Source organism: Flavobacterium sp. AK-345, from assembly GCF_058310175.1.
This window is the reverse complement of sequence record NZ_JBZEER010000011.1, coordinates 115,344-173,014: the sequence shown is the minus strand read 5'-3', so window position 1 is coordinate 173,014 and position 57,671 is coordinate 115,344. Positions and strand designations below refer to the sequence as shown.

At 33.7% G+C, this 57,671-nt stretch carries 54 protein-coding genes (2 of these 54 cut by a window edge); 39 read left to right on the top strand and 15 right to left on the bottom strand.

Features of this window, described 5'->3' with window-relative positions; translation table 11 throughout:
- The 9 genes from AC4FQ3_RS18455 to AC4FQ3_RS18415 form a co-directional block, all read left to right on the top strand.
- Positions 1–118, top strand: the 3' end of a protein-coding gene (locus tag AC4FQ3_RS18455; RefSeq protein WP_491182815.1) for an alpha/beta hydrolase. Its footprint begins 827 nt before the window's first position; 118 of the gene's 945 nt are visible here — the last part of the coding sequence; its start codon lies beyond the left edge, outside the window; it ends in the stop codon at positions 116–118.
- A 1,096-nt stretch (positions 119–1,214) separates the two neighbouring features.
- Positions 1,215–1,529, top strand: coding sequence for a hypothetical protein (locus tag AC4FQ3_RS18450; RefSeq protein WP_042565589.1), 315 nt, complete (start codon positions 1,215–1,217; stop codon positions 1,527–1,529).
- 228 nt (positions 1,530–1,757) lie between these two features.
- Positions 1,758–2,447, top strand: coding sequence for a hydrolase (locus tag AC4FQ3_RS18445; protein WP_042565590.1), 690 nt, complete (start codon positions 1,758–1,760; stop codon positions 2,445–2,447).
- 198 nt (positions 2,448–2,645) lie between these two features.
- Positions 2,646–4,430, top strand: coding sequence for an amidohydrolase (locus AC4FQ3_RS18440; RefSeq protein ID WP_491182814.1), 1,785 nt, complete (start codon positions 2,646–2,648; stop codon positions 4,428–4,430).
- 6 nt (positions 4,431–4,436) lie between these two features.
- A complete protein-coding gene (locus AC4FQ3_RS18435) occupies positions 4,437–5,804 on the top strand; it encodes an alginate export family protein (RefSeq protein WP_491182813.1) in 1,368 nt (455 codons plus the stop codon).
- A 22-nt stretch (positions 5,805–5,826) separates the two neighbouring features.
- Positions 5,827–6,387: a 2'-5' RNA ligase family protein gene (locus AC4FQ3_RS18430; RefSeq protein ID WP_491182812.1), complete on the top strand. Its 561-nt coding sequence runs from the start codon at positions 5,827–5,829 to the stop codon at positions 6,385–6,387.
- Between the two features lie 367 nt (positions 6,388–6,754).
- Positions 6,755–7,678 carry a helix-turn-helix domain-containing protein gene (locus AC4FQ3_RS18425; RefSeq protein ID WP_073398043.1) on the top strand — a complete coding sequence of 308 codons (924 nt, stop codon included), beginning with the start codon at positions 6,755–6,757 and terminating at the stop codon, positions 7,676–7,678.
- Positions 7,679–8,068: 390 nt separating this feature from the next.
- Positions 8,069–8,794, top strand: coding sequence for an SDR family oxidoreductase (locus tag AC4FQ3_RS18420; RefSeq protein ID WP_463460727.1), 726 nt, complete (start codon positions 8,069–8,071; stop codon positions 8,792–8,794).
- Positions 8,795–9,036: 242 nt separating this feature from the next.
- Positions 9,037–9,801, top strand: coding sequence for an SDR family NAD(P)-dependent oxidoreductase (locus AC4FQ3_RS18415; protein WP_042565596.1), 765 nt, complete (start codon positions 9,037–9,039; stop codon positions 9,799–9,801).
- Positions 9,802–9,879: 78 nt separating this feature from the next.
- Here the strand turns inward: AC4FQ3_RS18415 and AC4FQ3_RS18410 are convergent, their stop codons facing one another.
- The 5 genes from AC4FQ3_RS18410 to AC4FQ3_RS18390 all read right to left on the bottom strand — a co-directional run bounded on the left by AC4FQ3_RS18410 (position 9,880) and on the right by AC4FQ3_RS18390 (position 13,398).
- Positions 9,880–10,350: a hypothetical protein gene (locus AC4FQ3_RS18410; RefSeq protein ID WP_042565597.1), complete on the bottom strand. Its 471-nt coding sequence runs from the start codon at positions 10,348–10,350 to the stop codon at positions 9,880–9,882.
- A 220-nt stretch (positions 10,351–10,570) separates the two neighbouring features.
- Positions 10,571–11,011 carry a hypothetical protein gene (locus tag AC4FQ3_RS18405; protein WP_042565598.1) on the bottom strand — a complete coding sequence of 147 codons (441 nt, stop codon included), beginning with the start codon at positions 11,009–11,011 and terminating at the stop codon, positions 10,571–10,573.
- Between the two features lie 90 nt (positions 11,012–11,101).
- A complete protein-coding gene (locus tag AC4FQ3_RS18400) occupies positions 11,102–11,575 on the bottom strand; it encodes a PepSY-like domain-containing protein (protein ID WP_073398040.1) in 474 nt (157 codons plus the stop codon).
- A gap of 87 nt (positions 11,576–11,662) precedes the next feature.
- The gene (locus AC4FQ3_RS18395) at positions 11,663–12,361 is read right to left on the bottom strand and encodes a LytR/AlgR family response regulator transcription factor (protein ID WP_073398039.1); all 699 of its coding nucleotides are present in this window, start codon (positions 12,359–12,361) and stop codon (positions 11,663–11,665) included.
- Positions 12,358–13,398: a sensor histidine kinase gene (locus tag AC4FQ3_RS18390; protein WP_491182811.1), complete on the bottom strand. Its 1,041-nt coding sequence runs from the start codon at positions 13,396–13,398 to the stop codon at positions 12,358–12,360. Before AC4FQ3_RS18390 ends, AC4FQ3_RS18395 begins: the two co-directional genes overlap by 4 nt.
- A 165-nt stretch (positions 13,399–13,563) precedes the next feature.
- Here AC4FQ3_RS18390 and AC4FQ3_RS18385 point away from each other — a divergent pair, with 165 nt between their 5' ends.
- The 5 genes from AC4FQ3_RS18385 to AC4FQ3_RS18365 all read left to right on the top strand — a co-directional run bounded on the left by AC4FQ3_RS18385 (position 13,564) and on the right by AC4FQ3_RS18365 (position 21,355).
- Positions 13,564–14,949 carry a TolC family protein gene (locus AC4FQ3_RS18385; RefSeq protein ID WP_491182810.1) on the top strand — a complete coding sequence of 462 codons (1,386 nt, stop codon included), beginning with the start codon at positions 13,564–13,566 and terminating at the stop codon, positions 14,947–14,949.
- Between the two features lie 10 nt (positions 14,950–14,959).
- Positions 14,960–18,244: an efflux RND transporter permease subunit gene (locus AC4FQ3_RS18380; protein ID WP_042565603.1), complete on the top strand. Its 3,285-nt coding sequence runs from the start codon at positions 14,960–14,962 to the stop codon at positions 18,242–18,244.
- On the top strand, positions 18,234–19,319 hold the full coding sequence (locus tag AC4FQ3_RS18375; protein ID WP_491182809.1) for an efflux RND transporter periplasmic adaptor subunit: 1,086 nt from the start codon (positions 18,234–18,236) through the stop codon (positions 19,317–19,319). Before AC4FQ3_RS18380 ends, AC4FQ3_RS18375 begins: the two co-directional genes overlap by 11 nt.
- Positions 19,320–19,869: 550 nt before the next feature.
- Positions 19,870–20,415, top strand: a complete 546-nt coding sequence (locus tag AC4FQ3_RS18370; RefSeq protein ID WP_042565448.1) for a hypothetical protein — start codon at positions 19,870–19,872, stop codon at positions 20,413–20,415.
- A 121-nt stretch (positions 20,416–20,536) separates the two neighbouring features.
- The gene (locus AC4FQ3_RS18365; protein ID WP_491182808.1) at positions 20,537–21,355 is read left to right on the top strand and encodes a hypothetical protein; all 819 of its coding nucleotides are present in this window, start codon (positions 20,537–20,539) and stop codon (positions 21,353–21,355) included.
- A 197-nt stretch (positions 21,356–21,552) separates the two neighbouring features.
- Here the strand turns inward: AC4FQ3_RS18365 and AC4FQ3_RS18360 are convergent, their stop codons facing one another.
- Both AC4FQ3_RS18360 and AC4FQ3_RS18355 read right to left on the bottom strand, forming a co-directional pair.
- A complete protein-coding gene (locus AC4FQ3_RS18360) occupies positions 21,553–22,284 on the bottom strand; it encodes a hypothetical protein (RefSeq protein ID WP_042565447.1) in 732 nt (243 codons plus the stop codon).
- Between the two features lie 289 nt (positions 22,285–22,573).
- A complete protein-coding gene (locus tag AC4FQ3_RS18355) occupies positions 22,574–23,122 on the bottom strand; it encodes a type 1 glutamine amidotransferase domain-containing protein (protein ID WP_042565446.1) in 549 nt (182 codons plus the stop codon).
- A gap of 821 nt (positions 23,123–23,943) precedes the next feature.
- Between AC4FQ3_RS18355 and AC4FQ3_RS18350 the strand changes: the two genes are divergently transcribed.
- The 5 genes from AC4FQ3_RS18350 to AC4FQ3_RS18330 all read left to right on the top strand — a co-directional run bounded on the left by AC4FQ3_RS18350 (position 23,944) and on the right by AC4FQ3_RS18330 (position 27,032).
- Entirely contained in the window at positions 23,944–24,444 is a 501-nt protein-coding gene (locus AC4FQ3_RS18350; protein WP_491182807.1) for an SRPBCC family protein, read from the top strand.
- 191 nt (positions 24,445–24,635) lie between these two features.
- On the top strand, positions 24,636–25,430 hold the full coding sequence (locus AC4FQ3_RS18345; RefSeq protein WP_491182806.1) for a helix-turn-helix domain-containing protein: 795 nt from the start codon (positions 24,636–24,638) through the stop codon (positions 25,428–25,430).
- A gap of 86 nt (positions 25,431–25,516) precedes the next feature.
- Positions 25,517–25,939, top strand: a complete 423-nt coding sequence (locus AC4FQ3_RS18340) for a DoxX family membrane protein (RefSeq protein WP_491182805.1) — start codon at positions 25,517–25,519, stop codon at positions 25,937–25,939.
- Between the two features lie 20 nt (positions 25,940–25,959).
- Positions 25,960–26,304, top strand: coding sequence for a dimethylsulfonioproprionate lyase family protein (locus AC4FQ3_RS18335; RefSeq protein ID WP_491182804.1), 345 nt, complete (start codon positions 25,960–25,962; stop codon positions 26,302–26,304).
- Between the two features lie 146 nt (positions 26,305–26,450).
- A complete protein-coding gene (locus AC4FQ3_RS18330) occupies positions 26,451–27,032 on the top strand; it encodes a hypothetical protein (RefSeq protein ID WP_491182803.1) in 582 nt (193 codons plus the stop codon).
- Positions 27,033–27,217: 185 nt separating this feature from the next.
- Here the strand turns inward: AC4FQ3_RS18330 and AC4FQ3_RS18325 are convergent, their stop codons facing one another.
- The 5 genes from AC4FQ3_RS18325 to AC4FQ3_RS18305 all read right to left on the bottom strand — a co-directional run bounded on the left by AC4FQ3_RS18325 (position 27,218) and on the right by AC4FQ3_RS18305 (position 32,578).
- Positions 27,218–28,636, bottom strand: coding sequence for a gluconokinase (locus AC4FQ3_RS18325; RefSeq protein ID WP_491182802.1), 1,419 nt, complete (start codon positions 28,634–28,636; stop codon positions 27,218–27,220).
- Between the two features lie 5 nt (positions 28,637–28,641).
- Positions 28,642–29,958, bottom strand: coding sequence for a gluconate:H+ symporter (locus tag AC4FQ3_RS18320; protein WP_471733229.1), 1,317 nt, complete (start codon positions 29,956–29,958; stop codon positions 28,642–28,644).
- A gap of 54 nt (positions 29,959–30,012) precedes the next feature.
- Positions 30,013–30,912 (bottom strand): phosphogluconate dehydrogenase (NAD(+)-dependent, decarboxylating), encoded by a 900-nt coding sequence (gene gnd / locus AC4FQ3_RS18315; RefSeq protein ID WP_491182801.1) that lies wholly within the window; start codon positions 30,910–30,912, stop codon positions 30,013–30,015.
- A 116-nt stretch (positions 30,913–31,028) separates the two neighbouring features.
- The gene (locus AC4FQ3_RS18310) at positions 31,029–31,469 is read right to left on the bottom strand and encodes a cupin domain-containing protein (RefSeq protein ID WP_491182800.1); all 441 of its coding nucleotides are present in this window, start codon (positions 31,467–31,469) and stop codon (positions 31,029–31,031) included.
- Positions 31,470–31,564: 95 nt separating this feature from the next.
- The gene (locus AC4FQ3_RS18305) at positions 31,565–32,578 is read right to left on the bottom strand and encodes a zinc-binding alcohol dehydrogenase family protein (RefSeq protein WP_491182799.1); all 1,014 of its coding nucleotides are present in this window, start codon (positions 32,576–32,578) and stop codon (positions 31,565–31,567) included.
- 224 nt (positions 32,579–32,802) lie between these two features.
- Between AC4FQ3_RS18305 and AC4FQ3_RS18300 the strand changes: the two genes are divergently transcribed.
- From AC4FQ3_RS18300 to AC4FQ3_RS18245, 12 genes are all read left to right on the top strand, one after another.
- Positions 32,803–33,030 carry a DUF2683 family protein gene (locus AC4FQ3_RS18300; RefSeq protein WP_073398021.1) on the top strand — a complete coding sequence of 76 codons (228 nt, stop codon included), beginning with the start codon at positions 32,803–32,805 and terminating at the stop codon, positions 33,028–33,030.
- A complete protein-coding gene (locus tag AC4FQ3_RS18295) occupies positions 33,020–33,319 on the top strand; it encodes a type II toxin-antitoxin system RelE/ParE family toxin (RefSeq protein ID WP_073398020.1) in 300 nt (99 codons plus the stop codon). Before AC4FQ3_RS18300 ends, AC4FQ3_RS18295 begins: the two co-directional genes overlap by 11 nt.
- Before the next feature lie 285 nt (positions 33,320–33,604).
- Positions 33,605–34,528: an SMP-30/gluconolactonase/LRE family protein gene (locus tag AC4FQ3_RS18290; RefSeq protein WP_491182798.1), complete on the top strand. Its 924-nt coding sequence runs from the start codon at positions 33,605–33,607 to the stop codon at positions 34,526–34,528.
- A gap of 515 nt (positions 34,529–35,043) precedes the next feature.
- On the top strand, positions 35,044–35,637 hold the full coding sequence (locus AC4FQ3_RS18285) for a TetR/AcrR family transcriptional regulator (protein WP_042565432.1): 594 nt from the start codon (positions 35,044–35,046) through the stop codon (positions 35,635–35,637).
- 320 nt (positions 35,638–35,957) lie between these two features.
- Positions 35,958–37,097: an efflux RND transporter periplasmic adaptor subunit gene (locus AC4FQ3_RS18280; protein WP_371198031.1), complete on the top strand. Its 1,140-nt coding sequence runs from the start codon at positions 35,958–35,960 to the stop codon at positions 37,095–37,097.
- A gap of 11 nt (positions 37,098–37,108) precedes the next feature.
- Positions 37,109–40,279 carry an efflux RND transporter permease subunit gene (locus tag AC4FQ3_RS18275; RefSeq protein ID WP_491182797.1) on the top strand — a complete coding sequence of 1,057 codons (3,171 nt, stop codon included), beginning with the start codon at positions 37,109–37,111 and terminating at the stop codon, positions 40,277–40,279.
- Between the two features lie 131 nt (positions 40,280–40,410).
- A complete protein-coding gene (locus tag AC4FQ3_RS18270) occupies positions 40,411–41,829 on the top strand; it encodes a TolC family protein (RefSeq protein WP_491182796.1) in 1,419 nt (472 codons plus the stop codon).
- 506 nt (positions 41,830–42,335) lie between these two features.
- Positions 42,336–42,716: a DoxX family protein gene (locus AC4FQ3_RS18265; protein ID WP_042565429.1), complete on the top strand. Its 381-nt coding sequence runs from the start codon at positions 42,336–42,338 to the stop codon at positions 42,714–42,716.
- On the top strand, positions 42,717–42,938 hold the full coding sequence (locus tag AC4FQ3_RS18260) for a hypothetical protein (protein WP_491182795.1): 222 nt from the start codon (positions 42,717–42,719) through the stop codon (positions 42,936–42,938).
- Between the two features lie 80 nt (positions 42,939–43,018).
- A complete protein-coding gene (locus tag AC4FQ3_RS18255) occupies positions 43,019–43,405 on the top strand; it encodes a VOC family protein (protein WP_491182794.1) in 387 nt (128 codons plus the stop codon).
- A gap of 10 nt (positions 43,406–43,415) precedes the next feature.
- Positions 43,416–43,925 (top strand): DinB family protein, encoded by a 510-nt coding sequence (locus AC4FQ3_RS18250; protein ID WP_073398015.1) that lies wholly within the window; start codon positions 43,416–43,418, stop codon positions 43,923–43,925.
- 9 nt (positions 43,926–43,934) lie between these two features.
- Entirely contained in the window at positions 43,935–44,396 is a 462-nt protein-coding gene (locus AC4FQ3_RS18245) for a DUF1440 domain-containing protein (protein ID WP_042565426.1), read from the top strand.
- Positions 44,397–44,566: 170 nt separating this feature from the next.
- Here the strand turns inward: AC4FQ3_RS18245 and AC4FQ3_RS18240 are convergent, their stop codons facing one another.
- The gene (locus AC4FQ3_RS18240) at positions 44,567–44,728 is read right to left on the bottom strand and encodes a DUF1328 domain-containing protein (protein WP_042565425.1); all 162 of its coding nucleotides are present in this window, start codon (positions 44,726–44,728) and stop codon (positions 44,567–44,569) included.
- A gap of 274 nt (positions 44,729–45,002) precedes the next feature.
- Here AC4FQ3_RS18240 and AC4FQ3_RS18235 point away from each other — a divergent pair, with 274 nt between their 5' ends.
- The 8 genes from AC4FQ3_RS18235 to AC4FQ3_RS18200 all read left to right on the top strand — a co-directional run bounded on the left by AC4FQ3_RS18235 (position 45,003) and on the right by AC4FQ3_RS18200 (position 55,731).
- Positions 45,003–46,058 (top strand): glycoside hydrolase family 130 protein, encoded by a 1,056-nt coding sequence (locus AC4FQ3_RS18235; RefSeq protein ID WP_491182793.1) that lies wholly within the window; start codon positions 45,003–45,005, stop codon positions 46,056–46,058.
- Positions 46,042–48,312: a glycosyltransferase gene (locus AC4FQ3_RS18230; RefSeq protein WP_073398012.1), complete on the top strand. Its 2,271-nt coding sequence runs from the start codon at positions 46,042–46,044 to the stop codon at positions 48,310–48,312. Before AC4FQ3_RS18235 ends, AC4FQ3_RS18230 begins: the two co-directional genes overlap by 17 nt.
- A 478-nt stretch (positions 48,313–48,790) precedes the next feature.
- On the top strand, positions 48,791–49,549 hold the full coding sequence (locus tag AC4FQ3_RS18225) for an MlaE family ABC transporter permease (RefSeq protein WP_042565422.1): 759 nt from the start codon (positions 48,791–48,793) through the stop codon (positions 49,547–49,549).
- A 2-nt stretch (positions 49,550–49,551) separates the two neighbouring features.
- Positions 49,552–50,331 (top strand): ABC transporter ATP-binding protein, encoded by a 780-nt coding sequence (locus AC4FQ3_RS18220; protein ID WP_491182792.1) that lies wholly within the window; start codon positions 49,552–49,554, stop codon positions 50,329–50,331.
- A 24-nt stretch (positions 50,332–50,355) separates the two neighbouring features.
- Positions 50,356–51,222 (top strand): MlaD family protein, encoded by an 867-nt coding sequence (locus AC4FQ3_RS18215; protein WP_491182791.1) that lies wholly within the window; start codon positions 50,356–50,358, stop codon positions 51,220–51,222.
- Between the two features lie 14 nt (positions 51,223–51,236).
- Positions 51,237–54,050: an AsmA family protein gene (locus tag AC4FQ3_RS18210; protein ID WP_491182790.1), complete on the top strand. Its 2,814-nt coding sequence runs from the start codon at positions 51,237–51,239 to the stop codon at positions 54,048–54,050.
- Between the two features lie 6 nt (positions 54,051–54,056).
- Complete coding sequence (locus AC4FQ3_RS18205; RefSeq protein WP_491182789.1) at positions 54,057–54,530, top strand: low affinity iron permease family protein; 474 nt, start codon at positions 54,057–54,059, stop codon at positions 54,528–54,530.
- A gap of 1 nt (position 54,531) precedes the next feature.
- A complete protein-coding gene (locus tag AC4FQ3_RS18200; RefSeq protein ID WP_491182788.1) occupies positions 54,532–55,731 on the top strand; it encodes an NAD(P)/FAD-dependent oxidoreductase in 1,200 nt (399 codons plus the stop codon).
- Between the two features lie 127 nt (positions 55,732–55,858).
- Here AC4FQ3_RS18200 and AC4FQ3_RS18195 read toward each other — a convergent pair whose 3' ends face one another.
- Together AC4FQ3_RS18195 and AC4FQ3_RS18190 are read right to left on the bottom strand one after the other, a co-directional pair.
- Positions 55,859–56,812: a bifunctional helix-turn-helix transcriptional regulator/GNAT family N-acetyltransferase gene (locus AC4FQ3_RS18195; RefSeq protein WP_491182787.1), complete on the bottom strand. Its 954-nt coding sequence runs from the start codon at positions 56,810–56,812 to the stop codon at positions 55,859–55,861.
- Between the two features lie 309 nt (positions 56,813–57,121).
- Positions 57,122–57,671, bottom strand: the 3' portion of a protein-coding gene (locus tag AC4FQ3_RS18190; RefSeq protein WP_491182786.1) for a helix-turn-helix domain-containing protein. Its footprint extends 473 nt past the window's final position; the window shows 550 of its 1,023 coding nt (coding positions 474–1,023); its start codon lies off the right edge, out of view — the gene reads right to left on this strand; the stop codon is at positions 57,122–57,124.

Genomic DNA, 57,671 nt, shown 5'->3' with positions numbered 1-57,671 from the left:
CGAGTTACATTTATATGAAAAAGGAGGTCATGGTTTTGGTTTAGGCGTAAATGATACAAGCAAATTCTGGACAAAAGCCTGTGAGGAATGGCTTAAAAGTAATGGATATAAGAATTAAAGTATTATTTTTTCTCGCAGATTTGGCAGATTGAGCAGATTTTTTTTAATATCTAATTATCGTGTGTCAACTTAAATCTTATCTTTTAAAAATGCTTATTTGTTTAATTAAATTACACTAAGCAATTCACTATAAATACAAAAAGGCAAAACTCATAAAGTTTTGCCTTTTTTAATCAAAAAAAGAAATTGCAAAACAATTCAAACTAAAAAAGGTTTTAAAGCTGGTTTTCTCCGCAAAAAATCAAAATTAACCGGAATTCTTTTATTGGGTTAAATAAAAAAGGATTTTCAAATTAGCTAACGTGTAGCCAATCTAAAAACCCTATAAAAATTAGACAGTATTGTATTTATTTTCAAATTGATACAACGACCACGATCAATGATTTGTCAAATTTTGTTTTAACTAAACTTGTTTTTTCCAAAAAACCTGTAATTTAAAAGTAAGAGATATGTACAAGTCAAAAACTCACTATCCTTACTTTCACGGCGCAAAACTACAAGCTACTTTTTAAAATAGCTTACGGCTTTCCTCATTCTAACATTATTTTAGAAAGAAGTTGCTAAGTGGCTAAGGTTCTAAGATGCTAAGATCTTCTTTATTAATATTCTACATTTTTCATTCTTAAGAAATCAGCAATTAAAAATTTTAGTTTTTTTTTTCTTGTCCTGGATTAAGTTATCAAAATCTCTTTCATTTATACATTTGTAAAATAATTTGTAGTTCTTAGAAAAATTGATGATTCTTAATTCTTAAAAAAGACAATAAAACAAAATTTTAGTTCTTGTTCTAGGTTAAGTTATCACCTTCTTTTTAACTGCTACATTTGTAAAATAAATTAGTAGTTCTTAGAAAAATTGATGATTCTTAATTCTTAAAAAAAGACAATTAAAACAAAAAATTAGTTCTTGTCCTAGGTTAAGTTATCACCTTCTTTTTAACTCATACATTTGTAAAATAAATTAGTAGTTCTTAGAAAAATTGATAATCTTAATTCTTTAAAAAAGACAATTAAAATAAAATTTTAAGTTCTTGTTCTAGATTAAGTTACCACAATCTTTTTAACTGCTACATTTGTAAAATAAATTACTGAATCATGAAAATATTAGAATTTTTAATACTCGGAAAAAACGAAGAAATCTTACCAATTTTACTTCGACTTGTAAACGCAAATGAGAATTGGAATGGAGTAAGTTTCAACGATGAAGAAATTGCTCAAAAATATTTTCTAAACAACAAAATCGATATTGTTCTGTTGAGTTCCGGAATCGAAGATCATATCGAAAAAGAGTTTACTTCTTTTTGTTTAAAAAATCAGCCAGAAGTAGAAGTAATTGAACATTTTGGTGGTGGAAGCGGCTTATTAAAATCCGAAATACAACACCGATTATATCTTAAAGGAAAAATTTAGGTACCAGAGATTTCCTTTTTAAAATTCACTAAAAGCTTTAAATATCGTATTCACGAATATCCAATGTTAAATTGACGATATATCGTTAAAATCTTTATTGCCTTTTTTGAAAAACCTTTTAAAATCAACGCTTTAAAAATAAGGCATTCCATTTGAATGTAAGACGTTGAAAATCAAATGCAAAATAATTTTTAAAAAACCATTTATCAACAACAAAATTTAATTATCATGAAAAAATTAATCTTAACAGCAGCTTTATTATTTGTAACTTTTATAGGTTTCGCACAAAAACCAAGTCCGGCATTACTAGATCCAACAAATCATACTTTAGTACTTATTGATTATGAAAGCCAAATGGCATTTGCAGTAAGCAACATTCCAATTGATCAGCTTAGAAATAACACAGCTTTAGTTGCAGGTGCTTCAAAAATCTTCAAAGTTCCAACAATTGTTACAACTGTTGCCGAAAAATCATTCAGCGGACCCGTTTTTAAAGAAATCGAAGAATTTTATCCACAAAAAACTTCAAACTACATCGATCGTACTTCAATGAATACCTGGGAAGATGTTCCTGCTCACAAAGCAATTACGGAAAAAGGTAAAAAGAAAATCGTTTTTGGAGGATTATGGACAAGTGTTTGTATCGTAGGACCAACATTATCAGCAATAAACGAAGGTTATGATGTGTATGTTATTACAGATGCAAGTGGAGATGTTTCTAAAGAAGCTCACGAAATGGCTGTAACACGTATGGTTCAGGCGGGTGCTCATCCAATAACTTCATTACAATATTTATTAGAATTACAACGTGACTGGGCACGTCAGGGAACTTATGTAGCCGTTACAGATCTTGTTAAAAAATACGGTGGTGCATACGGTGTTGGTGTACAATACGCTCACGAAATGCTAAAACACTAATTGATTTTTAATTAAAAATTGGGAATTAAAAATTAAAAATCTCTTAAATCTGCGGGATTTGCGGCAAAAAATTTAAAACACCACAGAAAACAGCACGTTAAACATTTTTAATTCTTAATTTTTAATTAAATCTACCTAAGAAAGGCTGTGTTAAGTCACAGCCTTTTTTTTACCCAAAACCCAATAAAAACCATTATTATGAAACTGAATATCAAAATATTAGCCTTTTTACTAATCATTTCGCTGCCTATTTTCGCTCAAGGCAAAAAAGCCACCCTTATCGTTCATCATGCCGTTATTCATACTTTGGATGATAAAAATACAATTGTTGAAGCTATGGCTGTAGCCGATGGGAAAATTTTGAAAACAGGAAAAAACAGTGAAATTTTAAAATTAAAAGACAAAAAAACCACTGTAATCGATGCAAAAGGAAAAGTAATTATTCCGGGAATATTTGATTCTCATATGCATATTATTCGTGGTGGAAGATTCTTTAATACCGAATTGCGCTGGGATGGCGTTCGATCTTTAAAAAGAGCTTTGGCAATGTTGAAAGAACAGGCACAAAGAACTCCAAAAGGGCAATGGGTTCGTGTTGTTGGCGGGTGGAATGCTTATCAATTTGAAGAAAAAAGACTACCAACTCTGGAAGAAATAAACGAGGCAACAGGTGATGTTCCAACTTTTGTTCTTCATTTGTATGGGCACGCTTATCTTAATAAAGCCGGATTAACAGTTTTAAAAATTGATGCAAATACCCCAAACCCAAATGGCGGACTTGTAGAAAAAGATGCCAGCGGAAACCCAACCGGATTATTAGTTGCAGAACCAAATGCGTTCATTTTATACTCGACACTTTCAAAACTTCCTGAGTTATCTCCGGAAGAAAAAATAAATTCAACAAAACAATTCATGACCGAAATGAATCGTCTTGGAGTAACGGCAATTATTGATGCAGGCGGCGGGTTTCAAAACTTCCCTGACGATTATGGCGTAACAAACGGATTATGCAAAGACAGTGATCTTACCATCAGAATGCCCTATTATTTATTTGCCCAAAAAGCAGGAAGCGAACTTAACGATTATACAAAATGGGTAAGCACAGTTGAAATTGGCGAAGGCTGCGACGATCACGATACAGATAAAGTAGAATATCACGCTCAGGGAGCCGGAGAAAACCTGGTAATGAGTGCCGGAGATTTTGAAAACTTTGACAAACCAAGACCGGAATTAAGCCCGGCAATGGAAGGTCAATTGAAAGAAGTTTTGTCATTATTAATTAAAAACAGATGGCCATTTAGAATTCATGCAACTTATAATGAAAGCATTACACGTTTCTTAAACGTTATTGAAGAAATTGATAAAGAAACGCCGCTAAACGGACTTTTATGGTTTTTCGATCACGGAGAAACCGTTTCTCTGGAAAATTTAAAACGTATTAAAGCTTTAAACGGAGGTTTGGCAATTCAGCACAGAATGGCTTATCAGGGAGAAAGTTTTATTAAAAGATATGGAAAAACGGCTGCTGCAAACACCGTTCCGCTAAAAAAGATTCTTGAAATGGGAATCAAAGTTGGAATGGGAACCGACGGAACTCGTGTTGCCAGCTATAATCCGTGGGTTGGTTTGTATTGGTTAACAACCGGAAAAACTCTAGGCGGTTTAAAATATATGAACGACGAAAATATTCAGGACAGAACTGCTGCTCTTAAATTATTTACTTACGGAAGTGCGCAATTAATCAATTTAGAAAAAGACCGCGGAATGCTTACCGCAAATAAACTGGCCGATTTCGCCATTCTTTCTGACGATTACTTCAATACAACAGAAGAAAAAATATTAAATATTGAATCAGAACTTACTGTAGTAAATGGCAAAGTGGTGTATGCCGATAATGATTTTAGAACATTTGCACAACCAACTCCAAAAGCAATTCCGGAGTGGAGTCCGGTAAACTATTTTGGAGGATATCAAAAAAACTAAATTACTATGAAAACGTTATTCCGATTATTGTTGCTTTTAGGAATTATTTTTTCGGCAAATGCACAGCAAAGACCAGTTTTTCAAAAGCTGCGATATGACGATGATTTGACTTATTTAAAGGATTCTACCAGAAATTGGTACGAAAAAATTAAATATATCCCACTGAGCCAGAACAGTAACTATTATGCCACTATTGGCGGTGAAGCAAGATTGCAATATACTTATACCATAAATGATAAATGGGGCGATGACTCTGATGAAGGCGACGGTTATTTACTTTCCCGTTATCTCCTTCATGCTGATATTCATTTAGGAGCTTTCAGGACTTTCGTAGAATTACAAAGCAGTCTAGCCAACAGTAAAACTGATCCAAGTCCGGTTGATGAAAATGAACTGGACTTTCACCAGGCATTTCTGGACATTGATTTTATTAAAAATGAAAACGAACGTTTTACATTACGTTCCGGAAGACAGGAAATGTCGTATGGTTCGCAGCGTTTAATAGCAGTTCGCGAAGGTCCAAACAGTCGTCTTGCTTTTGATGCTGTCAAATTATTTTACAGAAAGAACAACTGGCAAACAGATGCCTTTTATACGCATCCTATCGCCAATAAACAGGGAACTTTTAACGATGGATTTAATGAAAATGCCCAATTCTGGGGAAGTTATACTGTAATTCATAAAGTGCCTTTTATCCAGAATATCGATTTTTATTATTTAGGATTATGGAAAAAAAGAGCCGTTTTTGACGATGCCGTTGGCGAAGAAAATCGTCAGTCTATCGGAACAAGAATCTGGAAAAACAAAGGAAACTGGAAATATGATTTTGAAGGATTGTATCAATTTGGAAACATCAATGACAAAACAGTTTCTGCCTGGACAATTTCCTCTTTTGCCTGTTATACTTTTTCAGAAGTAAAATTTAATCCAGAAATTGGACTAAAAACAGAAATTATTTCAGGAGATAAAAATTTAGACGATAATCATTTACAAACCTTTAATCCCTTATATCCAAGAGGTGCGTATTTTGGATTAGTTGCCCTTATTGGTCCGTCAAATTTAATTGATATTCATCCTTCGATTGATTTTACTTTAACTGAAAAATTAGGTCTCGGATTTGATTGTGATATTTTCTGGAGGCAAACTATAAGTGATGGCCTATATGCGCCAAATATGCAATTATTGTATTCAGGAAAAGATACGACAGAACGTTTTATAGGCTCACAATTCATCACTAATTTAGATTATACTGCCAATGATTTTCTGTCTTTTACATTAGAAAGCGGTTGGTTCAATGCAGGTTCATTCTTAAAAGAAGTTGGTACAGGAAAAGATTATTTTTATGCAGCTTTGACGGCTCAATTTAAATTCTAAATTTGTGTAAATCAAATCACAAATGGAAAAAAAATATTCGGTTGCCATTTATCCTTCGCAAGAAGTAATTGATGCTGTCAAAACGATGAAGGATTATTTAAAAAGCAAAATAGATTGGTATAACAGCTGCAATTCAGTCGCACATATTACAATTTGCGAATTTACTATTGATGAAACTCAAATCGAAAAATACAAACAAAAACTTTTTAAGATTTGCGATACGTTTACACCTTTTCAGGTAAATTTAGATCATTTTGGATCTTATGTAAATGGCGCTTTTTTCATCGCACCAAATGAACATTCAGCCAATCATCTAAAGCCGATCATGAAAAAAACTCAGGAAGCTTTAAAACCTTTAAAACTCAAAAAAAGCGACGATCCACATATGTCTATTGGTCGAAAATTAATTCCCGAAAATCTTAAAATAGCCACACAGCTTTTTACCACAATTAATATTGATTTTTTGTGCTGTGAAATTGTTTTACGAGAATTTGATCCTATAAAAAAACAGTTTTTTGTTATTGATACCTTTTCTTTTAATGGCAATTCACAACCGGAATTAATTCAGGGAAGTTTGTTTTAAGTTTTTGACACAAAGGCGCTAAGGCACAAAGATTAAAAAAACACAATATATAAACATAGCCAACGGTTTCAACCGTTGGAGCGCAATACATTCACAATACATTTTCACAATACATTTTTACAATACATTTTTACAATACGTTTCAATAATACGTTTCAATAATACGTTTCAATAATACGTTTCCCACGGTTGAAACCGTGGGCTATATCAAATAGCTATAAAACCTTAAATCTTCTGTTTATTTTTCTTTCTTTATAATTACAAAAATCAAAATCCCAACAAAATAAACTTTGTGCCTTAGTGCCTTCGTGGCAAAAAACCATCCTGCAAATATTTTTCGTATATTTGAATTTTACAATTCACCCTTATGAAAACTCTGGATTCATTTTATCAGGATATTACCGAAGGTTCAACCGTTGAACCAAATTCTTTATTACCCAACGACATAAAAAAAGAAATCGGTCATTTTAATATTTTCGACATCAAAGAACTTTTGGAAAGAATGCAGGGAAAATCGTTTATGCCTTATGACAGAAGGGCTTATTATAAAATAAGTTTGATTCGAGGCAAAAACAGATCTGAATATGCTGATAAAATAATCGAAATCGAAAAACAGGGATTATTATTTGCTACACCAAAAATCCCGTATAATTATGTTCCGCAGGATACCAATCAGGCTGGGCAATTTTGTGTTTTTACCAGTGAATTTCTTTCGAAAAATAAAAGCGGAATTGATCTCGATGAACTTCCAATTTTTGCTTCAGACGGATATCCTGTTTTTCAGCTTACAGATGAAGAAGTTTTAGAAGTTGAATTGATTTTCAATAAAATACAAAAAGAAATCAATTCTGATTATGTTTATAAATACGATCTAATTCGAAATTATGTTGCTGAATTAATTCACTTCGGACAAAAATTACAACCCATAACAGCACTTTATTCTAAACATAATTCAGCAGCGAGAGTTTCCTCATTATTTGCAGAATTACTTGAAAGACAATTCCCTATAGAATCTCCGCATCAGCGATTAGAACTACGAACGGCCAAAGATTTTGCAGAAAGATTATCCGTTCATGTCAACCATTTAAATAAGGTTTTAAAAGAAAATACAGGAAAAACAACCACAGAATTAATCAGTAACCGATTAACAAACGAAGCCAAAATTCTTTTAAAACAAACGGATTGGAATATTTCTGAAATTGCGTATTCACTTGGTTTTGAAGAACTGGCACATTTTTCTAACTTCTTTAAAAAGCAAACAACCATTACGCCTCTGGCTTTTCGCACCTAATTTTAGATTGTAGAGTTTAGATTTTAGATTTATGTCAAATCGTTATCACAACGCATGTCCTCCTGAGCGAAGTCTAAGGACACACATTGTATAGATTCAGCATGAGATCCTTCGACTTCGCTCAGGAAGACACAAATTGAGAAAAAAATCCGCGATAATCCGTGTCTTCGCAAAGCGAACCCGCGTCATCCGCGTTCAATTACACGCTTGTAAACTTTAGTTGATATATGAGTAAGATTGCTTCGTATCTCGCAATGACTAAACCTGATTTTTAAAATTGGAATTTAATTTTCCTCTGATTTGAATTTCGCAAACATCGGTTTGATATTTACAACTCCCCATTTCTACTTCACTCCTACCTTTGTCTTATTAATTTAAAGATCAGAAAAAATGGAATTATCAAACAACAAAATTTTAATAACCGGTGGCGCAAGCGGCATCGGACTTGGATTGACACAAAGATTTATTGAAGAAAATAACACCGTAATTATTTGCGGAAGAAGAGAATCAGTTTTAAATGAAGTAAAAGCAAAATTTCCAACCGTAATTACAAAGGTTTGTGATTTATCCAGCGAAAAAGAACGAATTGAGCTTTACGAATGGATTTCTGAAAACCACAGCGATTTGAATGTTTTGGTAAATAATGCAGGTATTCAAAATTGGATTTCTGTTGATGACGCAAATTTCTTCGAAAGCGCAAAAAATGAACTTGCTACTAATATAGAAGCTCCCTTACATTTAACATCGCTTTTCATCAACTTAAAATCACTTTCAACAGTTATGAACGTAACTTCGGGATTGGCATTTTCACCATTTGCAAAAGTTCCGGTCTATTCAGCAACCAAAGCATTTTTCCGTTCGTTTACCCTATCGCTTCGTCATTTATTGAAAGCAAAAAACATTGAAGTAATCGAAATTATTCCGCCTGCATTAAATACAGATCTTGGCGGAATTGGTTTACACAACGCACATCCAAGTGTAGCTGATTTCATTGTTTCTATTTTTGATCAATTAAAGCAAGGTAAAAACGAATTGACTTTCGGAACCAGCGAAACAAGATTAAACGCAAGTGTCCCGGAATTAAAAGCACATTTTGAAGCATTGCATTCAAATTAATAAAAACGCAAATACTCAAACACATAGAAACATAGAAACATAGACATTGTAAACGCTAAAAAAAGGCATTTCATTTTATTAAAACAAACATAGAAAGATAGATTAGCTAAAACTATGTGTTAGAAACTAGTTTCTTTTTACAATCTTTTTAACAAAATAAAATCTATGCTTCTATGTGTTTAATTTTTTTTCACGCAGATTTAGCAGATCAGCAGATTTTTAATTCTTAATTCATTATCAAAATGGCAGTAAATACAAAAATCGCTTTAGTAACAGGCGGAAGCAGAGGTTTAGGAAAAAATATGGCAATTGCAATTGCTAAAAAGGGAATCGATGTAATCATTACATACAACAGCAAAAAAGAAGAAGCTGACGCAGTTGTAAAAGAAATCGAAAGTTTAGGACAAAATGCAGCGGCACTTCAATTAAATGTTGCCGATTCAGGAACTTTTGATTCTTTTTTCGAAAATATTTCAGTAACTTTAAAAAACATTTTTAAAACTGATAAATTTGATTTTCTTGTAAACAACGCCGGAATAGGAATTCATAATTCTTTCGTTGGAACAACTGAAGCAGAATTTGATCAATTAACTAATATTCAGTTTAAAGGACCATTTTTCCTGACTCAAAAAGCTCTTAACGTAATGAATGATGGAGGTGGAATTGTAAATATTTCAACCGGTTTGGCAAGATTTTCATTTCCTGGTTACGCGGCTTATGCTTCTATGAAAGGTGCAATCGAAACTTTAACAAAATATCAGGCAAAAGAATTAGGTACAAGAAAAATTAGAGCCAATGTTGTTGCTCCGGGCGCTATTGAAACTGATTTTGGAGGTGGAGTTGTTCGTGATAACGAACAAATGAACCAACAAATTGCTTCAGTTACTGCGTTAGGAAGAGTTGGTTTACCAGAAGATATTGGCGGAGTCGTTGCTTTTTTATGTAGCGAAGAAGCACGCTGGATAAATGCACAACGCATTGAAGTTTCTGGCGGAATGATGTTATAATTTAACTAAGTCCACGATCGGTTAAGCCCGGCAAGTTTTAAAACTTGTCGGGTTTGCTATTAAAAATCAAATTGATTTCTACAGAAAGTGTATCTCTATTCTTTTAACATATTCTCCATTTTTATCGAAGATAATATTGTACAGTTTTTTATCTTTTTTTGCTACTGCAACGTACGTTTCATTATTTTTATCATCAATCATATAAAAAATCTTACCAACAGACTTGACTTTTCCCTTATCCGGATAATTTTTCTTCAAATAATTTTGAGATTTTAAAGGCAATTTGACAATTGCAGTTTGTGTTTTTAAGGATTTGAAAACTCCATTGCTATCATAAAGCACAATTGCCTTACTTTTTTTGTCATCAGTAAACTCTCCCTCAAAATAAACATCCTCATCTTTACCATACTCAATAGACCAAACAACAGTTTTTTTCGGATATTGACTTTCAAAAGATTTCGTTACATTTTCCGGCGGTACTATAATAGCATCTTGTGCTATTAAAAAATTACAATATAAAAAAGTCACGAATAGTAGAATGTTTCTCATTTAATATATATTATAAGTTAAAGACTACAAATTAAATAATTAAAACTAATACTATCCTAATGAAAAGGAAATAAGTTTTTACATTTTATCTGTTGACTGATTTTCAGATATTGACTTCCATATATTTTTATAAAACAAAACCCAACGGATTTTAAAAATCTGTCGGGTTTGTCTTTTCAATATAATTGAATTAGTAAGCAACCTTTAATTTATGTTAGATTTACATCTGAACTTCTCCTTCTTTATTAAAAATAACATCATAAAATTTGATATTATTCTTTCCTTCGACTTTATATGTTGTTTTATTTTGAGCATCAATCACAAGTAAAATTTGCCTCGCAGGCTTAGCCGGATATTCTTTTTTAAGATAAAGTTGTGCTTTAAAAGGCAATTGATCTATCTGAATTTGTGTTTTGTAAGCCTTAAAAACTCCTTTGCCATCATAAACGGCGTATGCTTTAGTTGTCGCTGTTTCCTTAAATTTTGCTTCAAATTTTATATCATCTTTCTGATCACCCTGTTCTATCGACCAAAGTGCCGCTTTGTTTGGATATTGTTTCTCAAATGCCATTTTTACATTAGCAGGTGGTAAAACACCATTTTTTTGCCCCATTACCAAACTACTAATTAAAAAAGCTGCGGCCAAGTAAAAATTTTTCATGTTTATAAATTGATTTTATTCTGGCAATAAAAATACATCTTTTTATAACATGAAAGATAAATCTTACAAAAATTAACTTTTTATAAATTTTTAATCTTTTTGAATACTAACATCAAAACCACCATTTTTATCGAAGATAACATCATAAAATTTTGAGTTATTTTCAACACCAACCTCATATGTTGTTTTGTTTTTATCGTCAACAACAACTGCAATTTCATGAATAGCTTTTGCAGGATAATTTTTCTTTAGGTAAGCCTGTGCTTTCTGTGGCAGCTGACTGTACGGAATCTGCAATTCATAAGCTTTTAAATATCCTAAATTATCATAAACTGCGAGTGCCTTCGTGTTTTTATCGGCATTAAATTTAGCTTCGTATCTAATTTCATCATTATCATCGCCAACATATTCTAATGACCAAACTGGCACTTTGTTGGGGTATTGTTTTTCAAAATTAAACCTTACTTTTTCAGGTGGAGTAATTTCTCCCGTGGGCATAATTCCATTTTGTGCCATCAAAAAACTGCTGCAAAAACATGCGAAAGCAAAAATTATGTTTTTCATGATTTCAATACTTTAATTAAACAACCTTTAAATTACGTACTAAAACTACTACTTTTAAATGAATTTAAAATGAAATCTATAAATTTTTTATTTCTTTAGTCGATCAGATAATTCTCTTTTATATGTAATACCAATTGGCAATTTTTCTTTTCTGATAACAACAAAATCCTTCTCAGTTTCATCAATTTTATCGAGCGCAACAATATATGATTTATGAATACGCATGAAATTTTTCTCCGGAAGGCATTTTTCAAATTCACTTGTTGTGATAGACGCCAAATACGTTCGTTTAGTGGTATGCAGTTTCACATAATTTCCAAAACTCTGTGCAAACAAAAGCTGATCTAACTCAATATCAACAAAATAACCATCTACTTTTACACTTACAGAATTGACAATTACTTCATCTTCTTTTGCTTTTACATTCTCTGTTCCAAAGAAACGATCCACGGCTTTTAAAAATCTTGGAAAATAAATCGGTTTCAATAAATAATCGATCACGCCATAATCATAACTTTCCAAAGCAAATTCAGAATACGCTGTTGTTAAAATAGTTTTAGGATGTGTTGGAATAATCTTTAGCAATTCCATTCCTGAAATTTCCGGCATATTAATGTCTAAAAACATCAAATCAACTTTATTTTCACGAAGATAATCCATTGCTTCAATGCCGTTATAACCCTGAAAAACCAATTCTAATTGCGGATTTTGCTTGATATAATTCGCCAGAACGTAATGCGCAGCCGGCTCATCATCAACAATTATACATTTTTTTGGCTCTTTCATTCTACAAACTTTTTCAGTTGCAATTTCAAATCTACGATATAGGTATTTTTATTGTCCTGAATATTCAATTTATAGTCTTTTCCATAAATCAAATTCAAACGTTCGATGGTATTTTTTAATCCAATTTTAGTTGAAACTACATCGGTTTTTTTATCCGGAATCGAATTTACAACATGCAAATGCAGCAAACCGTTTTCGACCGTAACAATGATTCGAACAAAACATTTTTCGATCGCGCAGGTTCCGTGTTTAAAGGCATTTTCGATAAAAGCGATTAATAACATTGGCGAAACTTTATAGGCGTTTTCGTTGTCGATTTTGCAATCGTATGTAATATCACAACGATATCCAACTCTTTCTTTTTCAAGCTGCACATAACTGTTTATAAATTCCAGTTCATCTTCGAGAGATACACATTTTTTACTGTTACTTTCAAGCTGATAGCGCATCAATTGCGAGACTTTCATGATCAAATCCGGAGTTCTTTCGGGGAATTCCAAACTAATGCCGTAAAGCGTATTAAAGGTATTGAATAAAAAATGAGGATTCAATTGTCCTTTCAAAGAATTCAACTGCATTTCATTAAACAACAAAGCTTCGTCGGTTTGTTTTCTGTGAATTCTGTAGAATTTAAATACAATAATCGGACTTAAAATACAAACCAAAGTTCCCAATACACTCGCAAATTGGTAGACATAACTTCGCTGATGCGAGTTTTGATACAAACGGCAATTACTAAACATTTCGAGCATCATAATTTCGTATAAAACGATAGAAAAAACGAAAACTCCAAATAATGTTAATAGCACATAAGTTACCGGACGACGGGTTTTGAATAAGATTGGCAGGAGAAAAAATCGGTTAAACTGGGCATGCATATATAAAATGAAGTAAAAAAAAATGCCCATTAAAATGGAAGTAAAAGAACTAAATAACATCCAGTCATTTTTTAACGTGTAGATGGTAAATGAAAAGGCAACAACGGCAATTTCCTGCCACCATTTGTTGTCCAATATGTTATCAAATTTTTTATTCATTTTTAATACTTAAATAGTTTACAAAGTACGGACAAATATTTAATTTCTTTTTCCAAAAAATGACGAATTGAATTTGTCATTTTTTAGTGCAGTACATCATTTAAGATGACATTTATCAGCGTAAGACAAATAATTTTGTTCTATAATTTGATACCACGAACTTTTATGTATTTCAAAAAAATTACCTTATTATTTTTCTTGATTTTTGCATCAATCGGTTACTCACAAACCTTATCTTTAAAAGATGCCATTAAAACCGGCCTTGAAAATTACGGTTCGATAAAAGCAAAAACCAACTACACAAGCGCTTCGCGAGAGACTCTCAAGCAATCTAAACGCGATTATTTACCTAATTTAAACTTGTCTGCCCAACAAGATTACGGAACTATCAACGGGCAAAACGGAGCTTTATACGGTTTTAATGGTTTAGGAACAGCTTCTTCGGGACCTGCCCTGCCGGATCAAAACTGGAATTCTGCTTTTGGTGCTTTGTATTTAGTCAACATGAACTGGGATTTTTTCACTTTTGGAAAAGCAAAAGAAAGAATCAATCTGGCTAAAGTTGATCTTAAAGCAAAAGAAAACGATTTGAAACAGGAAATGTTTCAACAGGAAATTAAAATTTCTGCGGCTTACCTTAATTTACTGGCCAGCCAACGATTACTGATTTCGCAGCAAAAGAATTTAGATCGCGCCGAAGTTTTTAAAAGAACAGCCGTTGTACGTGTTAAAAACGGATTATTGGCAGGAGTCGATTCTACTTTGGCTACAGCCGAAGTTTCAAAAGCCAAAATCGCTTTGAATCTGGCGAAAAACTTCGTAAAAGAACAAAACAATAAACTGGTTGATTTGATGGGCGTTGCGCCTCAGGATTTTGTTACCGATACTTTATTTGTAAGCAATATCCCGAAAGCACTTTTAATGGAAGAAAAATCAACTGATAGCTTACATCCGTTATTACAATTATATAAAACGAGAATTGATTACAGCAATCAGCAAGTTAAATTATACAAGCGATTTTATTACCCAACAATGACGGCTTTTGGTGTTTTACAAACCCGAGCTTCAGGATTTAATTCTGATTATATTACTGATCAAACAGCCTTTACCAGAAATTATTGGGATGGTGTAAATCCGGATCGCACGAATTATTTGGTGGGAATTGGAATTAGCTGGAACCTGACAACGCCTTTTAGAATGAGCAAACAAGTTAGCGCTCAGAAATACGTTTCGCAAGGTTTGCAGGAAGAATACAATCAGGCTGACAGGGAATTAAAATCGCAATTGAATTTTGCCGATGATAAGATAAAAATTACGCTGGAAAATTATGCCGAAGCGCCAATTCAGGTAAATGCAGCCCAGAAAGCATACTTGCAAAAATCGACTTTATACAAAAACGGTTTGACTGATTTGACTGATCTAACGCAGATTATGTACACTTTAAACCGTGCCGAAATCGATCGTGATATCGTCAATAATAATGTATGGCAATCGTATTTGCTAAAAGTAGCCGCTACGGGCAATTTCGACTTATTTATAAATGAATTTTAATTAGAGCCTAATGAATTTAATACGTTTCGCACTCCGCAAACCCATCTCCATCTTAGTATTGGTTGCGGGTCTATTTTTCTTCGGAATTGGTGCCATACAGGACATTAAGGTAGATATCCTGCCAAAAATGAACTTGCCGGTAATCTATATTGCGCATCCGTTTGGAGGTTATACGCCAGACCAGATGGAAGCTTATTTTGCTAAAACTTACGTCAACATTTTACCCTTTGCAAATGGTGTAAAATCGGTTGAAACCAAAAATATTCAGGGGTTAATGATCATGAAATTAACCTATTATGAAAACACAAATATGGCGCAGGCTGCAGCCGAATTAAGTTCACTTTCGAACAGGATTCAGGCGGCATTTCCACCGGGAACCCAGCCTCCGTTTATCATTCGTTTTGATGCTTCTTCTTTGCCAATTGGTCAATTGGTTTTGAGCAGTAAAATCAGATCCAATAATGAATTGCAGGATTTGGCCAACGTTTATGTTCGTGCTTCGTTTACTTCGATTCCGGGTTTACTTTCTCCGGCACCTTTCGGCGGAAGCCCAAGAACTATTGAGGTTAACGTAGATCCTGATTTGTTGCGTTCGCATAATATGACGCCGGATCAAATTGTAGAAGCGATTCGTATCAACAACCAAACGGCTCCTTCAGGAAATGTTAGGATGGGCGATATCAACTACATTACGCCAACAAATAATACGATTAAAGAAGTTAAAGATTTTGAAAATATTCCGTTGTTTAAAGGAAGCGTTCAAAACTTAAAATTAGGTGATGTTGCAACCGTAAAAGACGGTGCCGATATTACGGCAGGTTATGCTTTGGTAAACGGAAAACGTTCGGTTTACATTAGTATTGCAAAAGCCGGAGACGCTTCGACCTGGGATGTGGTTCAGAAATTGAAAGCAGAATTGCCTAAAATTCAAAGTACACTTCCTGAAGATGTTCAATTATCATACGAATTTGACCAGTCGGTTTATGTAATCAACTCGGTTAAAAGTTTAATTACCGAGGGAATTATCGGTGCGGTCTTAACCGGATTAATGGTTTTATTATTCTTAGGAGACAGACGTGCAGCTTTAATTGTAATTTTGACGATTCCAATTTCGATTATTTCAGGAGTTTTATTCCTTAAATTATTCGGACAAACGATCAACTTAATGTCTTTAAGCGGATTGGCACTTGCAATTGGTATTTTGGTGGATGAAAGTACCGTAACAATCGAAAATATTCACCAGCATCTCGATATGGGTAAACCCAAGGCGCTCGCCATTTGGGATGCCTGTCAGGAAATTGCATTGCCAAAATTATTGATCCTTCTTTGTATTTTGGCGGTATTTGCGCCGGCATTTACCATGGTTGGTATTCCCGGAGCGTTGTTCCTGCCGTTGGCTTTAGCAATTGGATTCTCAATGGTTATTTCGTTTTTACTTTCTCAGACTTTTGTTCCTGTTATGGCAAACTGGTTAATGAAAGGTCATGCAAAACACGAACATGGACCTGAAATTACAGATGATGAAGCAGAATTTAATGATTGCGGTCTAACTCCGGAGTCTGAAAAAGATCTGATTACTCAGAAAAAAGCTTACGTTGAAAGAGACGATACTGATAGTAACGGAAAAATTGGCGCTTTTGAGCGATTCAGAATTCGTTTTATGAGAACTTTAGATCGATTGTTCCCTCATAAAAAAGCAACAAGTATAATTTATCTGGTTAGCGCCACACTTCTTGCGGTAACTTTTATCACTTTTATTGGAAAAGATGTTTTCCCAAAAGTAAACTCAAGTCAGTTTCAGTTAAGAATGCGTGCCCCCGACGGAACCCGTTTGGAACGTACGGAAGAAAAAGCAATTATTGTTTTGAAAGAATTACAAAAAATGGTGGGCAAAGAACATATCGGAATTTCATCTGTATATGTGGGGCAACACCCGTCGCTGTTCTCAATTAACCCAATTTATTTGTTCATGGCAGGTTCGCATGAAGCTGTTTTCCAGGTGAGTTTAAAAGAATATCACGTGGATATGGATGACTTTAAAGACGATTTTAGAGCACGAATTAAAAAAGTACTTCCGGATGTGAAGCTTTCTTTTGAACCAATCGAATTGACGGATAAAGTTTTGAGCCAGGGATCTCCTACTCCAATTGAAGTTCGTATTGCCGGAAAAGATAAAAAACGAAATGAGTTATACGCCAATCAGATTGTAGAGAAACTGAAAAAAATCTCTTATTTCAGAGACGTACAAATTGGTCAGCCAATTCATTATCCTGCAATGAATATTGATATTGACAGAACTCGTGCAGCCGAACTAGGCGTTGACATGAACGACATATCACGATCATTAGTGGCTTCGACCTCATCATCAAGATACACAGAGAAAAATACCTGGGTCGACGAAAGAGCCGGATTATCATACAATGTTCAGGTGCAAGTGCCTTTGAACAAAATGAAAAGTAAAACAGATATTGGAGAAATTCCGGTATTAAAAAATTCGCTTCGTCCGGTTTTAAGTGACGTTGCCAAAATTACACCTGCTTATGTAAGCGGTGAAAATGACAATTTAGGGGCTATGCCATACATTACCGTTACAGCCAACATTAGCCAGACCGATTTAGGTACGGCAGTAAAAGATGTGGATGCAACAATTAGTTCATTAGGAGAATTGCCGCGTGGTTTGTTCATAACTCCAATTGGATTAAGTAAAGTATTGAGCGAAACATTAAGCAGTTTACAGGTTGGATTATTGGTTGCCATTTTTGTAATCTTCTTAATGTTAGCCGCTAATTTTCAATCGTTCAAGGTTTCATTGGTTATTTTAACCACAGTTCCGGCGGTAGTTTTAGGAGCTTTATTAATGCTAACGATTACGGGTTCAACGTTAAACTTACAATCGTATATGGGAATCATCATGTCGGTTGGGGTTTCGATTGCCAATGCCGTTTTACTGGTCACCAATGCTGAACAATTGCGCAAGAAAAATGGAAATGCCTTAGAATCTGCGCGAGAAGCTGCTGCGTTGCGTCTTCGTCCGATTATCATGACTTCGGTTGCGATGATTGCTGGAATGTTGCCAATGGCAATTGGTCATGGCGAAGGAGGCGATCAGGTTTCACCTTTGGGTAGAGCCGTAATTGGCGGGTTATTATTTTCGACTTTTGCCGTATTACTAATCCTGCCACTTATCTTTGCATGGGCACAAGAAAAAACAACAACACAATCTGTTTCTTTAGATCCTGAAGACGAAGAAAGCATCCATTATATCTCATCATTAAAACCTAAAAATGAAAAATAAAATACAATTTAGCGCGCTGTTTTTTGCAGCACTATTTTTCCTTAACAGTTGTAATTCTAAAAAAGAAGAAACTGTTACGGCAGAAATCGAACCTAAAACAGAAACATTTCTTTTAGAGAAAGAAAAACTAACGACCGAATTGCGTTTACCAGCCGAATTAACGGGTTTTCAACAAGTTGATTTATATGCAAAAGTAAGCAGTTTCGTAAAATTGCTAAAAGTAGATATTGGTACCAAAGTAAAAAAAGGACAGCTTTTAATTGTTTTGGAAGCGCCGGAAATCAGCTCTCAATTGGCTGCAGCCGAATCAAGACTGAAATCGATGGAAGCCATTTACACCACAAGCAAAAGTACCTACAACCGTTTGTATGAAACCAGCAAAGTGGAAGGAACGATTTCTAAAAATGATTTAGAAATGGCAAGTGGAAAGAAAAACTCTGATTACGCACAATATCAGGCGGCAATTGCGGCTCATAAAGAAGTTTCGATTATGAGAGGTTATCTTGAAATTCGTGCTCCGTTTGATGGTGTTGTAGCAGCAAGAAACGTGAATTTAGGAACGTTTGTTGGTCCAGCCGGAAAAGGTTCAGATTTGCCTTTATTGACGATTCAGCAGCAGGATAAATTGCGTTTGGCGGTTTCAGTTCCGGAACTTTACACAGGATATTTACACGCTGGTGACGAAATGACTTTTAATGTAAAATCATTGCCTGAAAATTTTAAAGCTAAAATTACAAGAATGTCCGGAGCTTTAGATTTAAAACTACGTTCTGAGCGTGTTGAAATGGATGTTATCAATACCAAAAAAGATCTTTTACCGGGAATGGTGGCCGAAGTTTTGTTACCGCTTAACGCAAAAGACAGCACATTTGTAATTCCAAAATCGGCTTTGGTGAGTTCTTCTGAAGGTTTGTATGTAATCAAAGTTCTGAACCACAAAGCAACAAGAGTTGAAGTGAAAAAAGGAAGAGAAATCGACGATAAAATTGAAATATTTGGTGATTTGGACCGTAAAGATAAACTGGTAAAAATTGCCAGCGAAGAAACTAAGGAAGGCGATATTATAAACGAATAACCTGCGTTTAGCTTTCTTAGTAGTTTACCAAAAACTGTACGCAATTATTTAATGCGGCATTTTAAATCAGAAATGGTTTAATATGCAAATCTATTTGCCTTGAGGGCAGCACTTTTATAGAGTGCTGCCCTTTTTTTTGTTTTGTTGTTTCGCAGAGATTCGCAAAGGTAGCGCGGAGATTCGCTGAAGTTTTTTATTTTATACTTTTGAGTTAAGTGCGGAAAGTATTCTCATTTTTGTTCATTTCGAGGAACGAGAAATCACAATACAAGCTCGTCAAATATTGAAAATTAGCATTTTACATTTTCAGGAGCTATTTCCCGCTGTTCCTTCCAATCTTTTGTGGTGAACCCCACCACAAAAGGATTTTCCCTCCCATCGGGGCTAGGGGTTTTGTTTTCATAACAAATAATCAGGTATAAGTACTTGGTTGTTTATATTGGTAAATGGATACTTTTGATAAAATAATATTTAGCAAATTATGGATTTCCGTAATATGACTGATTACTAATTGATAATCTTTGTTCTAAATAATTAAAAACAAATAAACATGAAAAAGTTATTATCAACAATTCTAATACTTGGGACGTTTCTAGCTTATTCTCAAAAAGAAAACATTGAATCATCAACTCGAATATTAATTGATAAAACACAATTTACAAGAATTAATAAAGACTGGAATACAACCGCTGAATTTAAATCAGGAATAGGTGAATCTGTAAATTTCTTTCCCATAGAAGTAATTGATTTAAAATCAGGTTTAAAAACTAATGCTTTGCAATTAGACATGTATATAAAGAATCCAGACATTCGTAAAACGGCTTGGGTTGGAATTGATGAGATTGAAGAATTTATAAATTTTGTAGAAGATAACGTAATTCCAAATTTAGACTTAAAGTTCAAAGGCAAATCTTCCGAATTTATTTTTAAAGCAAAAGAAATGACTTTGTCATATTTTATTTATGAAAAAGATCGTAGAATTAGCATCAAACTAAATAGTTATGATGACGATAAAATTTTAAACTATACTTTCTGGACAGAAACACAAGTTGACAAAATTCCAAAATTGCTTACCGTTCTTAAGAAAATCAAATAATTTTTAGAATTCCTTGATTGAAAAGCAAAATATTGTTCCTTATTTTAGGATTGAATATGTGAACTTTTTTCAGGACAAGACAGGATATATAAAGCATTTAAAAATTGTAAATCACGATGAAATGAAAAATGAGATTAGAATTGTTGATACTTCAATTGAAGATCAAATTAAAAAGGAATTAAAAACTCAACCTGGAAGTGAAAGAGATAGGATCTTCTCAAAATTTTTTGGCGCAGCACTTGGAGGAATTCCTTGGGTGGGTGGATTTTTGACGGCACTAACAGATTTACATTTTGATGACCAACCTAAAAATAATTTACTTTATGAAAAATGGCTTGAAGAACATAGAACTAAAATGAAACTTCTTGGTGAAACTTTATACGAAGTGGTGAAAAAACTAAACGAATTTTCTGAAGAAATAAATGAGAGACTTGAAAGCGAAGAATACTTACAAATCGTACGAAAATCTTTTAGAACTTGGGACAATGCAGATACTTTTGAAAAGCGAGAATTAATACGTAAATTAATCACTAATGCGGGAGGACAAAAAATTGTTGCCGATGATTTAATTAGACTTTTTCTAGACTGGTTAAATCTGTACCACGAAATTCATTTTTCAGTAATAAAAGTGATTTATCAAAATCAGAATGCCACTAGAAACGAAATTTGGCAAGAACTAAACGGAGCATATGTTAGAGAAGATTCTATGGAAGCCGATTTATTTAAAATGTTGATTAGAGATTTAAGCATGGGTGGTGTAATTCGACAGTATAGAGCAACTGATTACAATGGGAATTTTGTAAAGCAACAAAGAAAAAAAACTTATTCAACAGGAACTTTAAAATCAGCTTTCGATGATAATGAAAAATATGTTCTTACTGATTTAGGTCATAACTTTGTTCATTATACAATGAATGAATTAAATACAAAAATTGGATAAAATAAAACTTTCTGATTTCCCTGCTTGCTGGCATGAGCATCTCACTACTGAAATCAAAAGATGCCAAGTAACTAAATGAAAAATAAAAATCTAGTACAAAGTTTATTGAAAAGATGTTTACAATGCTAAAATTAGCATTGTAGATTGTGTTCACAAACAAGATGTTCGAATTAGAGAAGACTTTCTGGTTTTATTTCCTATTTAGTGCTAAGATTAGATAATATAAAAACTTCAGTTTTTATATCTTTACATTCACTCTTAGGAAATACAAGAGCCTTGTCAATTCTATTATCAAAAAGAAAAAAATAATTGGAAGTATTGCCAATCAAGTAATAATTTTTACTTGATGTATCGTACAATTTATCATTATATGAAAAAGAAAAAAAATCCATATTGTCCTCACTTACCTTAAATTCTAACGTTTTTGCTTTTTCCACATGGTTCAAAACATGCACATAAGTCATCAAGGGTAAAAAAATTGAAAGCGCTATAAATATTAGAGTAACAAAACTTATGATACTCAAGTAATTTCTTTTTCCATAATCCTTAACTATAAAATAAATAAAAAATAAGACAAAGAGAAATGAAACAAATTTCTTAAAGAGAAAGAAATAAATAAAGCCGAGAATAAATACTGCGAAATATATTGCAACTTTTATTATAACTGCATTATGATTATTTACGATCCTCGACAATAACAATGATAGAAACATGTAAATTAAAGGGACAATTGAAAAAATAATTACGTAGTTAAATAATGAAACAAACGTATCTTGCAATGTGGAATAAGATAAAATGTTAACACCAAAGCAAGCATACCACACATAGTCTCGTAATATCGAAAATATAAATAACCCTCCTAAAATCCATGATTTATTTTTATCGAAATATTTAAAACCATTTCTAAAAACAACTAATTCTCTATACATTAATAAACGTTTAAGTTAAGCAATATACAAAATAGATGTTAAAGTTCTGGTGTCAGCAAAGTAAACAAGTATTTTACCTAGTTTCCTATTCGCTTGGGGGCTCTTGAACATAAAGTTGGTAACAATCTAAATAAATGTAATTAAATCCTTAACCACATGAATTGGATAATAGAAAAACTCCAATAACTATTTAATTATGAGTAATTAAACTAGTATTTTTTTTTTTTTTAAATGCAAGACCAAAATCGATCTTGCATTTTTTGTAACATGATAAATAATAAAAATCTATTTACACGGTCTGACGCTCATGTTTTCCTTCTTTAATTTCTTCCACCATTTTTTTATTAAAAGCGGGCAAATCATTCGGGTTTCGGCTGGTTACTAATCCGTTGTCTACGACTACTTCTGAATCTTCCCATTGTGCTCCGGCATTTATCAAATCGTTTTTAACAGAGAAGAACGAAGTTACTTTTCGACCTTCTAAAACATCTGCATCTACCAGAATTTGAGGACCATGACAAATAGCCGCTACTGGTTTTTTACTTTCAAAAAAAGAACGTACAAAATTTACTGCAGCTTCTTCTCTTCTCAATAAATCAGGGTTTATAACTCCTCCCGGAAGAACCAAAGCATCATAATCGGCTTCATTTGCCTGATCTAAAACTACATCTACATTATATTCTTTGCTCCAATTTCCGTCTTTCCAGGCTTTGATTGTCCCTGATTTCAAACTGATGATATCTGCATTCCAACCCTGCTCTTCCAGATAGGCTTTAGGCGATGATAATTCTGATTCTTCAAAACCGTTTGTTGCTAATATGGCTATATTCTTTTTCATAATTTTAAATATTTAATCGTTATAAATTTTGATTTAGTTAAAATTAATAATTTCAGACAGCCAGCGAAAACTGAGCATGTTAAACCTTTCTTTAATAAAAGTTAATTAATTGAATTTCAGATTTTTATTAAAAATTAAATTGAAATTATATAAAATTCATGTCAATTTAGTTTACTATTTTATAGGATCAAGCTAAGAAAATAATTGTATAAATTAGTGAATAAGAAAATAAAAAGACATTTCAGGAAAACAAGAAATACCAATTATTTTTGGCAGATTTCTGCTTTTGTTCCATTTGTGACTTCAGCCATTATTTTTGGTTATAATTTATATTCCAGATATAAGATATCTAATTAAAAATTAGGTTCCATAAGCCTTCTCCCGAAGCCTCGGGACGCTCAGGGTGACAATAGAATTTATCAAAAACAAAACTTTGCGCCTTAGTAACTTTGCGCGATTACTTTTCAAGCTTTTAAACAAAAAAAACTTTGTGAATCTCTGTGCTCGCCTTCGCGTAATTTTGCGAAACAAAACCAGTAGTAATTCATAGTAATATCCTCAACACCAACCACCCTAAATTATTTCTAATAAAAATAATCACTAAAAAATTTGCGAAACCAAATAGTTGCACATATATTTGCAACCGATTAGTTTCTTAATTATTTAAAAATAAAAATTATGACACTTATTAAGTCCCAGAAGCGCAAAGTTTTCTAATTTAGATTTTCTTGCAAGATTTTATTTGCAAATTTGCGCAAATATTATAAAAATACTTTTTAACCAACTTGACGACATATTATTAACTATAAAAAAACGAAAAAATGAAAAGCGATTTATTATTTGATTTTACCGTAGACAAACCATCAAAAACAGTAGTTATAACAAGAGAATTTAATGCCGAATTACCTTTGGTTTGGGATGCTTTTACAAAAGCAGAAATTTTGGATCAATGGGTTGCACCAAAACCATTTTCGGCGAAAACAAAACACATGAATTTTGAAGTTGGCGGAAGAAGATTCTACGCGATGGTAAGTCCTGAAGGACAAGAACGCTGGTCGGTTCAGGAATATACTTCGATTACGCCGAAAACGAATTTTAAAATGTACAATACCTTTGCAGACGAAAATGAAAACCGTCAATTACCGGGTTCTGATTGGGATTATGTTTTTAGTGAACAAGACGGAATTACAACAGTTAATATTACCATTTTCAACGAATCTTTGGAACGCATGGAGAAAATGATTGAAATGGGCTTTGTACAAGGCTTTAAAATGACTATTGATAACTTGGAAATGGTGTTGGAGAATTTATCGCAACGATAATAATATTATAAAGTTTTTTTCACGCAGATTTTTAAAAGATTGAAGCAGATATACGCAGATTATAATTTACTAAAAATAAATCTGCTTAAATCTGCCTGATCTGCGTGAAAAAATCTTTACTCCTCGCCTTTGAGAGATTATTTTTAAACTCCTGAAATAAGTCTTATTTTTGATTAAGAATTGTTTTCAATATGATTTCTATAAAAACATTTAATCAGGCTGCAGATTTACAAAATCCGAGACGTGTCTTGAAATACGTTCTTGTTTTTTGCACTTTGGGTTCTACAACTATTTCTGTAGATGAAAATGAATTTATATTAACCCAAAATTCTGTTATTACGATAACTTCCGGACAAATTCATTACTTCAAAGATATTCAAAACGCAACCGGATATGTTTTAGAATTTACCTATAATTTTTTCTGTAAAGATGATACTGATATGGAATTGATTTTCCACAACGGATTATTTTGTCATTTTGCCATGAATGAAATGATTAAGGTCGATAACAGCGAAATCATTATCAAGCAATTAGAAGAAATAAGCAAAGAATTAACCGAGACGCCTTATCAATATCTCATTTCTATTCACAGCCGAATCGAATTAATATTGATTGAAATTAATCGTACCAAAATCAATCGTGGCGATGAAATTTACAAACCCAATGCATTGTTTCTGCATTTTCTGGAAACTGTTTTAAAGAACTTCGAAAAGAATCTTTCTGTTAATGAAATCGCTGCTCTCATTGGTACAACCGAAGCCAAACTAAACGAACTTTCCAAATTACACACCAACAAAACGGCTCAAAATGTAGTCTTCGGATTGATTATTTCTGAAGCAAAACGTTTGTTTAATTATGAGAAATTATCGGTAAAAGAAGTCGCCTATGCTTTGGGATTTAATGATCCGTTTTATTTTTCAAACTTCTTCAAGAAACATACTAATATCTCTCCAAAATCGTATAAAGAAAAAGTTCCGCATTTATAATTACATGCTTTTTCTAAGATTCTCTATTCTTTCGCGTTAGCACTTATTACATCTTTGTACCTGTAATAATTGCTAATCAAAAACACATGAAAAGATATCAGGATTTTGCAGTCTTGCTTTTGCGACTCGCATTATCAGCGGGATTTATTTCTGCCGTTTCGAGTCGGTTAGGTTTATGGGGAAATTATTCCTCTGGCTGGGAAAGTTTTTTGGCTTACGGCGAAAAAGTAAACTCCTTTGCTCCAAAAAGTTGTATTCCCTCAGTTGCTATTACTGCGACCATTGCCGAAACACTTTTGGGAATACTTTTACTAATCGGTTTTAAAACCAGATTGTCCGCAATTGCCACTTCCCTTTTGACTTTATTGTTTGCCTTTGCCATGACGTATTCTTTTGGAATAAAAGATCCGTTAGATTATTCAGTATTTGTGTTTTCTATGGCGGCTTTTCTTTTATCAACAGTAGAGCAATATAAGTGGAGTTTAGATGAAATGATTTCGAAAAAGTAACAAATTAAAATTCAATAAAAATGGAAAAACAAATCACAAAAACCAGTGAAATAAATTGGAAACCTTTAATCGAAGAAGGTGTAAAAACAGACGGAATCTCTGTAAAAACTTTGTGTTACGACGACATTGCCAAAAGACCTACAGCCTTTTTATCTAAATTTGAACCGGGAGCTTCATACCCAAATCACAGTCATCCTGCGGGAGAAGAAATCTTTGTTCTCGAAGGCGAAGTGCGCTCCGGAAAAGATGAACTTAAAAAAGGCGATTATTTGTACATGCCACCAGGAAGCACACATTCTGTATTTTCTAAAACCGGATGTATATTGTTGTTTAAAGTGCCGGAGGAAGTTCTTATTTTGAAGTAATTATCGATCGATTAGAATTTTTAAAGCCTTTGAAAATGTTTTATTTTTTAAAGGCTTTTATATTCCAATTTACTTTCCTGATAAAAAATAATTTCTAATTTTATCAACTATAAAAAGTCCTAAGTTTTTATCATCTAAAATATTTTATGCGAGAAAATATACTATTAATTCTTCAAATAATAACTGTTGATTTTTTTACAGCATTTGGTTTATATACTTTCCTGTTTTTAATTGTTTCCATTTTTTCGAAAAAACCAATAATAAAAAAAATAGATGAAGAGGCTAATGGTTTTATCTCTTTCGCCGGAGTAATTTATTTTACAGTCTGGATAATCGGAATTTTTGTTTTTTATGCAGAGGGCAATACCGAAGAACAAACCAGCATGCTAAACAGAATGTTTGGAAAATATTGGTTTGGATATTGGACACAACCTATTTTATGGGTTTCGCTCACACAATTATTACGAATTAAAACTATTCGCAAAAATGTATTATTGAGAATAATATTTAGTCTTTTACTTATCTTTTCAATTGAAAAATATGTAATAATGATGGTTACTTTTCATCGCGATTATTTACCGAGTTCATGGACAATGTACAATGATTTAGATATTTATCCATCAAACTTTTTTCTGATGCTTTTAGCGAAAATATTGATGTTCTTATTATTTGTAGGGATATATTATTTGATAAAAAGCAGAATAAAAATAGTAATAGGAAGGAAATAAATTATTTCACAGAGACGCACAAAAAATCACAGAGATTCTCTAAGATTCTTTATCACTTAACTTCCGTAAAGTTTTATTTCACGCAGATTTTAAAAGATTTAGGCAGATGTAAACATAATTTACTAAAAATAAATCTGCTTAAATCTGCCTAATCTGCGTGAAATAAAAAAAATCTTTATAACATCTCATAAATCTTTTAATAATGGATATACTTTTTTAAACTTCTTAAAAGCATTTTCATAAACATCTTTATGATCTGTATTGGGATAAAAAATCTTTCCGGTTTTGTTTTCGGTTACGATATTAATACCAATAGATTTCATTCCAATTAGTACAGCGCCCCAGGCAGAACCTTCAATGGTTTGAGAAGTTTCTACCGTCATTTGAAAAATATCGGCCACCATTTGAAGCCAGAGTTCACTTTTTCCAAATCCGCCGCTGGCCATGACTTTGGTCTGTTTTCTTCTTTCAGTATCGGGAATTAAAATTTCGGTTATCTGAAACAATCCAAACAAAATACCTTCTAAGGTCGCTCTAACCAAATGCGCCTGCGTATGGGTAATTTGCATTCCTAGAATCGATCCTTGTGCAGCAGCATCCCAAATTGGCGCTCTTTCTCCCAATAAATAAGGTACAAAAAGCAATCCATCTGATCCGGCAGGAATTTTTTCTGCTTCTGCAAAAAGAACTTCAAAAGACTGATCTGTTTTTAGCAAAGTTTCCCTAAGCCATTGCAAAATAATAGCGCCGTTATTTACCGCGCCCAGAGTGAGATATTGATCGTCCATCAAATGATAACATTGCGTTCGCATTTGTTCGTCGAGATAGGGTTTGTCAATTGGCAAACGCACGGCTCCGCTTGTACCAATGGTTAAGGCAATACAACCTTTGTTCATTGCTCCTGTTCCTAAATTTGCCAAAGCGCCGTCGCCTCCTCCAATTATATATAAAAAATCGTCTGAAATTCCTTTGCATTGATGCGTTACTTCGCAGACCTTGGATAATTGCTCGGGTTTAAGGCTTAAAAAATCTAAAATTTCGGCATCCCATTTTAAAGTATGAATGTTCAATAATCCCGTACCGGATGCCATTGAAGTATCTGTATAATATTCATTCGTAAGATGATGCCATACATATTCTTTAATGCTAATGAATTTATAGGTTTTAGAAAAAATATCGGAATCAAATTCCTTAAACCATGCAATTTTAGTCATGGGTGAAAAAGGATGAATCGGGATTCCGGTTTTTTGATAAAAATGTTTTCCTTTTTCAGAATTTTTAAGTTTTTCTGCAATTGTGTGAGCTCTGTTATCAGCCCATAAAATAGCCTCCGTTAAGGGTTTTCCGGTTTCATCAATAGCGATAATACTTTGCATCGCCGAGCTAAAACTGATAAATTCCGGCTGAATTCCATTTGTAATTTCGGTAATGCAATCTTTAACCGTTTGCAAAATTTGTTCGGGATTTTGAACACTCCAATCCGGTTTTGGATGATACATTGGATAAGCCTTTGAAACCTCTTTGATGACATTTCCCTGCTTGTCAAAACAAATGGCTTTTGTAGCTGTGGTTCCAACATCGATTCCTATATAAAATGATTCCATGTTTTTTATTTGATCCATAAATTGAGTACCAAAACGCCAATTAATCCCATTACACCAATGATGGTTTCCATCACCGTCCAGGTTTTAAAAGTATCCGAAATACTGATACCAAAATATTCCTTAAACATCCAGAATCCGGTATCGTTGACGTGAGAACACATTAAACTTCCTGCGCCAATAGACAATACCATTAGTTCCGGACTTACGCCGGAAGCCAATACTAAAGGCTGTACAATTCCTGCTGCAGTTAATCCTGCAACAGTTGCAGAGCCTAAAGCAATACGAATAATTGTGGCAATTAACCAGCCTAAAAATAAGGGAGAAAGTGATGATTTTTCGAAAAATGTACTTAAATCATTTCCCATTCCGCTGTCTATTAAAACCTGTTTAAAAGCGCCACCGGCAGCAATAATTAAAATAATCATGGTGGCAGAACTCATGGCACTACCCGATTTATCCATAATATCCTGCATTTTTCTTCCGCGAAAAATTCCTAAAGAAAATACCGCAAAAAGTACGGCAATTAACATTGAAGTGGTTGGATTTCCTATGAAAAGTAAAATGGATCGTATTGAACCTTCCGACAAAATTAATTCACTAAAAGTCGCTGTTGCCATTAAAAAAACAGGAACTAATGCCGTTAGAATACTGATTTGAAAAGAAGGCATTTCGGCTTCTGTAAAAGTTTTACTTTCGAATAATCCTTTTGGAGGAAACGCCTGGATTTTTTTTAAGAATTCAGGAAAAACGATTCCAGCTGCAAAAAGTGCTGGCAACGCTACCAAAAGTCCGTAAAGTAATGTTTTACCAATATTGGCTTTAAAAATAACCGCAATTGCTGTTGGTCCGGGATGCGGCGGCAAAAAACCGTGCGTTATCGAAAGTGCCGAAGCCATTGCGATTCCCAGATAAATAATGGGCTGTTTGGTACTTTTAGCAACGGCAAAAACCATCGGAATTAAAATAATAAAACCCGCATTATAAAACATCGAAATTCCTACTGAAAAACCCGTAATAACCATTGCCCATTTGATATGCCTGATACCAAAAGAATCAATCATTACGGAGCTTATTCTTTGAGCCGCACCACTGTCTGAAAGTAAGTTACCCAGAATAACTCCAAATGCAATAATTAAAATTAAAGATCCGAGTGTACTTCCAATTCCGGATTGAATTGAATTTATTAAATCCGGAAAAGGCATTTGCTTTGCTATTCCCACAAAAAAAGCGGCAATAATTAAAGCGATAAAGGCATTAAGTTTAACGCCGGAAATAAGAAGCAATAATAAAAGAATACTGGCAATCAGAATCAATAAAGACATGGATTTGAATGTGATAAATGATTAATAACTGTATTCGAAATAGCTAAATAGCTTTTATTCGCTCTTTTCTACAGCGTGTCCGCCAAACTCATTTCGAAGTGCCGCTACCACTTTTCCAGAAAACGTATCCGACATTTGAGAACGATAACGCATCATGATAGAAAGGGCGATCACAGGAGTTGGAACGCCTAAATCTAAAGCGGTTTCTAAAGTCCATTTTCCTTCACCAGATGAATGCATAATTCCTTTTATTCCGTCTAGTCTTTCGTCTTTAGAAAAAGCATTTTCAGTAAGTTCCATCAACCAGCTGCGAACGACAGAACCGTGATTGAACAATTTAGCCGTTTTTTGGAAATCGATATCAAATTCTGAATGTTCAAAAACCTCAAATCCTTCTGCAATAGACTGCATCATTCCGTACTCGATACCATTGTGAACCATTTTAGTAAAATGTCCGCTTCCGGCAGCTCCGGTATATAAAAATCCGTTTTCTACAGAAATGTCCTGGAAAACTTTTGTTACATAATCAAACACATCGGCATCTCCGCCAATCATGGTACAGGCTCCATTTAAAGCTCCAGAAGTTCCGCCAGAAGTTCCACAATCTAAAAAATCAATTCCATGTTCTTTTAGTTGTGCATAACGGCGTTTTGAATCGTTGTAATTCGAATTTCCGCCGTCAATAATAATATCGCTTTTTGACAAATATGGCAATAAGGAAGTAATTACAGCATCTACGATTTCGCCAGCAGGAACCATTAGCCAAATTACTCTTCTGTCTGTAAGCTTTTTGCAAAGTTCTTCAACAGAAAAGGCGGTTTCAATTCCTTCCTGACCAATTTTTGAAACAAAATCGGAGTTGACATCCTGTGCAACAACATTATAATTGTTTCTTTTTAAATTCAAGGCGAGATTAAATCCCATTTTTCCTAATCCTATTATTCCTACTTGCATGTGTGTTTTTTTATTATTTGATTCGTAAAAATATTACTTTCCGTGCTTTTAATTGTTTCAATTTTGATTTAATATGTTAAATAAAAAATTGAAGCGAATGGTTGCAGTGAATATTCCTATCTCAAATCTTTCTTGATTACGAGATATTTTAGGTCTGTTTTTCCAACATTGCTAATGCCGTGTTCTATATTCGACGGACAATAGAAGCTGGTATTTGGTCCGGCAGTTGTGGTTTTTCCGTCCAAATAAAATTGAGCTGTTCCTTCTAGAATATAAAAGAATTCTTCTTCAATGTGATGATGCGGTGCGTGAGTAGATTTTCCGGGTTCAACAATACTCATTTTGAGTGTGTTTTCCTGAGTGAAATTTTTATCACCAAACCAATATTGGTATCCTACTTTGGTTTTTGTTGCTTTGTCTAAATCAAAATGATTGACACAGTTTTCAATGGTATATTTTATCTCTGTTGGCGTTGTTTCTTTTTTTACTTCCTGAGATTGTATGGTATGAGTTATTAAAGTTACGATTGCAACTTTAATTGTGGTTGATAGTTTCATGGCTTTTTTATTGTAATAATACAAAAAAATGGTTTTAAGTAAAAGAGAAAAAGCAAGCCTTATCAGCTTGCTTTCTTCTTTCTTAAATTTTCTCCTTAAATTCTAATTGCAATTTTACCAATAGTAGTTCCAGATTCCAATAGTTTGTGCGCTTCTTTAAAATTAGAGACCGTTAAACCATTCAAAGTTGTTTTTAAAGTAGATTGAATTGTTCCGTTGTCTAATAAATCAGCTAATTTGTTTAAAATATAATGTTGCGCTATCATATCTTCTGTTTGAAACACGGAGCGTGTAAACATTGACTCCCAGTGGAAACTGACACTTTTGCCTTTTAATTGACGAAGATTCACATTTTCGACAGGATCACTTATGCAGCCAATATGCCCCTGAGGTTTTATCAACTCTACAAATGCATTCCAATATTGATTAGCATCAACAAAATCTAATATAAAATCAACTTGTTGAAAACCGGCATCCCGAACTTCTTCTATCAAATTTTTATGATTGACTACAAAATCGGCGCCTTGCTGTTTACACCATTCTATCGATTCAGGACGCGAAGCTGTTGCGATTACAGTTAAGCCTGCCACTTTTTTGGCCAGTTGAATAGCTATTGAACCTACACCACCTGCTCCGCCAATTATCAAAATGGTTTTCCCTTTATCTTTTTCTGCGTCAATTCTGATTCTGTCAAATAATATTTCCCAGGCTGTCAAACCTGTTAACGGCATTGCAGCGGCTTGTTCTATCGAAAGTGATTTTGGCTTCCTGCCCACAATGCGTTCATCAATAAGCTGATATTCTGCATTACTGCCTGGTTTAGTAATATCTCCTGCATAATAAACTTCGTCACCCACTTTAAATAAACTTACCTGATCGCCAATGGCTTCTACAATTCCTACGGCATCCCAACCTATAATTTTTGGCGTTTCTAAAACCGTTTCTTTGGCACTATTCTGGCGCATTTTAAAATCTACCGGATTCACCGAAACAGCTTGAACTTTAACTAATAAATTATGCTCTTTGGGAGTTGGTTTTGGAGTTTCAAATGCTATAAAACTATCTTCTTTTTCTATTGATAATGAGGTTTTAAATCCTATTGCTTTCATCTTTTTATGTTTTGATTTAAACTAATAATACAAAGGTATTCAGAACAATGAAATTGATATTTGTACAAATTGACTATGATTTTGTATATGTTTGGCAGTATTAAATAAATGTCTTTTTTTAGACTGACAAAATTTAAAATCCGTTTACAAAAAAACTATAATGATTAACATGGAAATTAGACTTTTATCTTAACTTTGTTATCAACTTTAGTAAATAAATAATCATGCAGGCAATTAACATCACAGCGTATACAGAAGATGCTTCTCAAATTGAAGCTGTAAAAGCTTTTATGAAAGCACTAAAGATAAAATTTGAGATCGCAAATTTAAAACCGTACGAGCTATCTGCTGAACAACAGCAAATTTTAGACAGCCAAATTAACTTAGATAAAAGTCTGTATACAAATGCTGAGTCAATTTATAAGGATTTAAAAAAGAAGCATGAGTTATAAGATTATCGTTTCACCTATTGCATTAAAGAATATTGAAGAAGCTGTTGAATATTATGTTTTAAAAGTAAATAAAAAAGTTGCTTTAGATTTTTTGAACGATTATAAAAAAACTTATAAAGCTTTGCAAATAAACCCTTTTTATCAAGTGCATGATAATAATTATCACTTTTTTCCTTTTAAGAAATTTCCTTATATAGCTTTTTTTATTATTGATGAAGCTTCAAAAACTGTATTTTTGAATGCTGTTTTTCATACCTCTCAAAATCCCAATAAATATCCTGTAAAATAAATGGGCAGTAGAAATAGGAATCTATTGAAATCTTATAAAAACTAAACCTCTTTCCTAGCCCCGATAGAAGCGGTATCCTTTTTCTGGCTTTTTAGCCAGGAAAAGATACAAGCGGATAGCGGGACAAGCCGTCTTAAAAAACATAATTCGTCTGCTCCTAAAAAAGAATATCCCATGCAAGCGAGAGCACCTTGGTCATGAGCACAAATAAATTAACACAAGAACCATAAAAACAAACTATATTAGCCTTTCATTTTTTTAAAGTAACTTTTAAGCCTTTTCAATATGAACCAACTCCAACTTAAAATAAAATCACATCTAATATTTTTCATCACTTTTGCTTTTACAAATTTCATATACGCTCAGCTATCAGAAGGCAACAACCATAACTTAATTGCAAAAGGCGCCGTTCTCACAAAACTATCCGATCAATACCGTTTTACAGAAGGACCTGCCGCAGATAAAAAAGGAAATATTTATTTTACCGATCAGCCTAATAACAGAATTATGAAATGGTCGGTTAATGGTGAACTTTCTGTTTTTATGGAAAATGCAGGAAGAGCTAACGGTTTGTATTTTGATCACGAAGGCAACCTTTTGGCTTGTGCCGATGAAAAAAATGAAATTTGGAAAATAGACCAAAACAAAAATACTACTGTGTTGGTAAATGACTTTGAAGGAAAAAAGCTGAATGGTCCTAATGATCTCTGGGTTGACCCCAAAGGTGGTATCTATTTTACAGATCCTTTTTACAAAAGAGATTACTGGAAACATACCTCCAAAGAAATAGAGAAAGAATGTGTTTACTATTTATCTCCGGATAAATCTAAAATTATTAACGTTGACGATGAGCTTATAAAACCCAATGGCATTATTGGAACTTCTGATGGAAAAACTTTATACGTAGCGGATATAGCAGCAAACAAAACGTATTCTTATCCCATCAACAGTGATGGGTCTCTAGGCAAAAAAACGCTGTTTACTGAATCAGGTTCAGACGGAATGACAAGAGACGAGTCCGGAAACATTTACTTAACCGGAAAAGGAGTTACTGTATTTAATCCAAAGGGAGAAAAAATAGCCCATATTGATGTTCAGGAACCTTGGACAGCCAATGTTTGTTTTGGAGGAAAAAAATTTAAAACATTATTTATTACCGCCGGTAAAAGTGTTTACACGTTAGAAATGAACGTTCGGGGAATGAAATAATCAATGGATATTGTGCCAAATACTTGTGTTATTCTTTACACTTTGGGAAACCAAACCTTATCAATAAACTGGACTAAAGTCCAGTCCTACAATATGAATCATTCCTCCGGAATTTTATAATCTGTGCCGATAATCATTAGAATGATTTTTTAAAAATCAAAAAAAGAGCCTTCGGCTCGACCAATTTTGTAGAGCTGGACTTTAGTCCAGTTTAAAGGGACGAATATTTATAAGATGACATTGGTTTGATCATAAAATTTCAGCAGTTTTTATCAACTTTATTTATGTTTTTTGACTTTGACGACGTTTTTGCAAAATAAGAGCTCTTAAAAAACTTTAAAAAAGAAATCAATTTTGATAAAAACAAAAATATATAAGGATTAAAAACCTTTAGAAAGCCTTATTTTTCGGCATCTATATCACGATAAGAAAATATTATGACTAATTTATTTCATTATTAGAAAAACGGTGTTACATTTGCCTAACAGTGTTAAACAATTTAATACTTAAATAAAATGGCAAGTAAAGATCGAATTTTAAGACAAAAAGAAGAGACAAGAAGTAACATTCTTGAAGCTGCTTATGCTATCGTCAAAGAAGAAGGATGGCAGGGTCTTAGTATGCGAAAGATTGCTGATAAAATTGAATACACCGCTCCTATTATTTATGAATATTTCTCTAATAAAGAAGCTATTTTAACTGAATTGACCGGAAAAGGTTTTATAAAACTAGCTAAGGAACTTCAAAATGCCAAAGCCAAATTTGAAAAACCAGAAGATCAAATCGAAGCAATGTGGATGGCATATTGGGATTTTGCCTTTACAGATACCGAGATGTATCAGGTAATGTTTGGTGTACAAATGAACTGTTGTTCTCAGCAATGTTCGGCTGCTGAAGCCCCATATAAACTGTTTACGGCGGTGATTGCTGAAATTATGAAAGACAGTAATCCGAGTCCGGAAGTTATTAAACAAAAGTATTTTACTTTCTTTTCTGTTATTCACGGCTTAATCGCGATTAACATCATTAACAGAAGTGAAGTAATGGAAACTATCAACAATCAAATCCTGAAAGATGCGATTGGTGGAATCATAAAATCAATACAATAAAAAAAATTTCATTTTTACTTAACAGTGATAAATGATTTAATGGGTAAATTTGCAAATCCTTTTTTTTACAATTTTACTTAACGACGTTAGAAAATTTAATTGGGTAATACAACGGCTTTTTTTTCGTCATTTACTTAACAATGATAAATAATTTAATACCGATTTATGAAATATAATTCGAATGCATTATTATTTGAAATTTTGCACCAATTTACTTAACAACGTTAGAAAATTTAATAGACATAAATATGAATTTCCAGAATACCACAAATAAAATTTTTAAAAACGAGAATGTCCAACAAATTAAAACCAATATTAAAATGAAAAATGTAATTATAACCAGCTTTATTCTTGCGCTAGTACTAAGTAGTTGTGCAGATAAACAACAGGCTCCAGCTCCTGCAGCGCCGCTTTTGCCTGTTTTAGCTATCCAGAATTCAAATGCTGTTACTGATGCTGAATATCCTGCTTCGATACAAGGAACTGTTGATGTAGAAATTCGCCCTCAGGTAAGCGGAAACCTTGATCGCGTTTTAGTTGATGAAGGTGCTTATGTAAATAAAGGTCAGACTTTATTCAAAATAAACGAACGTCCGTTTCGTGAGCAGTTAAACAATGCTTTGGCAAGTCTTCACGCTTCTGAAGCTGCTTTAATCAACGCTCAGTTAGAAGTTGATAAATTAACTCCTCTTGTACAAAACAAAGTAGTTTCTGATTATCAGTTAAAAACAGCTAAAGCTTCTCAAAAAATTGCTGCTGCCAATATAGAACAAGCAAGAGCAATGGTAGAATCTGCTAAAATTAATTTAGGATATACAAATGTGACAGCCCCAGTGAGTGGTTATATTGGAAGATTGCCTAAAAAACAAGGAAGTTTAGTTTCTGCATCTGATATTGAGCCTTTAACAAAATTATCTGATGTTCATGAAGTTTTTGTTTATTTCTCTTTGGGTGAAACTGATTTCATCAAATTTAAATCTCAATACGCAGGAAACACACTTGGTGATAAAATTAAAAAATTGCCTCCTGTAACTTTAATTTTGGCTGATAATAGCGATTATGGCAAATCAGGAAAAATTGATATGGTCGACGGTCAATTTGATAAAACTACGGGTGCAATTACTTTAAGAGCAACTTTCCCTAATGCAAGCGGAACTTTACGTTCTGGAAATACAGGAAAAATTCGTTTAGGAATTAACCATGACGATGCAATCCTTGTTCCGCAATCAGCAACTATTGAAATGCAGGATAAAGTATTTGTTTTCACTTTAAACAAAGAAAATAAAGTAAACAAAATGCCTATCACAATTATTGGAAAAAGCGGTACAAACTATCTTATTAGCGATGGTGTAAAATCTGGTGACCAAATTGTTTTAAGCGGAATTGACAAACTTCAGGAAGGTCAGGTTATCCAGCCTCAAAAAGCAACAGCAGTTGCGCAAATCATTACTAAAAAATAATTTTTACGAAAATGTTCAAAATATTTATACAAAGACCTGTACTGGCAACTGTTATCTCCATTTTATTGGTGATACTCGGTGTACTTGGACTTACAAAATTGCCTTTACAACAGTTTCCTGATATTGCACCGCCATCGGTTTTGGTAACGGCTGTTTATCCGGGAGCGAATGCAGAAACGGTTTTACGTTCTGTTGCACCATCGCTGGAAGAATCTATAAATGGTGTTGAAAACATGACGTACATGAGTTCTACTGCCAGTAATGATGGTACTCTTGCTATTACTGTTTTCTTTAAATTAGGTACAGATGCCGATCAGGCTGCTGTAAACGTGCAAAACAGAGTTGCTCAGGCAACTAGTCAATTGCCTGCAGAGGTTGTTCAGCAAGGTGTAATAACGGCAAAACAACAAAACAGTTTTATCATGGCAATTGGTATGTATACCGAAGATGAATCGAAATACGATCAGACTTTTGTTGCCAATTATGCTCAAATTAATATTATTCCGGAAATTAAACGTATTCCGGGTGTAGGTTCTGCCAGTATTTTTGGTGGAGTTAAAGATTACTCGATGAGAGTTTGGTTGAACCCAACTCAAATGTCGACTTATAATGTTACGCCAAACGAAGTTATGGCAGCGATTCAGGACAAAAGTTTAGAGGCTGCTCCGGGTAAATTTGGAGAAAGAAGTAAAGAGGTTTTTGAATATGTAATTAAATACAAAGGGAAACTTACCAAACCAGAAGATTATCAAAATATTGCAATTCGTTCTAACGCTGATGGTTCTATTCTTCGTTTAAAAGATGTTGCGAGAGTTGAACTTGGTTCGTATTCTTATAACAGTTTAACACGTTTAAATGGTAAAAAAGGAATTGTAATTGGAGTTATTCAGTTAGCGGGTTCTAACTCAAATGATATTCAGGTTGCGATAAATAAATTGATGATTAAAGCATCAAAAGATTTCCCAACGGGCATCAAACACAATATTTTCTATAGCACAAAAGTATCTTTAGATCAATCGATCGATCAGGTAAAACACACTTTATTAGAAGCTTTTATCTTGGTATTTATTGTGGTATTTATCTTCCTGCAAGATTTTAGATCAACATTAATCCCGGCTATTGCTGTACCTGTAGCAATTTTAGGAACGTTCTTCTTCATGCAATTATTCGGATTTTCGATCAACCTTTTAACGCTTTTCGCATTAATTCTGGCGATTGGTATTGTGGTCGATGATGCAATTGTGGTCGTCGAGGCCGTGCATGCGAAAATGGAGCACAAACATTTGTCTCCAAAAGTAGCAACACATGAAGCAATGCACGAAATAACGGGTGCTATTATCTCGATTACGCTGGTAATGGCTGCTGTATTCCTGCCGGTTGGTTTTATGGAAGGCTCAACAGGAGTTTTCTATCGTCAGTTTGCTTTTACGATGGCAATTGCAATTGTAATTTCAGCCGTAAACGCTTTAACATTGAGCCCTGCCCTTGCCGCTTTATTCTTAAAGGATAATCACGCAGCAAATGCAGACGGAAGTGCTCCTTATGTGAAACAAGGTTTTAAACAAAGATTCTTTAACGGATTCAACAAAAGTTTTGATTCATTGACAAACCGTTATGTTGGCGGATTAAAATTCTTAATTCGTAACAAATGGGTTAGTTTAGGAGGTTTGGCTTTAATTACTTTCGCAACCGTAGTAATGGTTAAAACTACACCTTCAGGATTTATTCCAACAGAAGATCAAGGATTTATCGCGATTGCAGTAAATACTCCTTCCGGAACATCTCTTGACGGAACTCAAAAAGTAATGACAGAAGCTGAAAACACATTAAGAGGTCTTGATGCATCACGATTTGTAACCGCAATTTCTGGTTTCAACTTATTGACAAACTCTACAAGTCCATCTTCTGCAGTAGTTTTCGTATTGCTTAAGCCAAATGAAGAACGTGGAAAAGTAAAAAATATTGATGAAATTATGAATGAAGTTCGTGGCAAATTAGGCGCAATTTCTGGTGGAAGTTTCTTCGTATTTAGTTTCCCAACCGTTCCCGGATTTAGTAACGTTGAAGCTTTAGATTTAGTTCTTCAGGATAAAACCGGAGGTAAACTGGATAAATTTAGTGGAATTTCTCAAAACTTTATCGGAGAATTGATGAAACGACCTGAAATTGCTGTAGCCTTTACTTCTTTCAAAGCCGATTATCCTCAATTACAATTGGATATTAATGATGCAAAAGCAGATCAATTGGGGGTAAAAGTAAAAGACATTCTGCAAACCATGCAGGCTTATTTTGGTAGCGCACAAGCCTCTGATTTCAACCGATTTGGTAAATATTACAGAGTTGTAGTTCAGGCAGATATTGCAGACAGAGCAGATCCATCAGCGATTGATCGTGTCTTTGTAAAAAATAAAGATGGCGAAATGGTTCCGTTAAATACTTTGGTAAAACTAAGCCGTATTTATGGTTCTGAAACTGCTTCGAGATACAATTTATTTAACTCAATTGGTATAAATGCGATTCCGAAACCTGGATTTAGTTCCGGAGATGCCATTAAAGCAATTGAAGAAGTGGCAGCACAACAATTGCCTGCAGGTTATGGATTTGAATTTTCTGGACAAACCCGCGAAGAAATTTCTTCAGGAGGTCAATCGGCAACAATTTTCCTATTGTGTTTGATATTCATTTATTTCCTACTTGCTGCACAGTATGAAAGTTACATCTTGCCTTTAGCAGTAATTCTTTCAATCCCTGCAGGTATTTTTGGAGTTTTCGTAGCCATCGGTTTAACCGGAATCGAAAACAACATTTATGTACAGGTTGCATTGGTAATGCTTATTGGACTGCTCGCCAAAAATGCCATTTTGATTGTCGAATTTGCCGTGCAGAAACGAAAATCAGGTCAGGCATTAGTAAAAGCTTCTATAGACGCTGCAAAATTACGTTTACGTCCAATTATCATGACGTCGCTGGCTTTCGTAGTAGGATTAATTCCGATGATGAGTGCCACAGGACCTTCTGCTCAGGGTAACCACTCTATTAGTATTGGTGCCGCCGGAGGTATGATTTCGGGAGTAATTCTTGGGTTGTTAATCATCCCGGTTTTATTTATCGTATTCCAACATTTACAAGAAAAGGTTTCCGGAAAACCGGTAGCCGTAATTCATAACGAAGAAGAAAAATAAAGAATGGAAAATTATATAACGACAATCCTGGTGACCATCATTATTGGCATCGCCTATATATCGTACAAAATCGCTAAAGATCTGGATAACAGAAAAGATACTTGTACAGAAATTTAATGACAACATATAAAATGAAAAAGTATATAACCAAAATCGTGATGGTCGCCATTTTGATCACCACAGTAATATCCTGTAAGGTTTCGAAGGATATTGAAACTCCAAAAGATGCATTTCCTGAAAATTTCAGGAATGCATCAACTTCAACAGATACAACGAGTATTGCCGATGTGGAGTGGAAAAATTTCTTTACAGAGAAAGATGTTATTCAATTGATTGATAGTGCTGTGGCAAGAAATAATGATTTGCAAATCGCTACCAAAAATATCGAAATTGCACAATACAGATTCACACAATCAAAATGGGGAAATGTGCCTCAGGTGAATTTATTTGTGAATGCAAGTACCAGCAATCCGTCTGACAATAGTTTTACGGGAATGAATTTAAATCAGGCTTTGGGTCAAAAACACATCGATGATTATTCTGCAGGAGCTTCACTTTCGTGGGAAGCTGATATTTGGGGAAAAATCCGCAATCAGAAAAAAGGCGCTTATGCAGGTTATCTTCAATCTGAAGAAGTTAGAAAAGCATTGCAGACTAATATCGTAGCCAATGTTTCAAAAGGATATTACAATCTTTTGATGCTGGACGCACAATTAGAAATTGCAAAACAAAACGTAAAATTAAATGATAGTACAACTACTATTATCAAATTAAAATTTGATGCTGGTCAGGTAACTTCATTAGGAATTCAACAATCTGAGGCACAAAAACTGAGTTCGCAACAACTGATTCCGTTATTGGAACAAAACATTGCTATTCAGGAAAACGCTTTGAGTGTTTTAACAGGATCTTTTCCGAATTCAAAAGAAAGAACTACTCGTTTGAGTTCAATTGAAGTTAAAAACAATAACGCAATCGGAATTCCGTCTAGTTTAGTAAGCAGAAGACCCGATGTAAAAAGTGCAGAATTAGCTTTAAAAGTTGCCAATGCGAATGTTGGAATCACAAAAGCTGATTTATATCCTGCATTGAAAATTACTGCTCAGGGCGGAGTTAACTCTTTCGAAACCAGCAGTTGGTTTAACATTCCCGCTTCATTATTCGGAACTGTTGCCGGAGGTTTAACACAGCCTTTATTCAACAATAAAAGAGTAAGAACGCAATATAACATCGCTGTCGCGGAAAGAGAAAAAGCAGTTTTAACTTTCAGACAATCGGTTTTAGTTGCTGTAAGCGAAGTTGCTGATGCTTTGGTAAGAGTTGAAAAATTAGAGCAACAGGAAACTTTTCTGCAAGAGCGTGTAAAAACATTGCAACAAGCTATTAAAAATTCGAATCTGTTATTCAAAAACGGAATGGCTGAATATCTTGAAGTACTTTCTGCGCAGGCAAATTTACTGCAAAGCGAATTAGAATTAGCTGACATTAAAAGACAACAACTTTCTGCCAATACTGAGTTATATCGCGCTTTAGGCGGAGGCTGGAGATAATACCCGTTTTTAATTATTTATTTGAGATTACGCTGCAAGACTTCGGTTTTGCAGCGTTTTTTTTTGTTTTGCCACTAAGGCACTAAGACACAAAGTTTTTTGAACGCGGATGACGCGGATTCGCAAGCGAAAACACGGATTGTCACGGATTTTTTTACTCTCATTTATGTCTTCCTGAGCGTGCCGAGGCTTCGGGACGCTTAGTCTGGCAATCTTTGAGATTACTTTACTTAAAAAAGTTTCACGCAGATTATACAGATTTAAGCAGATTCAAAATTGATCTTTCTTTTATCATCTTTATTCTATTCTCTATTTTTTTTCTCTTGCTTCTTTCTTCTTTCCTCCAATCTAAAAATCTAAAAATCTAAACTCTAAACTCTAAACTCTAAAATCAAACATCTGTCCCAAATGACCCTAAAATAGTCGCAAATACCTATTCATTATAAAAAATAACATTGGTAGATTTGTATTAAGTAATTAACTAATAACTATTTAAATATTAACCAATGAAAAAAGCAAAGATGATTTTCTGGATTACAACTATTATTATTTTCCTGTTTGAAGGTGTTATGCCAGCACTGACTTCTCAAAGTGAAATGGCAAAAGAAGGAATCAGGCACCTTGGATATCCTGAATATTTTGGGAATGCCTTAGTCGTTTTTAAAATTATCGGCGTATTGATATTAGTGATTCCGCAAGTTTCAAATCGTGTTAAAGAATGGGCTTATGCAGGTTTTGCTTTCGATTTTATATTTGCTTCAATAAGCCATTTTGCGGTTGATGGAGTTGATTTTCAATCTTTCTTTCCTTTAATCTTTTTAGCGATTTTGGCGACTTCATATATTTATCACCATAAAATAGAGCAATACAAAAACATCGCTTTATAAATGCAAAAACCGATGATAGAAGTTTTTAAAACAAATGTTCAGGAAATGGAGCAATCAAAAATGATTGTGATGAAACTTCTTGAGCATTTTCCAAACAGCATCATCAATTTTGATCTCGAAGATTGTGATAAAATTTTGCGGGTTCATGCTGCATCAATTTCAAATCACCGCATTATTGAACTGTTAAATTCTTACGGTTATCATTGTGAACCGCTTCCTTAATCAATTCAAAATATTGATTTTCAGAAGTTTAATTTAAAATCGTAAATTTGGTTGTATCAGCAATCTTAAATAACAGAAAAATGAACATACCAAAAAATCATCAGGTTGTAATGCCGTATTTAATTGTAAAGGGAGCATTAAAATTTATAGAATTTACAAAAAACGTTTTTAATGCGACTGAATTACAAGCACCATTATTGCGCGAAGACGGAACAGTTCAGCATGCTGAAATCACGATGCACAACAGCACTATTATGGTGACAGACGAAACCAAAGATTTTAAAGTCCAAAACGCTAACTTATTTGTATATGTACCTAATGCCGATGAAAGTTTTAAAAAAGCAATCGCTGAAGGTGCAACAGTTTTAATGGAATTAAGCGATCAAAATTACGGCCGAACTTGTGGTGTAACGGATCCTTTTGAAAACATCTGGTGGATCACATCTGTAGATAAATTGACCATTTAAATTAAAAAAGATGAAAACAATAGTGCAAAAAGATATTGTTGAAACATTCAAAAAATTAAACGGGATTCTTTCTGAGTTTTCTGAAATTGAATTAAATACCGTTCCGTACAAAGGCAGTTGGACTGCCGCACAAACAACACAGCATATTATTCTTGTCTGTTCCGGTTATCCCGAATTATTTGCCGGAAAAACGGAAAAAACGGCCAGAAAACCTGATGAAAAAATTAAAGAGATTGAAAGCATCTTTTTAGACTTCAAAACAAAAATGGATGCACCCGATTTTATAAAACCTGAAATTAAGGATTACAGCAAAAATTCGCTAACGTTAACCCTGCTTAATATAGAATCTGATTTACTTAACGCTTCAGAAACTTGTGATTTAACGCTTACATGTCTTGATTTTGAAGTTCCGGGATTTGGAAAATTCACCATTTTAGAATGGATTTATTTTGGTTTAATTCATGTCCAACGACATACGAAGCAGTTACAAGATATTTTTAATTATGCGACAAAACTCTAAAATAATTATATGAAATCAAAAGCGGGAACAATATTTTTAGCAGGATTAATTGCCGGAACACTTGATATTTTAGCAGCGATTTTTATCTACGCAATTCTATTACAAAAAACAACTCCAATAAAAATCCTGCAATCTATTGCCAGCGGAATATTCAAAAAAGAGGCCTACAATCACTCACAAATGGCTTGGTACGGATTGGGTTTCCATTTTATAATTGCCTTTCTTTTTGCCTGGTTTTATTTTATTATTTATCCCTATTTAACCTTCTTAAAAAAGAGCGCCCTCGTTTCGGGATTTCTGTATGGCATTTTTGTCTGGATTGTAATGAATTTGATTGTTCTGCCAATTGTATTTCCGGTTTTACCGGCTAAACATTTAGATTTTCCTTTAATCTTATCGGTCTTGATTCTGATATTTTGTATCGGATTTCCAATTGCGTTTATAGCGCGAAAGTTTTATTCTTTTAAATAAATATTCAATTTTCTTAACGATACATACGACAAACCCGACAGATTTTAAAAACCTGTCGGGTTTAACAGCGTAATGCCACTTGAAATCTGAAACAAAAGATAACAAACAAAAAAAAGCGACACTCCCCAAAGTATCGCTTTTTTTGATTTATATGATTAATCAGTTTATCACTAAACTTTTCTTCTTCCGCTTATTAATGAAAGTATAAATAATACGATAAATATGAAGAATAAAACTTTTGCGATACTAGCTGCTCCAGCGGCAATTCCACCAAAACCAAATATTCCGGCTACTATAGCTAGAATAATAAAAATGACTGTCCAACGTAACATATGATTTGTTTTTAGTTAATAAAAGTGACTTTTTGGGTCTGTTTGTTATTCAAATTTCTTTCTTAAATAAAAGCTTTATTAACTCTATCCAATAATTTATTAGCGCAATCAAATATAAAACACAATAAATGAGTAACTTACAAAAAAGTATCAGAATTCCAATTTTAGTCTTATAGAATTCCCATGAAAATGCTTTTGAGTTAAATTTTTAGTCGATTGGATTAATCGTACCCTTGCCTTCGATCTAATTTTAGATAATATTTAAAAAGAACGTATGGAATTGGCTACAAAACATGGTGTTGTACTTGAAAAAACCGAAAGGTCTTTTGAAGAATTAGGAGTTTTAAATCCTGCCGTTTTTCAAGACGGAAATTCAGTACACATGTTTTACAGAGCTGCAAAAAAAGGTAACTTTTCTACTATAGGATATTGTCGATTCGAAGGACCAATGACCTTAGCAGAAAGAAATACTGAACCAATCTTTGTTCCCGAATACATTTATGAAATTCATGGAGTTGAAGATCCGAGGATTACAAAAATTGATGATTTGTATTACCTCACCTATGTTACTTATGACGGAATAAATGCGTGCGGAGCTTTAGCGGTTTCGAAAGATTTGAAAAAATTTAAAAAGAAAGGAATTATTACGCCGAAATTCATTTTGAATGAATTTACAAACCTGATTAGAAAACATTTAGAAAATCCAAGTATTGCCAAAATACTTGCTTTTAATGTCAAAAGAAATTATCCTTTGACAGAAACTATTAAAGAAAATCTATTTGTGTGGGATAAAAACGTGGTTTTATTTCCCAAAAAAATAAATGGAAAATTTGTTGGATTACACCGCTTATTTCCATCTATACAAATATTTAGTTTTGAAAAGAAGAAAGACCTAACCGAAGATTATTGGAAAGATTATTTAAAAAACCTGCCTGATTATCTCGTAATGGAACCTAAATATGACCATGAAACAAGTCATATTGGCCCGGGTGCTCCTCCTATCGAAACCCCGGATGGCTGGTTGCTTATTTACCATTCATCCGAAAAAAGAGAAAAAGGATTAGTGTATCATGCTTGCGCCGCAATGCTGGATATAAATAATCCGCAGATTGTTTTATCAAGGTTAAAAATACCTCTGATAACACCATCAGAATACTATGAAAGACATGGTTATGTAAATTATGTAGTTTTTCCAACGGGAACAGCCATTTTTGACGACCTTCTTTATATATATTATGGTGCTGCCGATGACAAAATTGCGGTAGCCTCTGTGAACTTAAATGACTTATTAAACGAATTAAAAAGTAATCCCCATGAAAGCAATATCTAATAAATCAAAAATCGTTTTTTTATCAACATTTCCACCAACACAATGTGGAATTGCTACTTATACGCAGGATACAATAAAAGGTATTACCGATGTTTTTGGTAAATCTATAGCATGTGAAATTTGCGAATTGGTTAAGGAACCAAAAGAAAATCCAACACAAGCTTTTACTTTAAACACCAATAACAGAGAAGAATACTCAAAAGTTGCCGAAGAAATTAATGATGACGAAAGCGTCAAACTAGTTCATATTCAACATGAATTTGGATTGTTTGGCGGAAATTACGGCGACCATTTATTAGATTTCTTAAATGTGATCAAAAAACCTGTGACGTTTACGTTTCATACCGTACTTCCTAACCCGAACAACGAATTAAAAACATTTGTAAAATTACTTTTGAGTTATAGTAATTCTGTATTTGTAATGACCAAAAGGTCTGAAGAAATATTGATTAATGATTACAACATTCCACAAGATTTTATTACAACTATCTCTCACGGAACTCACGTTGTTGTTTATGAAGCACCGGAAACGGCAAAAGCAAAATTTGGAATTGAAGACAGAAAAGTGTTATCAACTTTTGGTCTTTTGGGCGAAGGAAAAAATATTGAAACAGGTTTAAGATCTTTGCGCAAAATTGTCGAACACACACCAAATGCACTTTATCTGATTATTGGCAGAACACACCCTAATTTAATTATTGATGGCGTAGATACATATCGTGAAAAACTAGAAGCTATTGTTAACGAATTAGACTTGCATGACAATGTTCGTTTCATCAACCAATATCTTGAAACAGAAGAACTTTTAAGCTATTTGCAGGCTACAGATATTTATCTGTTTACATCAAAAGATCCAAATCAGGCAGTAAGCGGCACTTTTTCTTATGCAATGAGTTGCGCTTGCCCAATTGTCGCATCAAAAATTCCGCATACAAAAGAAGTCCTTACAGAAGATTCAGGAATTCTGGTTGACATTGGAAATGAAGAACAATTTGCAGAAGCTGCAATAAAATTACTTTCTGATGAAAATCTAAGAGAAGAAATGGGTAAAAACGCCTTTAGAAAAACACGCGCCTGCTCTTGGGAAAATATAGCAATTGCGCACATCAATACATACAAAAAACTGATTGAAGATGCGACAGAAATTAAATTTACATATCCGCCAATTGAATTAGCACATGTTAAAAAAATGACAACAGAACTTGGAATGATTCAGTTCAGCAAAATTTCTGTTCCGGACCTTTCTTCAGGTTATACCTTAGATGATAATGCAAGAGCTTTGGTAGCACTTTGTATGCATTACAAACTTACAGAAGACAAAGCCGATTTGCCATATATTTTAATTTATCTGGATTTTATCGAGCGCTGCCAAAAACCAAAAGGTAATTTCATGAATTATGTTGATGAAAACAATCGCGAACATATTGAGCAAAATGCCGAAGTAAATCTGGAAGATTCTAACGCACGCGGAATCTGGGCATTAGGAACAGTTGTTTCTATTAGAAAAATTCTGCCTGAAGCAATTGCTAAAAAAGCTTCAAAATGTTTATTGAATTCTTTAAAATGGGCCGAAACTATTCAATCGCCTCGTTCTATAGGTTTTGCAACAAAAGGTTTGTATTTATATCATAGCGCTATTCCTAATTTATATGTGGCAGCCATTATCAATAAGCTAAACGCGAAATTGTTATACAATTATGAAGTTCATGCTACTAAAGACTGGAAATGGTTTGAAAATTATTTAACATACGGAAACGGAATTTTACCCGAATCAATGCTATATGCTTATTTGGTAACCAACAAACCTATTTATAAAAAAGTGGCTCTGGAATCGCTAGATTTCTTAATCTCTAAAACTTATAAAGGGGATAATTTCAAAGTAATTTCAAATAATGGCTGGTATCATAAAGACTCAGAACCAGCAGAATACGGAGAACAGCCAATTGATGTTTCCTACATGATTCAGACTTTAAATTCGTTTTACAGCGCATTTAAAACTCCAGAATACAAACGTTTGATGAAAATTGCCTTTAACTGGTTCTTGGGTAAAAATCATTTGAACCAAATTATGTACAACCCGGTTAGCGGCGGTGGATATGATGGTTTGGAAAAAGAGAATGTAAACCTAAATCAGGGTGCAGAATCGACAGTTTGTTATTTAACCGCAAGATTAATAATGGAGAACCTGAAATTATCAGAAAGTAAAGTGATTCCGTTAATGAAAGCAAAAACTGATATGGCTATTAACTCATAATATCTTAACTATACCATAACTATATTTGAGTAACAGATTGTTACCGTAAAATCCCTTCTTTTTCAAGAAGGGATTTTTTGTTTTTAAGAAGACTTCGAATAAAGTAAAATTTTACCGCAAAGCACGCAAAGTTTTTTTAACTATTGAGGTTTTTATAAAAAGAGAAAAGTTCGCAAAGCTAAATCAATACAAAGCTTTGCGAACTTTATGTTTTCTAAACATATGACCAGACAAAAATCTTTGCGTGCTTTGCGGTAAAATAATTAGTTCGCATAAAATCCCCCTTAAAATCTACTCCCATGCAACGTAAATCTTTTAAAGTTATTGCTTACGATGTAAATTATATAAACTTGAAAAAAAGTTCTGTAATATTTTTCGTTAACAATTAAGATAACTTTAATATTAAATAAGAAAGGAAAATACAATATGTTAAAATATTGATTTTCAATCTAATCTCACCAACTAAAAACAACTTATTTTGATACTCACTTTAAAAAATACATTCGAAGAAGTAGGAAATGCAACGTTGTTTGCAAAGCAGTTTTTTAAGGAAGTATTTATACCTCCTTACGAAACCAGACAATTTTTAAAACAATGTTATATCATCGGATATAAATCATTGCCGCTTGTAGCCATAACAGGTTTCATTATGGGACTTGTGCTTACCATGCAATCGCGACCAACTTTGGTAAAATTTGGTGCCGAATCCTGGTTGCCGGGTATGGTGGCGCTTTCGCTAATAAGAGAAATTGCACCTGTTATTACAGCCCTGATTTGTGCAGGAAAAATTTCGTCAGGAATTGGTGCCGAATTAGGCTCTATGAAAGTAACAGAACAAATTGATGCAATGGAAGTTTCTGCTATTAATCCTTATAATTATTTGGTTGTAACGCGCATTTTAGCCTGTACATTAATGGTTCCGATATTAGTTTTTTTTGCAGATGCAATAGGAATTATGGGTGGTTACGTGGGCGTAAATATTCATGGTGATGTCAATTTTCGCAGATACCTCACACAAATTATTCAGTCTCTGGAATTTCTGGATTTGATTCCGGCAACGATAAAGACTTTTTTCTTCGGATTTTTTATTGGAATGATTGGATGTTATAAAGGATTCAACGCCGCAAACGGAACCGAAAGTGTTGGTAGAGCCGCAAACTCTGCTGTTGTAACGGCATCTTTGACCATTTTTATTATAGATATGATAGCCGTGCAAATAACCGATTTATTTTTTTAAAGATGATCAAGGAAGAAAAACATATAGAAAAAGAACAGAAAGCTAAAGATAAGAAAGCGATCATCGAAATCAAGGATTTACACAAAACCTTTGGCAAAAACAATAAAGTTTTGCAAGGCGTGAATCTTACCGTAAACAAAGGTGAAGATTTGGTGATTTTAGGCCGTTCCGGTTCCGGAAAATCGGTTACTATAAAATGCATCGTTGGTTTAATTGAGCCTGATAAAGGCGAAATCAAGGTTTTTGATGAAAATGTATTACATCTTAAAAAAAGTGAACTCAATGAGATCAGGGTCAGAATTGGATTTTTATTTCAAAGCGGTGCTTTATACGATTCAATGTCGGTTAGAGAAAATTTAGCCTTTACGCTAAGAAAACACAAAAGAGATTTAAGCGCTGAAGAAATTGAAAGTCAAGTTATTGAAGCACTAGACAGCGTAGGATTAAGTGAGGCTATTGATAAAATGCCATCTGAATTATCCGGCGGAATGCAGAAGAGAATTGGCTTAGCCAGAACTTTAATCCTAAAACCCGAAATTATTTTATATGATGAACCAACAACAGGTTTAGATACGATAACATCAAGAGAAATCAGCGAGTTGATTCTCGACATAAAACATAAACGCAAAACAACTTCTATCATTATTACACACGATATGGCCTGTGCCAAACTTACTGCAGACCGAATTATGGTTTTAAAAGATGGTGTAATTCATGCCGAAGGAACATACGAAGAACTAGAAAAAAGCGAAGACGAATGGGTACGCTCTTTTTTTCAATAAAACTAAAAAACAAAAATAGAAATCATGGATAAGCAATCTGGATATACTTGGAAATTAGGAATGTTTGTAACAATTGGTTTGTTGCTTTTTATAATAGCAATTTACTTTATCGGGAAACAAAAAAACCTGTTTGGTTCAACATTCAACATCACTTCACAATTTAAAACCGTAAGCGGTTTAGAAGTGGGTAACAATGTTCGTTTTTCAGGAATAAATATCGGAACGGTTGAAGAAATCAGATTAATAAATGATTCTTCGGTAGTGGTAAGTATGGTTATCAAAGATGAAGTTCGCGAATTTATTAAAACAGATGCCCGCGCCAGTATAGGATCTGATGGGTTAATGGGAGACAAAGTATTAACGATTTCTCCTGGCGTTAAATCGACTAAAGTAGTCGAAAACGGCGGAGCCATAGCTTCTGTCAACGGAATCGAAATGAACGATATCATGAAAAGCGTTAAAAAAAGCGTTGATAATGCCGGTATAATTACTGAAGAGTTAGCCATTTTTAGTCATAGTATGAATAATGGAAACGGTGCTTTGGCGAGATTAGTTCGTGATGATAAAATGGCAAACAGCGTTTCGAATACCCTTTCAAATCTTGAATCTGGTACAAAAGGTTTCAGCGAAAATATGGAAGCTGCAAAAAGCAACTTTTTACTAAAAGGCTACTTCAAGAAAAAAGAAAAAGAAAAAGAAAAAGAAAAAGAAAAAAAGCAGGAAGAACTGAAAGAGAAGAAAGAAGAGCAAAAAGAAAAGGCTGAAAAAGCACAAAAGGAAAAAGAAGAAAAAGCGAAAGAGCAAAAAGAAAAAGAAGAAAAACAAAAAGAAGAAGACGCCAAAAAAGCAGAAGCTGAAAAAAAAGAAGCTGCAGACAAAGCCAAAAAGTAATTTAATACACGCCTATGAATTCGCCTTTCAAAAATATTGCCTTAAAAGCACTCAAAGTAACAGGAATAACAATAGCATCAATTTTGCTGTTGTTATTTCTCATTCCGCTATTGTTTCCCGGCAAAGTAGCCTCTGAAGTAAAGAAAATTGCCAATGAAAGACTGGATACAAAAATGGAGTTCTCAAAATCGAGACTTTCATTTTTTACGCATTTTCCGTCGTTAACCGTTTCGCTTGATGATTTGTCCCTTACAGGTTCTGCGCCGTTTGGAAACGATACTTTGATAAAAGCAGAACAGGTTGCTTTTGGCATCAACTTAAAAAGGCTGATTTTTGACAACGAAGTAAAAATCAATAAATTATACGTTTCCAACGCCCTAATAAACGTAATGGTAAACCAAAAAGGACAAGCCAATTACAATATTTATAAAGCTCCGGATGAAGACAAAAACAAAGCCGATAATCCCGAAGAAGGAACAGCAATTCGTTTAGAACGTATTGATCTTGAAGATTGTCACGTAAAATACAACGATCGATCGGCAAAGATTCTGATCGATGCAAAAGGTTTTAATTATGTCGGAAAAGGAAATTTGAGCGAAGATATTTTTGATTTAAATACCGATGCCAAAATTGACAACATCGATTTTTATTATAACAGAACTGCTTATCTGAGAAAGAAAGAATTACGTGCCGATTTAATTACCAGAATTAACACACATGCGCTTTCGTTTATTCTTCAAAAAAACGAATTAAGAATCAACAAATTACCTCTAACATTTACTGGTTTATTTACGATTTTACGAGACGGATACAAAATAAATATTAAGGCAGCTTCAAAAAATACAACCGTAAAAGATTTATTTTCTGTAATGCCGCCAGAATACTTAACCTGGCTGGATGAAACTGAAATTTCCGGAAAAAGTGATTTGCTTTTATCTTTTAGAGGAAATTATAATGTTTCAAAAAATCAAAAACCAGATTTAGCTTTCAATTTAAAAATCAACGAAGGCGCGATTAATTACCAAAATGCACCCGCTCCATTGACTGATTTTCAGATGGATCTAAATACCGTTTTACCTTCTCTTGATGTCGAAAAATTATTAATCAACTTAAGAACTTTAAAATTTAAGGTTGGCGAAAAAGATTATTTTACCGCTTATCTGCATAGCAAAGGATTTAACGAAATGACGGTCGACGCAAGCGTAAAAGGCGCACTCGATCTGGCTACTGTTGACGCTGCTTTGGGCTTGAGTACAATTGATTTAAAAGGAATTTTAAAAACCAATATTCAGGCGAAAGGTGTTTTTAGTACTTCAAAAAAATTATTCCCTAAAACAATTGGAGGGATTTCATTGCGAAACGGTTCTCTAAAAACAGACTCCTACCCTAACCCAATTACCGATATTACTTTTATTGCCAATGTGCTCAATAAAGCCGGAACATTTGAGGATTTGATTGTGGCTGTTGCGCCGGCATCTTTTGTTTTTGAAGGAAATCCGATGTATGTAAACGCAACGCTTTCTGACTTTAATGATTTGGCTTACAATGCTAAAATTAAAGGCGAATTGAATGTGGGCAGAATCTACAAAGTGTTTTCTCAAAAAGGTGTCGACATTACAGGCTGGGCAAAAGCCGATCTTTCTTTAAAAGGAAAACAAAGCTACGCCACAACCGGACAATACAGCAAACTGGATAATCGGGGAACCATTATTCTGAAAAATATTAAGGCAACTTCTGAACTTTTTCCTAAAGCATTTTATATCAAACAGGGAAATTTCCGTTTTCAGAACGAGAAAATGTGGTTTGAAAAATTTGATGCTTTTTATGGAAAATCAGATTTTGCGATCAATGGATATCTGCTAAATACAATCAATTACTTTCTGGAATCGCACGGAACCTTGAGCGGTAATTTCAACTTAAAATCAAAACTGATTAATGTTGATGAATTTATGGCGCTCGAAAAAGGCGAAAATACAGATCGAAATACTGAAGTACAATACGCCAAAGAAGATCATCCAAAAATGAGCGGTGTTGTTATTGTACCGAAAAACCTAAATGTTGGTTTAACGGCAAACGTAAACAAAGTTGAATATAACGGACTTGTTTTAAATAAACTAACCGGAAAAATTGGCATTACAAAAGCAGGTTTTTATCTCGAAAACACCAATTTTAATATCATCGATTGTATTTTGGGAATCAACGCTACTTATAAAGATGAATCGCCAACTTCGGCGCATTTTGATGCTCATTTTACTGCTAAGGATTTTAGTGTGCAAAGAGCTTATAAAGAGATTCCAATGTTTCATGATATGGTTTCTGCTGCCGAAAAAGCACAGGGAATTATTGGCGTTGATTATAATATAAAAGGAGATTTGAACGGAAATATGGGACCAATTTACGAATCACTTGAAGGTGGCGGAACTTTAAATCTTCGCGATGTAAAAGTAAAGGGATTGAAATTATTTGACGGAATAAGTTCTAAAACCGGACAAGACGGCCTGAATAATCCGGATATGAAAGGTATCGAAATTAAATCATCTATAGATAATAATTTAATTCATATTGAGCCATTTACATTTAGCGTTGCCAGTTTTAAGCCTACTATAAAAGGTACCACAAGTTTTGACGGATTACTGGATTTAAGAATGCGATTGGGACTTCCGCCGTTTGGTATTGTTGGATTTCCAATTGTAATTACGGGAACACACGAAGATCCTAAAATTAAAATTTTTAGCAAAACAGGTCAAAAAATTGATGACGCCGTTTATGATGAGAAAAATAACAAAGTGATTAAGGAAGAAAAAGTCAGTAAAAAACGAAAAAAATAGAATCAAATGGAAAAGAAAAAACAAAATAGCGCATTCGAAAAATTTGCTTCGCATGTTTCAAAAGCTGCAGGAAGCACAACCGCTTTTTTAAGTGCTTTTTTAATTGTGATAGTTTGGGCTGTTTGTGGCCCTATTTTCAATTATTCTGAAACCTGGCAATTGGTTATTAATACAGGAACCACAATTATCACTTTTTTAATGGTTTTTTTAATTCAGAAAGCGCAGAATAAGGATTCACTTGCCATTCAATTGAAATTAAACGAATTGGTAGCTTCCAATAAATATTCAAGCAATAGTCTGGTCGATATTGAAAGTATGACCGAAGAAGAAATGATTATTATTCAAAAATATTATCACAGACTAAGCGAGCTTGCTAAAAACGAAGTAAGTATCAAAACATCGCATTCTATTGACGAAGCACATGATCAACACGAACGCAAGGATAAAAACAGAATAAAAATACGTACCAAAACCAAATAAAATGAAGTTACGCTCATCAGAAACTTACTGGCCGTTAAAGCATGCAATGGATACAAGCTATCCGTCGTTAGACTCAGATATTACTACTGAAATACTAATTATTGGCGGTGGAATTACCGGTGCATTAATGGCATATAAACTTATTAACGAAGGAAAAAAGGTAACAATTATTGACCGTCGTGATATGTGTAACGGAAGCACTGCCGCCAGTACCGCATTACTTCAATATGAAATTGATGTATCTCTTCATGATCTTATAAAACTAAGAGGAGTTGATTGTGCCGTTAACAGCTATATAAACGGAAAAAAAGCAATTTTTGATTTGCGAATAATATGTGATGCCATAAAAAGCGAATGCGGATTTGAGTTTAAAAAAAGCATTTATTTTTGTTCTCTTAAAAAAGATCTTCCGTTTTTAAAAGCCGAATTCAAATGCCGAAAAGAGCATGGCTTTGATGTTACCTGGCTTGAAAGATGGGATCTTGAAAAAATGGGATTAAATGCCATTGCAGCAATAGAATCTAAAACTGCCGCGGTGATGGATCCGTATAGACTGGCGCAGGATTTACTCGTTTATTGCGAAAATAAAGGACTGAAGATTTACGATCGTACCAACATTACTTCTACCCAAAATCAAAAGGGAAAACTCGTTGCACATACTGAAGATAAATGTACGATAACAGCAGATCATATTGTAAATTGTACCGGTTACGAAAGTACCGAAACACTTACTGAAAAAGTGGTCGATTTAAAAAGCACCTATGTAATCACATCCGAAAGCATTCCTGAATTACCAAAAGTATTTAAAAATGCCATTTTGTGGGATACGTCTACGCCATACGTTTATTTTAGAGCAACCCCGGATAACCGAATTATTATGGGCGGTGGCGATGAAGATTTTAGAGATGCGAAAAAAAGAGACAAATTATTACCCAAAAAAGAAATTTATCTTTTAAAGAAATTCCAAAGAAAATTCCCAAAAGTCAAATTCAAATTAGATTATTCCTGGGCAGGAACTTTTGGCGAAACCAAAGATGGCTTACCGTACTTCGGAAAACCAAATCCAGACAAAAATGAACATTATGTATTAGGTTTTGGCGGTAACGGAATCACTTTTAGCGTTATTGCAATGAACTCAATTCTTGACTCTATAAACAACATAAAAAATCAGGATTTGGAGTATTATAGGTTTCATAGATAGGTGCTAAGGTGCTAAGTTGCTAAGAATCTAAGGGTTTCTATATCTTAATCTTAGCAACTTAGAACCTTTGCCACTTTGAACCTTCACTCTGTAACTTAGAACCTTAGCAACTTAGAATCTTAGAATCTCACTTAATAATAAGCTCCATTTGAATATTACAACGTTTATAAGGTGTTGCCAAACCAGAAACTTTCTCGAAACCTAATTTATGGTATAAGTTAATTGCGGGTTTAAGGATTGTATTACTTTCCAGATATAACTTTGACGCGCCAAGTTCTTTAGCATTTTTTACAATTGCTTCACCAAGCAGCCAGCCAATACTTTTTCCCTGCGCTTTTGGTGAAACAGCCATTTTTGCCATCTCAAAATCATAATTTTTATCATTCATTTTAATCAGGGCGCAAACACCAACGGGTTCATTTTGATATAAGGCAACCAAAATCTTTCCGCCTTTATCCAAAATATATTCTTTAGGATTATCCAATGCTTTATAATCTGCTTCTTCCATTTCAAAATACGTTGATATCCATTCCTCATTTAAAGCTTTAAAAGCTTCCTGATATTCGGGAGTATACTCTATAATTTGAACATCCTGGCTTTCACGCATTTTTTTCTGTTCGTTTACTCTTTTAAACAATGATTTTTGCTCCAGTAAAAATTCCCATTCTTCGAGCGCAGCCCATAAATTATGATTTGATTCAGAAATCAGAGATTCAACAGCAGCCTCAACATCAATACATTGCAATTTTATTTTTTTAGACAGGATTAATCCTTTTTCTGTCAAAGCCACAATATTTCTGCGTTTATCTGTCGTTTTTAAATTATCATTTACAAGTCCTGCGGTAATCATTTCCTGAACAATTTTACTTACTGAAGGTTGCGAATGTCCAATTTCATTAGCAATTTCAGTAATCGTAATTTCTCTTTCTTCTGTAAGTGTATAAAAAACCGGGAACCATTTTGGCATAAAATCCGCTCCATACAATTCGTAAACTTTTGCAGCATCATCTGTAATTATTGCTGTCATTAACCGCAAACGGCTTCCTAAAGCCACCTTACCTACTTTATTAAAAAAATCCATTTTATAATTGATTACATAATTAGTTATGCAAATATATATTTTTTTTTGAGATACTAAGTTCTGAGGGACTAAGATTCTAAGGTTTTTTAAGACGAAGTATATTTTCGAAACACATCAATGTGTAAAATATATCGAATTGTTAGCGTCCAATCTTTGCGTAGACGCACTGCTGTGCGCGTCTACGATTTGCAATGAGGGAAAAATTGTGAAAAAAATTGGCATAAAAATTCATCCAAAAATAAAAAAATTCTAAGATTCCAAAGTAAAAACTTAGAATCTTAGAACCTTAGTAACTTAGTATCTTATTTATCAAGCTGTAATAGCCAACGGATTCAAATTGAATTTATATTCTTTTGGACTGCAATTGAATTTTTGTTTGAAGATTTTAGAGAAGTAGCTTCTGCTTGTAAAACCAATGCAATACACAATTTCAGAAATATTCAAGTCCGACGTTCTAATTAAAATTTCGGCTTTTAAAACACGCATGTGAGTAATATAATCATTAACCGTGCGATTGTGAATCATTTTAAAACCTTCCTGCAATTTATTTGGTGACAGACCTGATTTTTTGCTTAATGATTTAATCGTAAATGGTTCTTCAGGATTGGCTTTTATAGCTTCAGAAAGTTCTTTGATTTCTTCCATTTCTCTTAAAGTCAAACAGTTTGTATCTTTTGAAGCAGCAATTAAATCATCTGTATGTTGTTGAATTTCCATAGCAAGAATAATTCTTAAAATACCTTCTTTCAACAAATTACGAACTATTCCGCTTTTATTTACAGCATTTAACTGCTCTATTTTTTCGGCAATTCTTAAATTATATGAACCTATGTAAAAGAAATCTTCGACAGTATTTTTA

What these genes read in the sequence shown, in the direction of transcription:
- AC4FQ3_RS18450 (WP_042565589.1), top strand. Translation starts at nt 1,215, where the DNA reads ATGAAAATATTAGAATTTTTAATACTCGGAAAAAACGAAGAAATCTTA.
- AC4FQ3_RS18445 (WP_042565590.1), top strand. Translation starts at nt 1,758, where the DNA reads ATGAAAAAATTAATCTTAACAGCAGCTTTATTATTTGTAACTTTTATA.
- AC4FQ3_RS18440 (WP_491182814.1), top strand. Translation starts at nt 2,646, where the DNA reads ATGAAACTGAATATCAAAATATTAGCCTTTTTACTAATCATTTCGCTG.
- AC4FQ3_RS18435 (WP_491182813.1), top strand. Translation starts at nt 4,437, where the DNA reads ATGAAAACGTTATTCCGATTATTGTTGCTTTTAGGAATTATTTTTTCG.
- AC4FQ3_RS18430 (WP_491182812.1), top strand. Translation starts at nt 5,827, where the DNA reads ATGGAAAAAAAATATTCGGTTGCCATTTATCCTTCGCAAGAAGTAATT.
- AC4FQ3_RS18425 (WP_073398043.1), top strand. Translation starts at nt 6,755, where the DNA reads ATGAAAACTCTGGATTCATTTTATCAGGATATTACCGAAGGTTCAACC.
- AC4FQ3_RS18420 (WP_463460727.1), top strand. Translation starts at nt 8,069, where the DNA reads ATGGAATTATCAAACAACAAAATTTTAATAACCGGTGGCGCAAGCGGC.
- AC4FQ3_RS18415 (WP_042565596.1), top strand. Translation starts at nt 9,037, where the DNA reads ATGGCAGTAAATACAAAAATCGCTTTAGTAACAGGCGGAAGCAGAGGT.
- AC4FQ3_RS18410 (WP_042565597.1), bottom strand. Translation starts at nt 10,350, where the DNA reads ATGAGAAACATTCTACTATTCGTGACTTTTTTATATTGTAATTTTTTA.
- AC4FQ3_RS18405 (WP_042565598.1), bottom strand. Translation starts at nt 11,011, where the DNA reads ATGAAAAATTTTTACTTGGCCGCAGCTTTTTTAATTAGTAGTTTGGTA.
- AC4FQ3_RS18400 (WP_073398040.1), bottom strand. Translation starts at nt 11,575, where the DNA reads ATGAAAAACATAATTTTTGCTTTCGCATGTTTTTGCAGCAGTTTTTTG.
- AC4FQ3_RS18395 (WP_073398039.1), bottom strand. Translation starts at nt 12,361, where the DNA reads ATGAAAGAGCCAAAAAAATGTATAATTGTTGATGATGAGCCGGCTGCG.
- AC4FQ3_RS18390 (WP_491182811.1), bottom strand. Translation starts at nt 13,398, where the DNA reads ATGAATAAAAAATTTGATAACATATTGGACAACAAATGGTGGCAGGAA.
- AC4FQ3_RS18385 (WP_491182810.1), top strand. Translation starts at nt 13,564, where the DNA reads ATGTATTTCAAAAAAATTACCTTATTATTTTTCTTGATTTTTGCATCA.
- AC4FQ3_RS18380 (WP_042565603.1), top strand. Translation starts at nt 14,960, where the DNA reads ATGAATTTAATACGTTTCGCACTCCGCAAACCCATCTCCATCTTAGTA.
- AC4FQ3_RS18375 (WP_491182809.1), top strand. Translation starts at nt 18,234, where the DNA reads ATGAAAAATAAAATACAATTTAGCGCGCTGTTTTTTGCAGCACTATTT.
- AC4FQ3_RS18370 (WP_042565448.1), top strand. Translation starts at nt 19,870, where the DNA reads ATGAAAAAGTTATTATCAACAATTCTAATACTTGGGACGTTTCTAGCT.
- AC4FQ3_RS18365 (WP_491182808.1), top strand. Translation starts at nt 20,537, where the DNA reads ATGAAAAATGAGATTAGAATTGTTGATACTTCAATTGAAGATCAAATT.
- AC4FQ3_RS18360 (WP_042565447.1), bottom strand. Translation starts at nt 22,284, where the DNA reads ATGTATAGAGAATTAGTTGTTTTTAGAAATGGTTTTAAATATTTCGAT.
- AC4FQ3_RS18355 (WP_042565446.1), bottom strand. Translation starts at nt 23,122, where the DNA reads ATGAAAAAGAATATAGCCATATTAGCAACAAACGGTTTTGAAGAATCA.
- AC4FQ3_RS18350 (WP_491182807.1), top strand. Translation starts at nt 23,944, where the DNA reads ATGAAAAGCGATTTATTATTTGATTTTACCGTAGACAAACCATCAAAA.
- AC4FQ3_RS18345 (WP_491182806.1), top strand. Translation starts at nt 24,636, where the DNA reads ATGATTTCTATAAAAACATTTAATCAGGCTGCAGATTTACAAAATCCG.
- AC4FQ3_RS18340 (WP_491182805.1), top strand. Translation starts at nt 25,517, where the DNA reads ATGAAAAGATATCAGGATTTTGCAGTCTTGCTTTTGCGACTCGCATTA.
- AC4FQ3_RS18335 (WP_491182804.1), top strand. Translation starts at nt 25,960, where the DNA reads ATGGAAAAACAAATCACAAAAACCAGTGAAATAAATTGGAAACCTTTA.
- AC4FQ3_RS18330 (WP_491182803.1), top strand. Translation starts at nt 26,451, where the DNA reads ATGCGAGAAAATATACTATTAATTCTTCAAATAATAACTGTTGATTTT.
- AC4FQ3_RS18325 (WP_491182802.1), bottom strand. Translation starts at nt 28,636, where the DNA reads ATGGAATCATTTTATATAGGAATCGATGTTGGAACCACAGCTACAAAA.
- AC4FQ3_RS18320 (WP_471733229.1), bottom strand. Translation starts at nt 29,958, where the DNA reads ATGTCTTTATTGATTCTGATTGCCAGTATTCTTTTATTATTGCTTCTT.
- gnd (WP_491182801.1), bottom strand. Translation starts at nt 30,912, where the DNA reads ATGCAAGTAGGAATAATAGGATTAGGAAAAATGGGATTTAATCTCGCC.
- AC4FQ3_RS18310 (WP_491182800.1), bottom strand. Translation starts at nt 31,469, where the DNA reads ATGAAACTATCAACCACAATTAAAGTTGCAATCGTAACTTTAATAACT.
- AC4FQ3_RS18305 (WP_491182799.1), bottom strand. Translation starts at nt 32,578, where the DNA reads ATGAAAGCAATAGGATTTAAAACCTCATTATCAATAGAAAAAGAAGAT.
- AC4FQ3_RS18300 (WP_073398021.1), top strand. Translation starts at nt 32,803, where the DNA reads ATGCAGGCAATTAACATCACAGCGTATACAGAAGATGCTTCTCAAATT.
- AC4FQ3_RS18295 (WP_073398020.1), top strand. Translation starts at nt 33,020, where the DNA reads ATGAGTTATAAGATTATCGTTTCACCTATTGCATTAAAGAATATTGAA.
- AC4FQ3_RS18290 (WP_491182798.1), top strand. Translation starts at nt 33,605, where the DNA reads ATGAACCAACTCCAACTTAAAATAAAATCACATCTAATATTTTTCATC.
- AC4FQ3_RS18285 (WP_042565432.1), top strand. Translation starts at nt 35,044, where the DNA reads ATGGCAAGTAAAGATCGAATTTTAAGACAAAAAGAAGAGACAAGAAGT.
- AC4FQ3_RS18280 (WP_371198031.1), top strand. Translation starts at nt 35,958, where the DNA reads ATGAAAAATGTAATTATAACCAGCTTTATTCTTGCGCTAGTACTAAGT.
- AC4FQ3_RS18275 (WP_491182797.1), top strand. Translation starts at nt 37,109, where the DNA reads ATGTTCAAAATATTTATACAAAGACCTGTACTGGCAACTGTTATCTCC.
- AC4FQ3_RS18270 (WP_491182796.1), top strand. Translation starts at nt 40,411, where the DNA reads ATGAAAAAGTATATAACCAAAATCGTGATGGTCGCCATTTTGATCACC.
- AC4FQ3_RS18265 (WP_042565429.1), top strand. Translation starts at nt 42,336, where the DNA reads ATGAAAAAAGCAAAGATGATTTTCTGGATTACAACTATTATTATTTTC.
- AC4FQ3_RS18260 (WP_491182795.1), top strand. Translation starts at nt 42,717, where the DNA reads ATGCAAAAACCGATGATAGAAGTTTTTAAAACAAATGTTCAGGAAATG.
- AC4FQ3_RS18255 (WP_491182794.1), top strand. Translation starts at nt 43,019, where the DNA reads ATGAACATACCAAAAAATCATCAGGTTGTAATGCCGTATTTAATTGTA.
- AC4FQ3_RS18250 (WP_073398015.1), top strand. Translation starts at nt 43,416, where the DNA reads ATGAAAACAATAGTGCAAAAAGATATTGTTGAAACATTCAAAAAATTA.
- AC4FQ3_RS18245 (WP_042565426.1), top strand. Translation starts at nt 43,935, where the DNA reads ATGAAATCAAAAGCGGGAACAATATTTTTAGCAGGATTAATTGCCGGA.
- AC4FQ3_RS18240 (WP_042565425.1), bottom strand. Translation starts at nt 44,728, where the DNA reads ATGTTACGTTGGACAGTCATTTTTATTATTCTAGCTATAGTAGCCGGA.
- AC4FQ3_RS18235 (WP_491182793.1), top strand. Translation starts at nt 45,003, where the DNA reads ATGGAATTGGCTACAAAACATGGTGTTGTACTTGAAAAAACCGAAAGG.
- AC4FQ3_RS18230 (WP_073398012.1), top strand. Translation starts at nt 46,042, where the DNA reads ATGAAAGCAATATCTAATAAATCAAAAATCGTTTTTTTATCAACATTT.
- AC4FQ3_RS18220 (WP_491182792.1), top strand. Translation starts at nt 49,552, where the DNA reads ATGATCAAGGAAGAAAAACATATAGAAAAAGAACAGAAAGCTAAAGAT.
- AC4FQ3_RS18215 (WP_491182791.1), top strand. Translation starts at nt 50,356, where the DNA reads ATGGATAAGCAATCTGGATATACTTGGAAATTAGGAATGTTTGTAACA.
- AC4FQ3_RS18210 (WP_491182790.1), top strand. Translation starts at nt 51,237, where the DNA reads ATGAATTCGCCTTTCAAAAATATTGCCTTAAAAGCACTCAAAGTAACA.
- AC4FQ3_RS18205 (WP_491182789.1), top strand. Translation starts at nt 54,057, where the DNA reads ATGGAAAAGAAAAAACAAAATAGCGCATTCGAAAAATTTGCTTCGCAT.
- AC4FQ3_RS18200 (WP_491182788.1), top strand. Translation starts at nt 54,532, where the DNA reads ATGAAGTTACGCTCATCAGAAACTTACTGGCCGTTAAAGCATGCAATG.
- AC4FQ3_RS18195 (WP_491182787.1), bottom strand. Translation starts at nt 56,812, where the DNA reads ATGGATTTTTTTAATAAAGTAGGTAAGGTGGCTTTAGGAAGCCGTTTG.